Raw genomic sequence first — 45,882 nt, forward strand, 5'->3', positions numbered from 1 at the left:
TGGCTTCCTTGCTGATTGCCTTGGCTGCGACCAAATCGCTGCCTGCTTCTTTCTTGATTTCCTTAACCACCGTCATAAAGGTGTTTTGAATCGTGGTCTGGTCTGCCTGATAAGCGGGAATTTTCATGGCATTAGCGGTTCGGGCTGCCTGTACTGCTTCGGGAGCTTGGTTCTGTCCCAACAGCAGAGAGCCAACGGTAGCAAACATCTGGTTTTGTGCGGCATATCCTCTTGCAAGGGTATCATCCATATACTGTGCAATCATATAAGTAACCATGGCAAAGCGGGGATTTTCCAGCAGACGGTTGACTACATCATTGTTGACCTTTCCGGTATAAAGATTCTTTGCAGCTTCAACAGATAATCCCAGTTCTGAAATATCGTAGTTCTTTTTATCCGGGATTACGGTCGTACCCAAGATAAAGTCCGTGGACACATTGAACACTCTGGCGATGCGGATAACGCTTTCTTCGCTCAGCTTTTCGGTCTTTCCGCTAAGGAAGCGGCTGATGGTGCTTTCATTCACATCAATCCGAAGTGCCAGTTCTCGCTGGGTCATCTTGCGTTCTCTCATTACATCAACGATTCTTTTCCGAACATCGGCGGGTAAATAAGTATCAGCCATTATGCTTCCTCCCCTCTGTCTGTTTTCTGTTTGATATATTTTCCGCTTTTAATGCGGGCATCTGTCGGCTTTTCAGCGTCCTCCGGGATGATCCAGCGGCTTCCTGCCCGCTGTGCGCCCGGTATGCGGTCATTGTTGCAGAGGATACCAACTCTTCGGGGAGAGATACCCCATTTCTCGGCAACTTCAAATGTAGACAGGTATTTCATTTCTGTATCATCCCTCCTGATTCATATTAACTTCAATTATATTCTATTTACGGAACAATATCAACCAACTTTGTGTGAACACTGCCGTCTCGAAACTTGCATTTTTTCAAGTTTTCGGGGCGGCTTTTTGCTTTGCTTGCGGAAGTGCCTGATTTTTCGGTTGAAAGCGTTTTTCTGCGTATATTCAGGCAGATGAAAAAATCATCGAGAAAAATCAAGGAGGTTATGCAAATGAACATTTTTGAAACAGTCAAGGCGGCGGTCACGGTTAGGCAAGCCGCCGAACACTACGGGCTGAAAATCAATCGCTCCGGGATGATTTGCTGCCCTTTCCACGATGACAGACACCCCAGCTTGAAGCTGAACGAGGATTACTTCTATTGCTTCGGCTGCGGTGCCAAGGGAGATGTGATTGACTTTGTGGCAAGGCTGCTTGACCTGTCTGCCTATGAAGCAGCGCAGAGACTGGCTGCGGATTTCGGACTGGACAGGCCGCCGTCCGTGGTGGCACAGGTAAAGAAGTACCGTCCCCGTGTGAATCAGTCGAAACAGGACGAGCTTTTCTGCATGAATGTGCTGTCCGGGTATCTTCATCTTTTGGAGGACTGGAAAGAGCGATATGCTCCCGAAGCACCGGAGGACGAGCCGGATGAGAGGTTCGTGGAAGCTTGCCACAAGCTGGAATATGTGGAGTATCTGAACGATTTGCTCCTTATGAGCGATCAGGAAGAAAGGACTGATACCGTCAAGGAACTTTTGACAGACGGAACGATTGCAAGAATGCAAACACGACTGGACGAGCAGAAAAAGGAGGTGCGCTGCCATGTCAGAGAACAGGAAATTGCTTGAGATGAATGTGCCGATGTGGTTTGACGGCAAGAGTATCAATGAAGCTCTGTTTTGTGAAGATTTTCTGAGAACCCGTCAGATTATCTTTGCAAACGGAGCTTTTTTCACACCTGATGGTCGAGTGACGGACGACCTGCCGCTTCGTGGCGAAATCTTTGAAGAATTGAAATATTGTGCCGTGAACAACATTCCCCGCAAAATCAGCAACATCATTGAGATTATGAAGCTGGCGGCTCATGTGGAGGACTTCCCGCCGGAGCAGGACAGGATTCATCTGGCAAACGGTACGCTCATGCTGGACGGCACTTTTACAGAGGGGAAGCCGGATATTGTGAGAAACAGGCTCCCGGTTTTCTATCGCCCGGATACTCCGAAACCTGTGCTGTGGCTTTCCTTTCTGAATGGTCTGCTTTACCCGGAGGACATCCCTACCTTGCAGGAATTTATCGGCTATTGCCTGATTCCCTCCAATAAAGGACAGAGGATGATGGTCATTAAGGGCAATGGCGGCGAGGGTAAATCCCAAATCGGTGCGGTGCTGGGGCAAATGCTGGGCAGTTCCATGAAGGACGGAAGCATTGGTAAAATCTCTGAGAACCGATTTGCCCGTGCCGATCTGGAGCATATCCTCCTATGCGTGGATGATGATATGCGAATGGAAGCCTTGCGCCAGACCAATTATGTGAAATCCATTGTGACAGCTCAAGGGAAAATGGATTTGGAGCGCAAGGGCAAACAGAGCTATCAGGGCTGGATGTTCGCCCGTCTGCTGGCTTTCTCCAATGGAGATTTACAGGCATTGTATGACCGAAGTGACGGTTTCTACCGCAGACAGCTTGTGCTGACCACAAAGGAAAAGCCTGCCGGAAGAATGGATGACCCTGACCTCGCCCAGAAGATGAAAGCTGAGGTGGAGGGCATTTTCCTCTGGGCGTTTGAGGGATTGCAGCGTCTGGTTGCCAACAATTTCAAATTCACGGAAAGTGAGCGCACCAAAACCAACCGAGAGTCCGTCAAGCGTGACAACAACAATATTTTCGACTTCATGGAGTCTGAGGGCTATATCCGGCTGAAAGCGGATGCTTCCATCAGCTCCAAGGAGCTGTACGAAATTTATCGGATGTGGTGTGAGGAAAATTCTCTGCCGCCCCTGAAATCCCGCAGCTTTAGTGACAGTGTGGTGGCAAATTTAAGTCGCTACAATCTGGAACACACCAACAAAATCACAAACTCTGCCGGGCGCAGGGTGTGGGGATTCATGGGAATTGAAGCCGTAGCCCGTCCGAATATAAATGGGTTTTACGACGTTTCGCCGTGTACGTACGTACCGGAGGAATGGCGGGATTGATTTTTTGGTACGTACGTACACAGCGTACGAGCGTAAATCACTCCTGTATAAAACCTTCGTGACGTACCCAAATGACAGGAAAAAGTCAGTCTTTTTTCTGTCAACGGACGGGGCGGTTTCGCAAAACAGCAGCCGTCCGTGCCGGACATTGGAAAGAGGAGCAGACAACTTTCTGATGTTCGGCAGAGGTCGCCGCAGCGACCGCATTACCCTCGGAGAGCCCCTCGGGAGAGCCCACGGCACTTTGCAGCCAGTATGGATGAAAGTGTCATAGTGGGTTATTACACTTCCGCAGAAGTGCCTTTCCAAAGCTACCTGTCTGCAAATCCCAAAGAAAGGAAGGAAAAATATGGCAAGAAATGACGGAGTTGACCGTACCTGTGCAAGAAATATGGATGTCACAGATAATGACATCGGAGATGCACAGGCACACAATGAGCGTGAAAAAGAAATATACAGTAACGAAGATATTATCCCGGAAAGAAGTTCCCTCAACGTACACTTCAAAGAACCTACCGGGAGCTACGCTGAAATGTTTGAGCAGATGAAAGCTGACAACATCATTTCCACCAGAGGTCTGAAGGCGGATGCCGTCCATTTCAACGAAATGGTCTTTGATGTGAACTCTGCGTACTTCGACAATCACGGCGGTTATGAATACGCCAGACAGTTTTATGAGGAAGCCTATAAATCCGCTGTGGAGATTGTTGGCGGTGAACAGTATATCCTCTCGGCAGTCATGCACGCTGACGAGATTAACCGGGCGATGTCCGAAGCACTTGGCAAGGACGTGTTCCATTATCATCTTCATGTGGTCTATGTCCCTGTGGTGGAGAAACAGATTTTGTGGTCGAAACGCTGCAAGGATGAAGCTCTCAGAGGAACGGTAAAGGAAACCATTATGCAGGTCAGCCGCAGTAAAAAGTGGCTGTCCAAACCTGCTGTGGACAAAGATGGAAAACCAATTCTGCAAGTCAATGGTAAGCCTGTTCTCCGAAAATCCTATTCTGTTTTACAGGATGATTTTTTTCAGCACATGAGAGCTGCCGGATATACCGATGTGGAACGTGGAGAGCGTGACAGCACCGAGGAACATCTGACTGTGACCCAGTTTAAGGTGGCAAAGGAAAAGCAGCGACTGGAAGCTGTGACGGCGGAACTGAACCAGAAAGAAGCACAGCTTGACGATACTACACAGGCTGCGGAGAAGAAAAAGCAGGAGCTTAAATCCCTGCAAGCACAGACTAAGGCGGCAACCGGAATAGCGGTGACGGTTCAGGAGCTGGAGTCGATGGGTAAGAAATCTTTTACCGGGAACATCGTCTTGACACCCGATGAATGCCGTACTCTCAAAAATTATGCTGTCAGCAGCTTTGCTGAAAAAGCGGAGAAATTAAAATACCAGCAGAAATATGAAACAGCCAAGAAAGATGCTGGGGTATGGAAAAAACGATATGAGAAACTTCTGGAACAGGCTCAGCCGTATCTGGATGCTGTCAAGCTCGCACCTGAAAGGGTACGGGCTTTTCTTAATGCCGTTTTGACCAGAGGAAAAGAGAAACAGGACATTCCGCAGGAACGTGGACGAAAAAGAAAGGAGAGCACTATTGACAGATAAATGGAATGGTTTTGCCGATTTACTTGCAAATTTAATAGAAAAATATGCGGCGGTTCTGGATATTGATAATCTTCCAGAGCCGCCGTCTTGTTTGGAGGAAGAAAACACATCTGAAGAACCCAGTGACACTATTGAATTGATGGAAAAGCAATGATATAATAGTCGTGGAATAAGTGTCCAAACTCTATGCGAGAGCTACTGTTCTCAACGCATAGAGCTACATAGAATAAAAGCGCAATACCCCGTTGCACAATTAGAAATGAGGTGTTCCGGTGAACAATTATGATGATATGAATCAAAAATCCAATATGATTATTTACACAACAGAAGATGGATTGACAAAAATTGAAACCACATTTGATGAGGATACCGTGTGGTTATCCATTGACCAGATGGCAGAGTTGTTCCAGAGAGATAAATCTACTATTTCAAGACATATAAAAAATGTATTTTCCGAAGGCGAGCTGCAGCGAGAGTCAGTTGTTGCAAATTTTGCAACAACTGCGGCAGATGGAAAAACCTATCAGGTTGACTACTATAATCTTGATGTTATCATTTCTGTCGGCTATCGTGTAAAATCCAAGCGTGGCACACAGTTCAGAATCTGGGCAACTAACATTCTCAAAGAATACATGAAAAAAGGTTTTGCTTTGGATGATGAACGATTGAAAAATCTGGGCGGCGGTGGATATTTCAAGGAACTGCTTGAAAGAATCAGAGACATCCGTGCATCGGAAAAGGTGTTTTATCGTCAAGTGCTTGAAATCTATGCCACCAGCATTGACTACGACCCGAAAGCGGAAATCTCTATCCGTTTTTTCAAAAAGGTTCAGAATAAAATTCATTATGCCATTCACGGACAGACTGCGGCAGAAGTGATTTATACAAGAGCGGATGCGGAAAAAGAGTTCATGGGACTTACCACCTTTGCCGGTAATCAGCCGACACTCAAAGAAGCGATTGTTGCGAAAAACTATCTGAATGAGAAAGAGCTTCGTGCTATGGGACAACTTGTATCCGGGTATCTGGATTTTGCGGAACGTCAGGCAGAGCGTGAACAGGCAATGACGATGCAGGACTGGGCAGAGCATCTGGATCGCATTCTTACCATGAGTGGAGAGCAGCTTTTAATTGGAAATGGAAGCATTACTCATAAGCAGGCTGTTGATAAAGCGACTGGAGAATATCGAAAATATAAGACAAGAACGCTCAGCGACGTGGAAAATGATTATTTAAATTCGATAAAGATGTTGGAACAGAAAACTGACGGCAAAAAATAACAGACGATGAAAGCTGAATTATGCCACAGGCTGTGGCACAAATGAGGATGGCGATATGAAAGAAAAAACAAAAGTATATATTTATACGAGAGTATCTACTGCCGTTCAGGTAGACGGTTACTCCTTGGATGCTCAGAAATCAAGAATGAAAGCCTATGCTGAGTTCAACGATTTTGAAATCGTCGGTGAATATGAGGATGCCGGTAAATCGGGAAAGTCCATTGAGGGCAGATTGGAATTTAACCGCATGATGGAGGATATCAAGTCCGGTAAAGATGGCGTGTCCTATGTGCTGGTGTTCAAGTTATCACGTTTTGGCAGAAATGCGGCAGATGTGCTGTCTACCTTACAGGTGATGCAAGATTTCGATGTCAATCTGATTTGTGTGGAGGATGGCATTGATTCTTCCAAAGATGCCGGTAAGCTGATGATTTCCGTGCTTTCTGCGGTTGCCGAGATTGAGCGTGAGAATATCCGTGTTCAGACGATGGAAGGCAGAATCCAGAAAGCTCGTGAGGGTAAATGGAACGGTGGTTTTGCTCCCTACGGATACAAATTGGAAAAAGGTATGCTGTATATCAACGAGGAAGAAGCCGAGGCAATCCGCATTATCTTTGACCAGTATGTGCATACCGATATAGGAGCTAACGGACTTGCGAAATACCTTGCCAATCACGGTATCAACAAAATTCAGCGGCAGAATGGAAAAAATCCTCTGTTTGATGCAGCCCTGATTCGCAGAATTTTGAAAAATCCCGTTTACTGTGGTAAAATTGCTTACGGCAGGAGAAGAACAGAAAAGGTACATGGAACTCGCAATGATTACCGACTTGTGGAGCAGGAAAATTATCTGTTAGTTGACGGTCTGCATGAAGCCATTGTATCAGAAGGACTCTGGCATGAAGCCCAAGTAAAACTTCTTGCTCAGGCGAAGAAGTATGAAAAGGTCAACAACGGTAAAGACAACAAGGTACACCTGCTGACCGGATTACTTAAATGTCCTATTTGCGGAGCCGGAATGTACGGCAACAAAAGCATCAAGCACAAGCCGGACGGCACGAAATATAAGGATTTCTTCTATTATGGCTGCAAACACCGCACTATGACCCGTGGTCATAAGTGTGAATACAAGAAGCAAATCAATGAGGAATTGCTGGACGGTGCTGTTGCAGAGGTTATTATCAAACTGGTCAGCAATCCGAAGTTTGCGGCGATGATGCAGCAAAAAATCAATATGAAGATAGATACATCCGCCATTGAACAGGAGATTGCCAATTATGAAAAACAGCTTCGTCAGAGCTATGCTACGAAGTCCCGTTTGATTGATGAGATTGATACCCTTGACCCAGATGATAAGCACTACATCAAGCGTAAAGCAGACCTTGATGATCGCCTTTATAAAATGTATGATAAGATAGAGGATACGGAGAATCTGTTGATTGAAGCCAGAGCAAAGAAAATGGCAATAGAAGCAGAAAAACTCACTGCTGACAATATCTACAAAGTGCTGATTTATTTTGAAAAGCTGTACGCTGTCATGGACGAGCAGGAGAAGCGACAGATTATGGAATCGCTGATTTCTGAAATCCATATCTATGAGGAACGACAGCCAAACGGTCAGTGGCTCAAATCCATCAAATTCAAGCTTCCGATTATTGAGGAAGATATGGAAATGAGTTTGGACAGTGATACACATGTCGAGACGGTATGCGCATTGTCCAAACTAGATATCTACCAGAAGATCACGGTGAATCTGAAAATGGATGAACTGGATGTGACTGCTGCAGAGACCAAGGCTACCTATGAAGAGATCCGGGAGTACGTCAAGGAACACACCGGTCTGAACGTGAGCGACCTCTATATTGCACAGGTCAAGCAGAAATGCGGCATCAAGGAGCGGCAGAACTACAACAAGCCTAAGGCTGAGAACCCCAAGCGGCTCAAGTGCCCGGCGGAGAAGGAAAGAGCCATCCGGGAGGCGCTGAAGTATTTTAAGATGATTTGAAATAAAAAATAGACGGATGTCTGTCAACTGGCAGACATCCGTCCGTTTTTATGATAATCTGTTATGATCGCAGTTCCTCAAGCAATGCCGTGCATCCTTCCAGTATATCCTGCCATGTGGCTTCAAAATCTCCCGTGAACCATGGGTCTGCCACTTCACGGGGATGATCCGTATGCGCCATCAGCAGCGAGACTTTATGCTGTGGGTCTCCGCCGACAAGCCGCAGGATGTCGCACAGATTACTTTCGTCCATGCCAATCAGATGATCATACCGTGCATAATCCAGCCGGGTCATCTGCCGGGCGGTCTTGCCATTGCAGTCGATGCCATGTTCTGCCAGCTTCTGCCGTGCAGGAGGATAGACCGGATTTCCGATTTCCCATGCACTGGTGGCGGCTGATGCGATTTCAAATCGCTCGGATAGTCCTGCCTTGGACGTAAGGTCTTTCATCACATACTCCGCCATCGGGCTTCGGCAGATATTTCCGAGACAAATAAATAAGATCCTGGTCATGCCGGGTCGTTCTCCTTTTGGCTTACAAAAGCATAGCCGCCGTGGGTAGTGCGGATAAAGCTACCGCAGCCGGCCAGCTTCTTTCGCAGATTGGAAACGGTATTTGCCACGACCTTTAAGGTGTCGTCACAGTTTTGTCCCCACACAGCACGGAAAAGCTCTTCTTTTGAGAAAATTTGTCCTTCGTGGGAGGCAAGCATCAGCAGCAAATCGAACTCCAGTCGTGTAAGGGAGACTTTTCTGCCGTTGCACGACACTTCGTGGGTCATTCCGTCCAGTGTAAGCCCCGGAAGAACCAACTTCTCCCATGAATCAATGGATATTTGCTCTGCCTCGATGTGCTCTCGTTCCAGAAGCATCCGGATCTTCTGCTCTAATTCCGGGTCAGGCTGTCGGGTCTTTATAACGATCATGGCAAACTCCTGCGTGTATTTTACTCTGCGGCGGTATCCATTTCCCGGAGCAGGTTTACCATCTCGATGGCACTGACTGCACAGTCATAGCCTTTATTACCTGCTTTGGTGCCTGCCCGCTCGATGGCCTGTTCGATGTTTTCGGTGGTCAGAACACCAAAGAGGACGGGAACCCCGCTTTCCAGCGAGACCGTGGCAATGCCTTTGGAAACCTCATTGCACACATAGTCGTAATGGCTGGTAGAACCGCGAATCACGGCACCAAGGCAGATCACAGCATCATACTTTCCGCTTTTTGCCATTTTAGAGGCAACCAGTGGGATCTCAAAAGCACCCGGAACCCATGCAACATGAATATCAGCGTCCTGCACATCGTGCCGGAGCAGACCATCCATTGCTCCGCTCAGAAGTTTGGACGTGATAAATTCGTTGAATCGGGCAGCTACGATACCGACCTTGACGTTCTGAGAAACCAGCTTACCTTCAAATGTTTTCATTTTTAAATACCTCTTTCGTTGTTAATATTCCAGAAGATGCCCCATCCGTGCCTGCTTCGTTTTCAGGTAAAACAGGTCATACGGGGTCGCCGTCATCTGAATGGGTACGCGCTCGGAGATCTCCAGCCCAAACTCGGAGAGCTGATATACTTTGTCCGGGTTATTGGTAAGCAGGCGCAGGCTTTTTACGCCAAGTTCCCGGAGGATCTGTGCGCCGAGATAATACTCCCGTTCATCTCCATGGAACCCCAGAGCGAGATTGGCTTCCAGCGTATCCATGCCCTGCTCCTGAAGTTCATAGGCACGCAGCTTGTTGATCAGACCGATGCCCCGGCCTTCCTGCCGCATATAGAGCAGGATACCCCGGCCTTCTTTTTCAATCTGCGTCATGGCAGCGGCCAGCTGCTGGCCGCAGTCGCAACGCAAAGAACCAAATGTATCTCCTGTCAGGCATTCCGAGTGGACGCGGCACAGAATATTCTTTCCATCGCCAATGTCACCTTTTACCAGTGCAATGTGATGCTCTCCGTTCAGGCGGCTCACAAAACCATAAGCTCTGAAGGTGCCATACTTGGTGGGCAGGTTCACCGCCGTTACCCGATCGACCAGTTTATCGTGACACTTGCGGTACTCCTGTAAATCACGGATGGTGATGAATTTGATCTGGAAACGCTCTGCCAGCTTTGCCAGTTCAGCGGTGCGCATCATCGTGCCATCCTCCCGCATGATCTCGCAGCACAGGCCGCATTCTTTCAGCCCTGCCAGACGGCACAGGTCAACGGTTGCTTCCGTGTGACCGTTGCGCTCCAGTACACCGTTCTTTTTTGCCAGAAGGGGGAACATATGGCCCGGTCTGCGGAAATCTTCTGCTTTTGCGTGATCGTCCACACAAGCCATCGCCGTAATGGAACGCTCTGCGGCAGAAATGCCCGTAGAAGTAGAAACGTGGTCGATGGACACCGTAAATGCCGTTTCATGGTTGTCGGTGTTATGCTGCACCATCTGCGGAAATTGCAGCTTCTGGACGAAAGCCTCGGACATCGGCATACAGATCAGACCTTTGCCGTGGGTCGCCATAAAGTTGATGTTTTCGGTGGTGGCAAATTCGGCAGCACAGATGAAGTCCCCCTCGTTTTCACGGTCGGGGTCATCCGTTACCAGAATGATTTTTCCTTGCTTCAGGTCTTGCAAAGCTTCGGGAATGGTATTGAAGTTCATCGTAAACTCTCCTTAAAAGCCGCAACGCAGCAGCATTTCTTTTGTGAGCGTGTTTTGCTTCGGTGTTTCTGATGGAAGCAGCCTCTCGATATATTTTCCAACAACATCGGTTTCCAAATTGACAAAATCCCCTTTGTGCCGTTGGTTCAGGTTCGTCTGACGGACGGTGTGCGGTATCGTGGACACGGAAAAGCCCGTAGGTTCCACCGCAGCCACGGTCAGGCTGATACCGTCTATTGTGATAGAGCCTTTTTCAACGACATAGCGAAGGATCGCAGAATCTGCATGAATGGTGTACCAGATGGCCGTATCGTCTTTTCGGATATTAGCAATGCGTCCGACGCCATCCACATGGCCTGCTACGATGTGTCCGCCAAAACGTCCGTTGGCCGGCATGGCACGTTCCAGATTGACAGCACTTCCAACGGTGAGCTGCGCAAGCGCAGAACGGTTCAAGGTCTCGTGCATGACATCCGCAGCAAAGCTATCCGGGAAGAGCTGCCTGACGGTCAGGCAGATGCCGTTGACGGCGATGCTGTCGCCGATCCTGGTTTCTTCCAGAACCGTTTTTGCACGAACAGTCAGTACGGCGGAATGCTGTCCCCGATTGATGGATTTTATTGTTCCGACTTCTTCCACGATTCCGGTAAACACGGGTACTCCACCTCACTTTCGATCAGGAAATCTTCGCCAAGCTGTTCCAATCGGCTGTTCTTCAGGCGGAATGCAGCATCCGGAAACGAAACACCTGCACCCTCAATGGGTGCTTTGGCATCCCTACCTCCGAACAGCTTCGGGGCGATGTAAGCCTGTACCTGCTGCACGATGCCGCTTTCCAGTGCAGACCAGTTCAAGGTTCCGCCGCCTTCCAGCAGAATGCTGTCGATCTGCTCCTGCCCCAGCTGTTCCATCAGTTGCGGAAGATTCACATGACCGCATTGCTCTTCCAGGCAAAGGACTCGGCACCCGGTCTGTTGATATGCCGCCTGCTTCTCTGGGTCGCCGCAGCAGGTCGCAAGAATGGTGGGGACCTGTTTGGCGGTCGTGACTACCTGTGATTGCAGCGGTGTCCGCAAATGTGTATCACAGATGATCCGGACGGGATCACGGCCACCCTCTATCCGGCAGGTCAGCAGCGGGTCATCTGCCAGAATGGTTCCGACTCCCACCATAATGCCGCGGAATCGGTGTCGCTGCCGTTGAACATGAGTCCGGGCAATTTCCCCGGTGATCCATTTGGAAGCGCCTGTGTATGTGGCGATTTTTCCGTCCATTGTCATGGCGTATTTCATGGAAACGAAGGGGCGTTTTGTGGTGATATAGTGGAAGAACACCTTGTTCAGCGCATCGCATTCCTCTTGCAGAACATTTTCGGTCACATCTATGCCGTGTGCGCGCAGGATTGCAATTCCTTTTCCGGCTACCAGCGGATTCGGGTCAGCGGAACCCACGACCACCCGGTGAATGCCCGCGTCCAGAATCGCATCCACGCAGGGCGGCTGCTTTCCGTAATGGCAGCACGGCTCCAATGTCACATACATGGTCGCTCCCTGCGGATCTTCGGTGCAGGATGCCAGCGCATTGCGCTCCGCATGAGCCTGACCGTATTTCTGGTGCCAGCCCTGTCCGATGATCCTGCCCTCTTTTACGACCACGGCACCCACCATCGGGTTGGGCGATGTCCACCCGCAGCCCTTTTTTGCAAGCTGCAAAGCCAGACGCATATAGTCTTTGTCGTTCATCGTGTTGCCTCCAAAAGAAAAAGCCCTGAACAAAAACGTTCAGGGCAAGCCGAAAAAACACAAGGGATCCTTGTGCAAAAAAGAAAGCTCCAGAATGCAAACGCATCCCAGAGCAGCCTCCACAAGCGCAGGACCGTACGGGTTCTGCACTTGATATCTTCTTTCATCCAGACTGTACTGTCGGCTTCGGAGTTTCACCGAATCATGCCTTACGGCTCGTGGGCTGTACCACCGGTAGGGAATTGCACCCTGCCCTGAAGATTTATGATTCAATTACAGCGGCATTATAGCACGGCTTCTTTCGGATTGCAAGGGCATTCTGCAAACCGGGACGAAACCGGGATGAAGCGAATCGCTACAACAATAAAATCACATCGTCCGTAGGACAATGTGAACGGAGAATCCAAAGGGGCGCGGGTCGCCAGTGGCAACCTCAAAATGCGTTGCATTTTGAAGCGCTTGACCGAGCCGACAGGCGAGAGCAGCGCCCTTTGGCACACGACTTTGCTTGCATAGTCTATTCCGAACAAGACGGTACGAACGGGAGGTGCTGGAAATGGCAGCAGAAAAGACCAAGGTCTACACATGAAGGTAGATACCACTGCCATTGAGCAGGAGATCGCCGCCTATGAGAAGCAGCTGCGGCAGCACTACTCCACAAAATCCCGGCTTATGGAGGAAATCGACAGCCTTGACCCGGACGACCGGCACTTTATCGCCCGAAAATCCGACCTTGACGACCGCCTTTATAAGATGTACGATAAAATCGAAGAGGTGGAAAATGGACTGATGGATGCCCGGGCAAAGAAGCAGACCATTGAAGCTGACAAAATCACAGGCGACAACATCTATAAGATCCTGATTTGCTTTGACAAGCTTTATGCCACCATGACCGAGGCGGAACGCCGCAGACTAGTGGAGATTTTGATCGATGAGGTGCAGATCTACCCGGAACGCCAGCCTAATGGACAGTGGCTGAAGTCCGTCCGGTTCAAGCTGCCCATCATCGACCATGACCTTGAATTGAGTTTGGACAATCAGGATCGTGTTGAGGTCGTGTGTTCGATGGTTAGATTCAAAAAGCATTGATCTAATGTGAAGTAGGGTGAACCGTTTTATGGATTCTGTTACACAGCGTATAAAAATAATCCGGCAATATGAAGGAAAATAAGTAGGCCTGTGCGGTCTGGTGAAAAATAACAACACAAATAGCACAGAGAAAAGGAGCATCCCATGAACGCAAATATCAATTATGATGAGATCCCGGATACCAGTGCCGTGCAGGAGGATCTGCTTGCGGCGCTGAGCAGCCAGCATGTGACCGTGCACACGAATGAGGAGCCGGATTTCGACTACATGGAAAACGGGGATGTGGCTTTTGTGGTCAAGAACCCGCACAATGATGAGAATTTGCTCATTGAACTGGGCGGCGAGTTCTCGCTCTTCTTCGGCCTGTGGCATGGGCAGTACAAGGCCGTGGAGTACGACTACGACCGCATGAAGAAGGACATTGCAGCCATTCTGGCGGGCAATGCCGGTGCGCTGAGCCTGTATGCCGACGGCAGGTGGCAGGGCAGCGCTCTCTGCCCGGAGAAGGTGTCTGCTGATGCCGACATGGAAAAGCTGCTGGAACGCTGCTGGCAAAAGCAGGAGCCGAAGGAAAAACTGCTGGCACAGGGCGGCAGGGTGGAACTGCTTTATTGGGACCCGGCGGAAAATAAGAGCTTTATGATTCCGGCAAAGAACTGAATTATAACAAAAAGGACACACCACAACGGTGTGTCCTTTTTGTTATACGATATGAAGCTTAGACCTTCTCGATGGTGATGCTCCAATCAGCGGTCATGGCCTCGTCCGGCTCTAGCACTTCGTGCTTGCCTTCCTCGTTGACGCTGTTGGCCCAGCCGTTCCACGGCTCCATGCACACAAAGCTCTCGGCATCCTGTTGCCACAGCACAGCGTGGTCAAAGCTGTCGTCGGCATCCACAGTCACCTTGTGGCCGCTGCCGCTGTCGGTGAGGGTCATGGGGAACTGCACGCCGGTCAGCAGGCGCACGCTGTTGTCCGCACCTTCCTTGCGGGTGAGGGTGATCTTTTCCGGGGCAGTGGGCTGCTCGCCCTTGGCGCTCTCGGAACAGGTGGCGCACTTGATATCGAAGTCCACATTCTCCAGCTTGGAAGCCTTGAAGTAGGGGTGGAAGCCGAAGCTGAAGGGCATGTTGGTGTCGCCCTCGTTGATCACGGTCATGTTGATGGCGGCAGTGTTGCCCTCGAGGTTATAGTTCATCAGCACGGTGAAATCGAAGGGATAGAGGAACTTGGTCAGCGGGGTGGACTCCAAAATCAGGGTCACGCCGTCCGGGCCGACGCTTTCCACATCCCATGCGCACAGGTCGGCAAAGCCGTGGTTCTCCATGGGGTATGCCTTGCCGTCAAAGATGTGCACGCCGTTATCCGGCAGGCCGCAGTTGGGGAACAGCACCGGCACGCCGAAGCGGGGACGGTTGCACTCGGAAAAATTGGGATGACGGGTCCAGATGTACTCCTCGCCGTTCAGCGAGAAGCCGGTGATCATGCCACCGCGCTCCGGGGTGATGACCAGCTCGGTCTTTGCCTCGGCGTCGGTGATGACATACTGCTCGTAGCAGGCACCGTTTTCGGTGACGTAACGGGTGGTGATCTGATTCATAGTTCAGTCCTCCTTATGTTTCTGGTTCTGTGCCAGTTTTTCAAAATAATAATCAATGCCATAGCGGATGAGATATTTTATGACCCTTGCAATAACGGCCACGATAGCGGCAAAAATGCCGCCGTAAAGCAGAAACGCATAGATCATCATGCGAGTGGTCATAGCCATAAAAACACTTCCCTTCCGTTTTCATGCACAAAGAGGCTGCCGTACAGCCAAAGTGCCATACAGCAGCCTCGAAACGATTACAGAACGACACCGTCCTTGAAGATGGAGATCTCGCGGAAGCCGTGCTTCTCGGCCTTGGTCTGCTCACCGCTTGCAACGCGGATGACCAGATCCAGCAGATCCTTTGCAGCCTCGTCGATGGTCTTTTCGCCATCGGCGATCACGCCGGTGTTGAAGTCGATCCAGCCGGATTTCTTCTGGGCCAGCGGGGTGTTGGTGGAGATCTTCAGGGTGGGAGCCGGGGCCGAGAACGGAGTGCCGCGGCCGGTGGAGAACAGGATCAGGTGTGCGCCTGCGGCGGTCATGGCCGTGGCAGAAACCAGATCGTTGCCGGGGCCGTACAGCATGTTCAGGCCCTTGGTAACAACGGGATCACCGTAGCCGATCACGTCCATGATGGGGGCGGTGCCGCCCTTCTGCACGCAGCCGCAGCTCTTGTCTTCCAGCGTGGTGATACCGCCCTGTTTGTTGCCCGGAGAGGGGTTATCGTAGACCACCTCATTGTGGCTGATAAAGTAATCCTTGAAGCCGTTGATCATGTGCTCAGCCTTGACAAAGACGTCATGGTTGATGCAGCGATCCATCAGGAAGCCCTCGGCACCGAACATCTCGGGCACCTCGGTCAGCACGGTGGAACCGCCGCGCTGGCCCATCATGTCGGAGAAGCGGCCGATGGTGGGATTGGCGGTGATGCCGGACAGGCCGTCCGAGCCGCCGCACTTCATGCCCACCACCAGATCGGACACGGGGATAGGCTCACGCTTGAACTGCCCGGCGTAAGCGGCCAGTTCCTTGAGGATATCGCGGGCAGCGGTGAACTCGTCGTCCACCTCCTGACAGGTGAGGAACTTCACACGGTCGTGGTCGTACTCGCCCAGCTCTTCCACGAACTGATCGTGCTGCAGGTTCTCGCAGCCCAGATGCAGCACCAGAACGGCGGCAGCATTGGGGTGGCGCACCAGCGCAGCCAGCAGCTTGCGGGTCTGTGCATGGTCGTGGCCGGTCTGGCTGCAGCCGAAGGGATGGGTGAAGGTGTACAGGCCCTCGATGGAGCCGGTGACCAGATCCTGATTGTCGGCAACGATCTTCTTGGCGATGTCGTTGACGCAGCCCACGGTGGGGATGATCCAGATCTCATTGCGGATGGCGGCACGGCCGTCCTTGCGGCGGAAGCCCATAAAGGTCTCCGGCTCGACCTTGGGCAGGGGAGCCAGATCCGGGGCGGGGTTGTAACTGTACTCTACCTCACCGGACAGGTTGGTGTGCACGTTGTGGGTGTGCATCCAGCTGCCGGGAGCGGCATCTGCGGTGGCGTGGCCGATGGGGAAGCCGTACTTGATCACGTTCTCACCGTTCTTGATGGGCTTCACGGCCATCTTGTGGCCCTGCGGAATGTCCTCCAGAGCAGTCACAGAAAGACCGTCCACTTCCACCAGCGTGCCCTTGGCAATGGGGTGCAGAGCAACGACCACGTTGTCGATGGGGCTGATATGAATTGCCTGCGGCATAGTAGTTCTCCTTATCGTATCGCATAAAAGGGAATGAACCCTCTCCGTCATCGCCATGCGATGCCACCTCTCCCGAAGGGCGAGGTCTTTGCGATGAAAACTTTACGTTTCCGCAAAAGCTCCCCCCTCGGGGGAGCTGGACGCGAAGCGGACTGAGAGGGTTCACACCTCAAAGCAATGTTTCTTTTAAACAATCAGGCTTACAGGCAGCTCTTGTAAGCAGCCTCGGCACCCTGAGTGCGGATCATTTCCAGATCAGCCAGAACAGCGGCCTCGAGACCCTCGATCTTGGTCAGATCCTGATCCCACATCTGGGTGTTGGTCAGTACAGCGTGCACCAGCTGGGCTGCGGTGTCGTCCTTGTGTGCATAGTAGAAGTCCAGAGCCCATGCGTCATCCTGGATCTTGTAGGTGTTGCCGGCAGGGCGCTTGCAGATCAGGCCGTCGGCGGTGCGCTCCTGAATGTCGCTGGAATAGAAGGCAATGTAGGCTGCCAGAGACATGGTCAGGCACTTGGGCAGCTGCTTCTGCTCCTCAATGTAAGCCAGGAAGGAAGGCATGTTGCGGGCCTTCCACTTGGAGGTGGAGTTCAGGGAGATGCTCATCAGCTCGTGGTTGACGAAGGGGTTGTTGAAGCGGTCCTCAACAGCAGAAGCAAACTCTTCCAGATCCTTCTTGTCCAGCGGCAGGGTGGGGATGATCTCCTCGTGCAGCATCTTGTTCATGAAGCCGCGGATGGTGTCATTGTGCATGCAGTCACGCACAATGTCGAAGCCGGCCAGATATGCGCCCAGAACGAAGCCGGTGTGTGCACCGTTCAGGATGCGGACCTTGCGCTTCTTGTAGGGGGTAACATCGGGCACGACCATGACGTTCACGCCGGCCTTCTTGAACGGCAGCTTGTCCTCCAGCTCAGCGGGGCCTTCGATGACCCACACGCCGAACACTTCGCCCACGTCCAGAGCGGCATCATGGTAGCCGTTGGCCTCTTCCATGGCAGCCAGTTCCTTGGGATCGCGGATGCGGCCCGGAACGATGCGGTCCACCAGAGTGGAGCAGAAGGTGTTTGCGTTGTTCATCCAGTCGATGAAGGCAGGCTCCAGATTCCAGTCCTTGGCGTAGTTGTTGCAGCACTTCTGCAGCTCCTTGCCGTTGTTGTCGATCAGCTCGCAGGACAGGATGGCCAGACCCTTGTCAGCAGCGCCGTTGAATGCCTTGTAGCGCTCGAACAGCACGCGGGTCAGCTTTGCGGGGAAGCTGTTGGGAGGAACCTGATCGAACTGGCTGTCGCCCTGCGTGTAGGCGATGCCGGCCTCAGTGGTGTTGGAAACGATGGTCTCCAGATCGGCAGAACGTGCCAGTTCCAGCACTTCGTCCCACTTGCCGTCGATGTAGGGGCACACACAGTCGGACACGCAGGAGATCACGCGCTTTGCATCGACCTTCTGGCCCTTCTCACTGCCGCGCAGGTACAGGGTGTACAGGCCTTCCTGCTCGTTGATCCAGTCTGCCATCTGGGGGAAGTTGCTGATGGGCTGCACCAGCTTGACCTTGCCGTTGTAGCCGGCCTTCTCGTTTGCGATGTCATAGAAGTAATCCACGAAAGCACGCAGGAAGTTGCCCTCGCCAAACTGCATGACCTTGACGGGTGCATCCTTCAGGATGTAGCCGTTATAGCCGGTGCCTTCCAGAACCTTGTAGTTCAAAGTTTCCATCTTGTTGATCTCCTTTATAAACTTGCTTTGCTTATCAGAGAGCCTCTTTGTCTGCCCTCTGCTCCTTACCCTATTTTATGCTGTTGTATACAAATAAGTCAAGAGCTTTGTGCAATATTTTTAGCCTTAAGGTGACGATTTGGGGCATTTCCAGCGAAAAGCACAATTGTGTGCTAGAAAATTTGTCACTTTTTCAGTTGTATACATGCGCGTTTTCCGTTATACTAAAGGTAAGACAAACCTGCCCGTGCAGGCGGGCGTCCCGTTGTACACAAGGTTTGACGGATTTTTAACAAAAACCACCAGAGAAAAGGAGTTATCGACCCATGAAAGCATTTATGGATAAGGAATTCATGCTCCAGTCTCCCACTGCTCAGCATCTGTACCACGACTACGCTGCGGATATGCCTATCTGCGACTACCACTGCCACATCCCTCCCCGTGAGATCTACGAGAACCGCCGCTTTGAGAACATCGCTCAGGTATGGCTGGGCGGCCGCAACCCGGACGGCAGCTACTTCGGCGATCATTATAAGTGGCGCGTGATGCGTTCCAACGGTGTGCCCGAGGAGTACATTACCGGTGATAAGCCCGACCGCGAGCGCTTCCAGAAGTTTGCAGAGGCTCTGCCCATGGCCATCGGCAACCCGATGTACCACTGGACCAATCTGGAGCTGCATGTGTTCTTCGGCTACGACGGCGTGCTGAACGGCGATACCGCTGAGGAAGTCTGGAACCTGTGCAACGACAAGCTGCAGCATGATCCCAAGCTGACTGTCCGCGGCCTGATCGAGCAGTCCAACGTTGCCTTCATCGGCACCACCGATGACCCCATCGATGATCTGTACTGGCACAAGAAGATCAAGGAAGATCCCACCATCAAGTTCACCGTGGCTCCTTCCTTCCGCCCCGATAAGGCCATCAACATCAACAAGCCCGGCTTTGCCGAGTACATGGGCAAGCTGGCCGCTGTTGTGGGCAAGGAAAAGCTGGCCTGCATCGACTGCGTCACCGATGCCCTGACCAAGCGCATCGAGTTCTTTGCCGAGATGGGCTGCCGCGCTTCTGACCACGGTCTGGATTACATCCCCTACCGTGAGGCCACCAAGGAAGAGGTCAACGCCATCTACCAGAAGGTGATGGCCGGCGAGACCTGCACCGTGGAAGAGGCTGAGAAGTACCAGACCTACATCCTGATCCATCTGGGCAAGCAGTATCACCGTCTGGGCATCGCCATGCAGATCCACTACAACTGCCTGCGCGGCGTGAACCGCAAGATGAACGCTCTGCTGGGACCCGACACCGGCTATGATATGATTAACACCGCTACCTGCGGCGGCGAGATCGCAAGCCTGCTGAGCGCCCTGAACGACACCGACGAGTGCCCCAAGACCATCATCTACAGCCTGAACCCCGCCGACGACGCACAGATCGGCACCATTCTGGGCTGCTTCCAGAACAGCGAGGTGCCGGGCAAGATCCAGCACGGCTCCGCATGGTGGTTCAATGACCACAAGATCGGCATGGAAGAGCAGATGACCCGCCTGGCAAGCCTGGGCCTGCTGGGCAACTTCGTTGGCATGCTGACCGACAGCCGCAGCTTCCTGAGCTACACCCGTCATGACTACTTCCGCCGCATCCTGTGCAACATCATCGGCCAGTGGGTCGAGGATGGCGAGTATCCCAACGACGAGAAGGCTCTGGAGAAGATCGTCAAGGGCATCTGCTTCGACAACGCAAAGCGCTACTTCAACCTGTAAGAAGTTCTGCCTAAACTGAATAAGGCAATAGAAAGCCCCCGGAACGGATTACCGTTCCGGGGGCTTTTGCTGTAAGCAGATAATGTTTACTTTACAAGGCTGCGCAGCACAACGCGGGCAGTGGAAACGTCGGAACCGAGCAGGGTGTCGTAGGCATTCAGGATGTCGCGGATGGCCTGCAGGTTGTCCTTGGTCAGGGTGTAGGTCTTGGTGGAGCCGTCCTTGCCGGTAAAGGTGGCAGTGACGCTCTTGGCGGCAAGCCACTCGTTCAGCCAGCTGGTCTCGTCGTCCATATCGAACAGCTCATAGTCAAACCATGCCTTGAGGTCATTGTCGTAGCCGCCGATGAACTCTTCATCACAGGTGAAGTCGTAGTAGTTATCCTCGGTCTCTACCCGAACAGATTTCATGTCCAGCTTTTTATTGCCGAAGTAGGTCATGCCCAGACTGAGATACACGGTGGGATCATCGTTGGTAACGAACAGGTAGGGGTACAGACCGCAGGAGGCCTTTTCCATGCTGGCCTCCTCGTAGGGAGAATCGATCTGCCAGCCCTCGGCCTCGCTGTCATAGGTGACAGTGAGCTTGGACAGGGCAGAGCGCAGCTGCGCCTCCGACACCGCATTGGTCACAGAAAGCTCTGCCGGGGCAGGCTCGTCCGGAAGAGCAGGGCTCAGGGCAAAGGCGGAGACGCCGCCCATCAGGATGGCGGCGGTGCACAGGCAGGCGGCACCGCGCTTGAACAGTCCGGTCAGTTTCATAAGGATCTCCTTTCGCTTCACAGAAACGCTTTTTCTCTGTCCAGAGCATACCAAATTTTACGGCTCCTGACAGCAAAACGGCATGAATCGCCCCTCAGATGCATCAAAACGACCATTCAGACGGGGTGCGGTGCGGATGAAAACGGCTTCTTATACCTGATGGGTCTCCAGCCAGTCGGTCATCTGCTGGGCAATGCCCTTGATGCTGCCCTCCTCAAAGGGAACTTTCAGCCCGGCAGTCTCCAGCAGCTCGGTGTAGCTGGCCATGCCTGCACGGCGCACAAGGCGCAGATAGCGCTGCCATGCGTCCTTGTGGTCGGTCAGGCTCAGCAGGAAGAACTGCAGTGCGGCCATGGTGGACAGGCAGTAGTCGATATAGTAGAAGGGGCACTCATAAATGTGCAGCTGACGCTGCCAGCCTGCACCGCGGCCATAGAAGGGAAGACCGGCAAAATCGATCCACGGGCGGTACTTCTTTTCCAGCTTGAGCCACTCGGCATTGCGTTCATCGGGGGTCAGGTCCGGGTTCTGGTACATGATGTGCTGGAACTCGTCCACTTCGCATCCGTAAGCAAGGAACACAAAACTGTCCTCAGCGTGGAGCAGGGCGTATTTGTCGGTATCCCGGCCGAAGAGCAGATGATGCCACGGTGCGGTCAGGAACTCCATGGCCATGGAGTGGATCTCGGCGCTCTCCATGCCGGGGCATTCCAGATCGGCGGGCACTTCGGGATCACGCTCGGCCACATAGCCCTCAAAGGCGTGGCCGCACTCGTGGGTCAGCACGTCCACATCGCCGGAGGTGTTGTTCCAGTTGGCAAAAATGAAGGGGGCCTTGTAGCTGGGCAGGCTGGTCATGTAGCCGCCGGACATCTTGCCGGGGCGGCTCTCCACATCGAACAGCTCGTTGTCCTGCATAAAGTCGATGAACTCGGCGGTTTCCGGGCTAAGCTCATGGTACATGGTGCGGGCGGCATCCATACGGGCTTTGTAGCCGGGAATGGGCTTGGGATTGCCGTCCTTGAACATGATGGGCAGATCGGTGAAGGTGGGGCGGGCAATGCCGGTGCGCTTTGCACGCAGGGCCATCACCTTTTGCAGCTGGGGCACCACATCGTTTGCCACCTGATCGCGGAATTTCCGGATCTCCTCCGGGCCGTAGCCGATGCGGTTCATGCGCACATAGGAAAGCTCACTGTAGTCGTGATAGCCCATCACCCGGGCCTGTGCATTCAGGTTCTTCACGATCTCGCCGTACAGCTCGTCCAGTTCGGCACGGTGGGCGTCAAAATAACCGGCCTCGGCCTCGTAGGCGGCGCGGCGCACGGCAGGGTCCAGATCCTCCTTGTAAGGGCCCAGCTGCGGGATGGTGAGCTGTTTGCCGTCCAGTTCCACCAGTGCGCCGCCGTAGATCTGCTGGTAGCGGCTCACCAGAGCATTGAACTGCTGCTGCAGCTCCACGGTGCGGTCATCCATGCCCAGAACGGCATTCTTCATACCGGCCACACAGGTGGCGCCGAACTTCGCGGTCAGGACATCTACATGCGGGTTCGCAAGGAAAGCGCGGCTGATCTCCACGCTGGCGTTGGTCACGGCGGGGCCGTTGGCATCAAAGAAGTCCTGCTCAGCTTTCCAGTATTCATCGCGGGTGTCGCAGGTGTAGTGGATGTTGGCAAGGTTCGCGGCGGTGTTGTACTCTGCAAAGGCTTCGCTCTGCTCATAGTAGAGCCGGACAAGGGCATCGCCGTCCGGTGCGGCAGCGGCCTTTGCGGCCAGCTCTTTGCACCGGGCCAGCAGGGCACCGATGTCCGGGCGGGTATAGGTCATTTCGTTGAATTTCATCGGGAAACATTCCTTTCCGGGAGAAGACTCCATATTTAAGGTTAAACCCATCTTACCACGTTATGCGGCAAATGAAAAGGGGACACAGGCCAAAACCCGGCAGATGCTATGCACAACTGCTAAAATTTGACGAGGTGGTTTGGCAAAGTTGTCTGTGCAGGCGGTTGCATGGCTGTGGCAAAAGGACTATAATAAAACCATCAACAGAGTAAGGCCATGTGCGTTAAGTGCCGCATCAACGGGGAGTTGTGCTGTGGACGAAGGTGTACCCGCGGTGCATGGTCTGCATCCCGCTGCTGCATGGACTTGGGTGCAGGCGAGACGGCTTGCGTCCCGCCCGGAAGTGAAAGTTGTTGGATTCACGCCCTCCTTTGTGCGGTTTGTCACAGGGAGGGCGTTTTTGTTTGTGCAGACCGCCCGCCCGGTATTCCTTTTGCAAGGAGGACAGTTGATATGAACAACTCGAAAAATTCCGTCCGCACGCTCACCATGCTGGCCTTGCTGGTGGCAATGAGCATCGTGTTCAGCCGGGTGCTGAGCATCTCCACCGGCTTTGTGCGGTTCAATCTGGGCAGCCTGCCGGTGCTGCTGGCAGCGCTGCTGTTCGGCCCCGGTGCCGGCTTTGCCGTGGGCGCTGTGGCCGATATGATCGGCGGCGTGCTGGCAGGCTACGCCATCAACCCGCTCATCACGCTGGGCGCGGGTGCCATTGGTCTGGTGGCGGGGCTTGCATGGCAGAAGCTGCCCGGGCTGCGCACCGGCCTGCGGCTGCAGATCAGCGTGCTGCTGGGACACTTTGTGGGTTCCATGGTCATCACCTCGCTGGCACTGCGCATCTTCTACGGCTACCCGTGGGCAACGTTGGCAGTGCGCATCCCCAATGCACTGATCCTGGCTGCGGTGAACACTGTGCTGCTGCGCATCCTGCTGGAGAACCGTACCCTGATGAAGATGGTGAAGAAATAAAAACTTCCCGCACAGAGTGTAGTCGCGTTGAGCAGGCTTATATGGCTTTTGCAAAAGGCATCGCCGCCGAATATGTACTCTTTTGCACGCACAAAAGAGTACCAGAAAGGACGGCGGTGCCCGCAGGGCATGAAAGCCCCAGTGGGGCTTTTAAGCCGCAGACCGGTTTGCTAAGCAAATGCCGCGTGTTCAGCGCGGCAAGGTCTCCGCTACTTTCGAGGCGCGGGAGGCACGAATCAAGGGCTGCTCGCCCTTGATAATCCCAAAGCAGTTGGGCTCCATACAAAAAATCCAAGCCGCTACGCTAAAGGATTTTTTGTGTTACGCCGATTTAGAGTCGCTGCGCGACAGCCGCAGGCTAACAGCAGCATATGCAGTTAATCGTTACGATCCCTACCCGTAAAAAAGTAAATCCGAAACGACCGCAGTCGTTTCGGATTTACAAATTATAAAAATACTATTTCCGCTGATATTGTCAGAGCGAAGCGGAGACAATTCTAAATCGTGAGGCAAAATCCATGAACTATGAACAAACCCTGGAATACATCCACGCGGTCCAGTGGGCCGGCCACAAGCCCGGCCTGACGCGCACCCGCACCCTGCTGGCCGCACTGGGCGACCCGCACAAACAGCTCAGATTCGTGCATGTTGCAGGCACCAACGGCAAGGGCAGCACCGCCGCCATGATGGCGTCCTGCCTGCAGGCCGCGGGCTATCGGGTGGGCCTGTACACCTCGCCCTTCATCAACCGCTTCAACGAGCGCATCCAGATCAACGGCGTGCAGATCCCGGATGAAGAGCTGGTGAAACTGGTGGAGCAGGTAAAGCCCGCCGCCGATGCCATGGAAGATGTGCCCACCGAGTTTGAGATCATCACGGCGCTTGGAATGCTCTATTTTGCCCAGCAGAAATGTGAGATCGTGGTGCTGGAGGTGGGCCTTGGCGGCACGCTGGATTCCACCAACGTCATTGATGCCCCGGAGTGCGCAGTCATCACGGCACTGGGCATGGATCATGTGAAGGAGCTTGGCCCCACTCTTGCGGACATTGCCGCCGCCAAGGCGGGGATCATCAAGGAAGGCTGCCCGGTGGTGAGCTACGGCGGCGTGCCAGAGGCAGATATTGTTATCCGCCGCGTCTGTGCTGAAAAGCATGCCGAGCTGACTGAGGTGGATTTCAGCAGGCTGAAATACGAGGGCGGCAGCCTTGACGCGGTGGAGTTCGACTTTGACGGCCTGACGGATGTGCACCTGCCCCTGATCGGCAGCTACCAGCCGCGAAATGCGGCGCTGGCTATCACGGCTCTGCGGGTGATGCGTGCCCATGGCTGGAACATTCCGGAAAGCGCCATCCGTACCGGTCTTGAAGCGGTCAGCTGGCCGGGCCGCTTTGAACTGCTGCGGCACGAACCGGCGTTTCTGCTGGACGGCAGCCACAACGCCCACGGAATGCGTGCCACGGTGCAGAGCCTGAGAGACCGCTTCCCCGGGCAGAAGTTCGTTTTTCTGGTCAGCATCATGGCAGACAAGGATGTGGACCAGATGCTCAGCCTGCTGGCACCGCTGGCGGTGCGGTTCGTCACGGTGGCGGCGCACACGCCGCGCGCCATGCCTGCCGAAACGCTGGCAGAACACATCCGGGCCTATGGCTGCAGGGCGGAAGCGGCAGCTTCCATTGAAGCGGGCGTGGCCCGGGCGGTGGAGCTGGGCGGCGAAGGCCCGGTGTGCGCACTGGGCACGCTGTATTTCTCTGGCGATGTGCGGAAGGCGTTTGCGGAACTTGTGAAGGGCTGAAGATTTAAAATGGCTCCGCGTGCGCTGCGCCATCATCAGCGGAAAAATATTTTTATATTTGCAAATCAGGAAAATCTGCGGATTTTCCTGATTTGCTTTTTCACGGTAAGGGCCGTAACGGCAAACGGTATTTGCTGACGCTGGCTCCCTGCGGGAGCATTCGCGTCAGCATGAAAATATGCGGTTGCCCTTATGTTTCGTCGCGCAAGCGACTCAAAATTGGCGGAACACAAAAAATCCTTTAGCGGAGCGACTTGGATTTTTTGTATGGAGCCCAACTTCTTTGGGGTCTGAAAGGGGCGAGCAGCCCCTTTCTCGTTGCGGGGTGGGTGGAGTCCAGAGGGAGGGAGGGGGGACTCGAAACACCTCTCCCTGCCTCTGGCCCAGCGGAGCGTCACCGGCGGCGATGATTTTTATAAAAGCTATGAAGCCTGTCCTACGCGACCGCTCTCTGCACAAGAAGCAACTTTTTCTGTGAAAAAGCAAACAAGCCAGCTCCGCAGGACTGGCTTGTTTGCAATAAAAAAATAATTTTCCGCTGAAAATGCCCAGAGTGAAACGGAGGGCATTCAAATGGTTAGGCCTGCGATAGCACAGACAAAAAGAAAAAGCGGTGACTCGTGCAGGTTGAGTCATCGCTTTTCTTGCCCCTTGCGGGGCAGGCAGGGTAAATGATAAGAAGGTAAATGAAGAAAATAGCAATTTTAAGAACAAAGGTTTTGTGCTGAGCGAAGAACCGCTCGTAGAAGCCCATGTATCCAACGTAGTGCCTTTGTTGGATACAACATACCACTTTTTTGGAAGAATTACAAGCCCTTTTTTCGATTTTTCACCAATAAACGTGCGAAAAATCGCATTTTTGGAGAAACGCACAAATTCAACGAGAAGTTCCCGGCAAACTGACGAACAAGCATAAAAATGAGCCGGTGCGGCCCGGAACGGCGGCAAAAAAGACGCAGAATGCGACAGTTCTTTACAAGAACCGGTCCGTGTGCTAAGATGAATACATTCAATGGGAAGTCTGCCCTGCGAAGGGGTGGGCGTATGTGTCCGAGCGGGATGGCCCGGCACGGGGAAAGGAGCATATCAATGGAAAATCAGGCGGTGAGCGGAACAAAAAAGCCGCTCTTTGGAGGGCGGAAGCCGCTGTTCACACAAAAGGAACTGCTGCTGCTGACCGGCCCGCTGCTGGTGGAGCAGCTGCTGGAAGTGACCGTGGGTATGGCCGATACCATGATGGTGTCCCGCTGCGGCGAAGCGGCCATTTCCGGTGTCAGCCTTGTGGACATGATCAACAACCTCATCATCGTGCTGTTTGCGGCGCTGGCCACTGGCGGCGCAGTGGTGGTAAGCCAGTTTTTGGGTGCGCGGGAGCAGAAGGATGCCGATGCAAGCTCTGGCCAGCTGCTTTTGCTCAGCGGCGTATTCGGTTTGCTGGTGGGGGCATTCTGTTTTGTTTTTGCAAGGCCGATGATCCGGCTGTTCTACGGTGCCATCGATGCCGATGTGCTGGATGCCAGCGTGCTGTACCTGAAGGTGATCGCCCTCAGCTATCCGTTTCTGGCACTGTATAACGGCGGTGCGGCACTGTTCCGCAGCATGGGCAACTCCAAGATCTCCATGCAGATCAGCTTTTTGATGAACGTGATCAACATTGTGGGCAACGCAGTGTGCATCTTCGGATTTAAAATGGGCGTAGACGGTGTTGCATGGCCCAGCGTGCTGTCTCGTGTGGTGGCAGCGGCCCTTATCCTGCGCAAGTGCTACCAGAAGGGCAATGCCATCACGGTGCCCAAGACCACCCGGCTGGATGCAAAGATGACAAAGCGCATTCTGGGCATCGGCATCCCGTCCGCCTTTGAGAACAGCCTGTTTGAGGCTGGACGCATTCTGGTGGTGAGCATGATCTCCACCTTCGGCACAGTGCAGATCGCAGCAAACGCCGTGGCAAACAATCTGGACGGCATGGGCGTGATCCCCGGCAAGGCCCTCAGCCTTGCTATGATCACGGTGGTGGGCCGCTGCATCGGTGCGCGGGACGACGAGCAGGCTGTTTATTATACCCGCAAACTGACGGTGTGGTCTTACATCGCAATGGGTCTTTCCAACGGTGCCATTCTGCTGTTTTTGCACAAGCTCATCGGCATCTACGCGCTGTCCGGTGAGACGATGGTGCTTTCTGAGCTGCTGGTACGTATCCATGCAGGTTTTGCCATCCTGCTGTGGACCCTGTCCTTCGTGCTGCCCAACGCCCTGCGTGCAGCCAACGATGTGAAGTTCACCATGATCGTGTCCATCCTGAGCATGGCGGTGTGGCGGCTGGGCTTCAGCTACCTGCTGTGCGTGCGCATGGGCTGGGGCGCTGTGGGCGTGTGGATCGCAATGATCATTGACTGGGTTTGCCGCGTGACATGCTTTGTGCTCCGCTTCCGCAGCGGTGTATGGAAAACCAAATATCAGGCATAACATAAAGAGGAGTATACCTATGAAACTGATCAGCTGGAACGTCAACGGCCTGCGCGCCTGCCTGACCCATGGCTTTGCCGAGAGCTTTGCGGCTCTGGATGCCGATATCTTTTCGGTGCAGGAGACCAAGATGCAGCCCGGTCAGGCGGATTTTGCGCCGGATGGCTACACCGAGTATACCTATTCTGCCGAGAAGAAGGGCTACTCCGGCACGGCCTGCTGGTGCCGTGAGCAGCCGCTGTCCGTGACCACCGGCATCGGCATTGAGCAGCACGACCACGAGGGCCGTGTGCTCACGCTGGAATACCCGGGGTTCTGGCTGGTGAACTGCTATACCCCCAACAGTCAGGACGGGCTGAAGCGTCTGGACTACCGCATGGAGTGGGAGGATGCCTTCCGTGCCTACCTGCTGGCACTGGACGCAAAAAAGCCGGTGATCCTGTGCGGCGATCTGAATGTTGCCCATAGGGAGATCGACATCAAGAACGACAAGACCAACCACATGAGCGCAGGCTTTACCGATCAGGAGCGCGGTAAAATGACCGAACTGCTGGACGCAGGCTTTGCCGACAGCTTCCGCGTGTTGCACCCGGACGAGGTGAAGTACAGCTGGTGGAGCTACCGCTTCCACGCCCGCGAGAAGAATGCGGGCTGGCGCATCGATTACTTCATCGTGTCCCGCCGCATTGCCGATAAGATCCGCGCGGCGGAGATCCACAACGAGATCTTCGGCTCAGACCACTGCCCGGTGGAGCTGGACATTGACCTGTAACCTGTAAAAAAATGCCTGCTCTCCCGGAAAGAGCAGGAAAAAGGAGACTCTATGCTCAAAAGCTATCTGCTGGTATTTTTTGTTTCCATGGTGCCGCTCATTGAACTGCGCGGAGCCATTCCCATCGGGCTTGGCATGGGCCTGCCCATCCTGCCCACCTATCTGGTGTGCGTGGTGGGCAACATGATCCCGGTGCCGTTCATCTATCTGTTTGCACGCAAATTCCTGATCTGGGGCTACCACAAGCCCCTTATCGGGCCAATCTGCAAGTTCTGCATCGTCAAGGGCGAGAAAGGCGGCCGCGCACTGGAAGCCAAGGCGGGCCGCGGCCTTGTGGTGGCGCTGCTGCTGTTCGTGGGTATCCCGCTGCCGGGCACCGGCGCGTGGACCGGCACGCTGGCAGGCTCGATCCTGGATATGAAGTTCAAGGACGTGGTCAAGGCCTGCATGGGCGGCGTGCTGCTGGCGGGCATCATCATGGGTCTGGCCAGCGCGGGCCTGCTGGGTGCGCTGAGCACCCTGTTCTCGGTGGGCTGAGAAAAAAAGACTGCGTTCCGGCAAAGAACAACAATTGACAATGGCATTTTGCCGCCGAGTATGCTAAAATAAAAAAGTGTTTTGGAACCGGCGGCGCAAAGCTGCCGGACGGAAAGGAACGATAAGATCATGGATCAGGTACTGAATCAGAAAATCGACGCATATATTGCGCAAAACAAGGAACAGCTGCTGAAGGATATCGCCGCTCTGGTGGCAGTCAACAGCGTAGAGGGCACCCCGGAAGAGGGTGCACCCTTCGGCACAGGCCCCCGTGCAGCGCTGGACAAGACGCTGGAGCTGGCTGCGGGCATGGGCTTTGCCACCCGCAACTGCGAAAACTACATCGGCTATGCAGAGCTGGCCGGCAAGGACCCTGAAAAGTATCTGGCGACCATCTGCCATGTGGACGTGGTGCCCGTGGGCAACGGCTGGACGGCCGACCCCTTCACCATGCGCATTCAGGACGGCTGGCTGCTGGGCCGCGGCGTTGCCGACGACAAAGGCCCCATGGTGGCTACCCTGTATGCCCTGAAGTTCCTCAAGGAGCAGGGCTATGAGCTGCGCTACCCCATCCGCGCACTGGCAGGCACCAACGAGGAGACCCACATGCAGGATGTGGACTACTACCTCAAGAACTACCCGGCTCCCGCTTTCTGCTTCACCCCGGATGCCGAGTTCCCGGTGTGCAACGGCGAGAAGGGCCTGTTCGGTGCCAAGATCGTCAGCCCGGTGTGCAACGGCGTCATCGTGGAGATCGAGGGCGGCGTGGCAAACAACGCCGTGCCCGACCGTGCAAGTGCGCTGGTCAGGACCGATATCTCCAAGCTGAAGAATGCCCCCAACATCACGCTGGAACCGGAAGGCGACGGCGTGCGCATCCGCGGCTGGGGCAAGTCCGGCCACGCAGCCATGCCGCAGGGCACCGTGAACGCCATTGGTCTGGTGGTGAACTATCTGCTGGACAACGGCCTGTGCAATGAGACCGAGCGCACCTATCTGGAGGCTGTGCGCAAGCTGCACGCTTCTACTGCCGGTGAGGGTCTGGGCATCAACTGCGCCGACGGCCCCTTTGGCCCGCTGACCGTGATCGGCGGCCGCATCTACATGGAAGATGGCCGCATTTTCCAGACCATGGACAGCCGCTTCCCCACCTGCACCAACGGCAAAAAGATGACCGAGCAGATCCGTGCCGCACTGGGCAACGGCGCTGAGCTGCGCGATGTGACCGCTGCCGAGCCCTTCTATATTGAAGCCGACAGCCCCGCCATTCTGGCCTGCATCAACACTTACAACGAAGTGACCGGCGAGAACGCCAAGCCCTTCACCATGGGCGGCGGCACCTATGCCCGCCACTTCCCCTATGCTGTCAGCTTCGGCCCCGAGCATGTGGATCTGCCGCTGCCGGAGTTCGGAGGACCGATGCACGGTGCAAACGAAGCTGCACCCATTGACAAGCTGCTGGAAGCCGTAAAGATCTATATCATTGCGCTGCTGCGCCTTGAGGAGATCGACTTCTGATGCAGCCGATGAATGTGCTCGTCATCGACGGGCAGGGCGGGGGCCTTGGCAAACAGCTGGTGGCAGCCCTGAGAACACAGTGCCCGGAGGCACGGCTCACTGCGGTGGGCACCAACAGTCTGGCGGCAAACGCCATGCGCAAGGCCGGTGCCCTGCGTGCCGCCACCGGCGAGAATGCAGTGGCGGTGAATTGCCGCAGCGCGGATATCATCGTGGGGCCCATCGGCATCGTTATTGCGGATGCACTGCTGGGCGAGATCACCCCCGCCATGGCCACAGCCGTGTGCCAGAGCCGTGCGACGCGGGTGCTCATCCCGGTGAACCACTGCGAAAACTATATCGTGGGTGTGCCGGAGCAGCCCATCAACGATCTGGTGGCCGCTGCGGTGCAGAAGGTGAAAGCCCTCTGCGCCGGGGAAGGCTGCGGAAAAAGGGCTTATTGAAAATGCCCTCCGCTCTCGCTCTGGGCATCTTCAGCGGAAAAATATCTTATAATAGAGCAACAGCGGACAGCCTGCGGGCTGTCCGCTGTTGCATTTTCACGGAAAGGGTCCAAGAGGGAAACTTGATCTGTCTGTGCTTGTTTCCTGCGGAAACAGCCGCACAGCCGGGAAACAGGCCACTTTTTCATTGCGCCCGCTCCAGTGAAAAGGCAAGTCGGAAAATCCCGCAGGATTTTCCGACTTGCTTCTAAAAAATATAAATTCCTTGAATAATGCCCAGAGCGCAAGCGGAGGGCATTAAAATGGTTACGACTTCTGTCGTGCGGCGATCTGCGCTGCCGTGGGCGGGGTGTCGCCCTGCGCAACGTTTTCCAGCGCGCCGAGACGGCGGTCCAGATCGGTCAGGCGCTGGGCTACGATATCCGGCAGATCCTGCTGATCCAGATCGTCCGCCGGGTTCACGGCCTTGTTGTTGATGCGCACCACCTCGGCGGGCACGCCCACGGCGGTGCAGTTGGCGGGCAGATTGCGCAGCACCACGCTGCCTGCGCCGATGCGGGAATTGTCCCCGATATACACCGGGCCAAGGACCTTGGTGCCTGCACCGATCAGCACGTTGTTGCCCAGAGTGGGGTGGCGCTTGCCGGTGTCCTTGCCGGTGCCGCCCAGAGTGACACCGTGGTAGATGGTGCAGTTGTCCCCGATCTCACAGGTCTCACCGAACACGATGCCCATGCCGTGGTCGATAAACAGGCATCTGCCGATGGTGGCACCGGGGTGGATCTCGATGCCGGTGCGGCGGCGTCCGTGCTGGCTGACCCAGCGGGCAAGGAAAAAGCGCTTATGCCGGTACAGCCAGTGCGCAATGCGGTGATACACCAGAATGTGAAAGCCCGGATACAGCAAAATGACCTCCAGCACGTTGCGTGCAGCGGGGTCCTTGCGCTGGATGTTCCGCGCGTCCTCCAACAAACCCATGGGAAAACCCTCTCTTTCCTGATTCCGATGAAGCTGCTCTGAATAAAAATCACGCCTCTGCCATGAAAACAGCCTCTGACTCTTTTGACCATATTATAATAACACACCCGGACGGGAATGTACAGCAATATGCTAGGAATTGACATGGCTAACCCTGAATCTGGCAGGGAAAAACTGCTTTTGGGTAGAGTAGCTAAAATTCCGGGAGGGAAGCGGCAAACCTTTTTGCAACAAAATATATGCGGAAGCATTGACACATTTCGCGCTTCTATGCTAAAATATTATGAAAAGATTCCAGACTTATAAAAGGAGACAGCACCATGCAGAAAAGCGCGATGTGCACCAAACTGAACAAGCAGTTCGCATCCGGTTTTGCCGTGGGTTCGTTGTTTCCTTTTTTTGTGGAATGAGCTTTTCCCTTTGCGGGGAAAAGTTTTTTTTTGCCCGTAAACCGGAAAGCCGAACCAGACAAACGCAAATCAGGAGGGAACTGCGATGCTGCTTGTAAATGCTGTGAACACCGAAGGAAGACCGCTTGAGATTTTTGTAAAGGACGGCAGGATCGCTGCTGTAGGTCAGGAGCTGGAGGCACTGGCCGGGGAGAACGAAACGGTCATTGATGCCGGCGGGCTGACCGTGCTGCCCGCCTTTGTGGACCTGCACTGCCACTGGCGCACCCCGGGCTTTGAGTACAAGGAGGACATCGAGACCGGCAGCCGCGCCGCAGCCGCCGGCGGTTACACCTTCGTGAACCTGATGCCCAACACAAAGCCGGTGTGCTCTTCTGCGGCACAGGCGTTCATGGTGGAGCAGAAGGCTGCCGAAGTAGGCCTGTGCGATGTGAACCAGACCGTCTCCATCACCGAGAACTTTGACGGTGTGAGCATCGACCACCTCAAGACCCTGCCTGCCGGTGTGAAGTTCATCACCGAGGATGGCCACGGCGTGCAGGACAATGCCACCATGGCAAAGGCTTTCGCCATCTGCACCCAGAAGGATATCACCGTGATGAGCCACGCCGAGGATATGGAGATCAGCCCGTGGGACTACCGTCTGGCTGAGGACATCGAGACGGTGCGCAACTGCTGGCTGAGCGAATACTACCAGACCAAGCTGCACATGTGCCACGTGTCCACCCGCGGTGCGCTGGATGCCATCCAGATGGCAAAGCTGCGGGGGGCACCCGTCACCTGCGAGGTGACCCCGCACCACCTGTGGTTCACCAATGATACCTGCGATTACCGTGTGAACCCGCCCATCCGCACCGCCGACGATGTGCAGGCGCTGGTGGACGGCATCCGCACCGGCATCGTGGATGCCATTGCAACCGACCACGCGCCCCACTCCGAAGAGGACAAGCTCAAGGGCATGGCCGGTATGGTGGGCAGTGAGACCGCTTTCGGCATCTGCTACACCAAGCTCTGCAAGCAGGAAGGCCTGCCGCTGGAAGTGCTGGTGCACCTGATGAGCACCCGCCCGGCAGAAATTCTGGGCCTTGCCAAGGGCCAGCTGGAGCCGGGCTACGATGCCGACATGGTGCTGGTAGATCTGGATACCCCCTACACCGTGGACAAGGACAAGCTGCACTCCAAATCTCACAACACCCCGTTCGATGGTGCCCAGCTGTTTGGCAAGGTCTGCGCCACCATCAAGGGTGGCAAGCTGACCTATCAGGCAGAGAATTGAAAAAACAATATTATATAAGATAAGAATCAATAAGAGAGCAAACAGGAGGAACCCACAATGACCAACATGGATAAGCTTTACGAAGCAGTGGAAGCCCGCGGCCCGGTGTGCGTAGGTCTGGATACCGATTTCAGCTACCTGCCCGAGGACTTCGTGGACAGCACCCTGACGAAGGGCGAGAACATCGTGCGCTTCAACAAGAAGCTCATCGACGCCACCAAGGCCGTGGCTGGCTGCTACAAGGTGCAGATCGCTTACTACGAGTCTCTGGGTCTTGAGGGCATGAAGGCCTACGCCGACACCCTGAAGGCTGTGCGTGAGGCCGGTGTGCCGGTGATCGCCGACATCAAGCGCGGCGACATTGCCAAGACCGCCGAGATGTACGCCATGGGTCACTTTACCGGCGATTTCGAGAGCGATTTCGTCACGCTGGCACCCTATATGGGTCTGGACTCCATCAGCCCCTACCTGCCCTACGCCGAAAAGCAGGGCAAGGGCATGTTCGTGCTCTGCCGCACCTCCAACGGCGGTGCCAAGGACTTTGAGTATGAGAAGCTGGCCGACGGCCGCCACGTCTACGATCTGGTGGGCGACAAGCTGAACGCTCTGGGCAAGGACTACATGGGCGAGCACGGCTACTCCTCCATCGGTCTGGTCATCGGCGGCACCCACATCGAGGAGGCCACCGAGATCCGTGCAAAGTATCAGGACAGCTTCTTCCTGATCCCCGGCTACGGCGCACAGGGCGGCAAGGCCGAGGACATTGCCCAGTATCTTACCAAGGGCAACGGCGGCGTGGTCAACTCCAGCCGCGGCATCCTGCTGGCCTATAAGAAGCAGCCGGGCACTGCCTTTGACGAAGCCGCTTACAACGAATGTGTGAATATGAAGGAGGCCATTGCTCATGCGTGCAGCCTGCTGTGAAGCCACTGTCCTGCGCAATGAGGTCATTGCCCCGGACATCCGCCTGCTGACGGTGGTCTGGCCGGACCGCGATCACGCACCCCACGCAGGCCAGTTCTTTACCCTGCGTGCATGGGGCGCAGACGAAGCCCCCTTCCTGTCCCGGCCCATCAGCGTGCACCGCTGGAACCCGGACAGCAGCACCATCGAGTTTCTGTATCAGGTGGTGGGCGAGGGCACGGAAAAGATCGCGCAGCTCAAAATGAAGGATACCTTCCAGCTCACCGGCCCTATGGGCAACGGCTTTGATGTGCCGGACATCCTGAGCAAGTACAAAAAGATCGCTGTGGTGGGCGGCGGCATCGGCACCGCGCCCATGTTCCAGCTCACCCGTGAACTGGCAGCGGCAGGTGTGAAGCCGGATGTGTTCTTCGGCTTCCGGGATGCCCCCTACTGCATGGAGGAGTACCGCGAGATCGCAAACCTTGTCAAGGTGTCTACCGACACCGGCGCGGTGGGCTTCCACGGCTTTGTCACCCAGCTGTACGACCCCGCCGACTACGACGTGGTGCTGGTGTGCGGCCCCACGGTCATGATGAAGAACGCCGCCCGCCTGTGTGCCGAGAAGGGCACCCCCTGCTTTGTGAGCATGGAAAAGAAGATGGCCTGCGGCATTGGTGCCTGCCTTGGCTGCACCTGCGAGACCAGGGGCGGCGAGGGCAAGAGCGTGTGCAAGAACGGCCCGGTATTTGATGCAACGGAGGTGTTCTTCTGATGGCTGACCTGAAAACCAACCTGCTGGGCTTTGTGATGAACAGCCCGGTCATCGGCGCATCCGGCACTGTGGGCTACGGTGTGGAGTACGAAGAGCTGGCAGACTTTGCCAAGATCGGCGGCATCTCCGGCAAGGGCCTGACCCTGCACGGCCAGTACGGCAACAAGGGCGAGCGCCTGTGGGAGACCCCCTCCGGCCTCATCAACAGCATCGGCCTGCAGAACCCCGGCGTGCAGCACTTCATTGACGTGGAGCTGCCCGAGATGCTGGAACTGAAGCAGAAGTACGGCACGGTGGCCATTGCCAACCTTGGCGGCCACAGCGAGGAAGAGTATGTGGAAGGTGCCGCGATGCTGAGCGACAGCGCAGTGGACATCGTGGAGCTGAACATCTCCTGCCCAAACGTCAAGGTGGGCGGCATGGCCTACGGCGTGAAAGCCGAAGCTGCCGGTGAGGTGGTGCGCATGGTGCGCGCTGCCTGCAAAAAGCCCCTGATGGTCAAGCTGAGCCCGCAGGCCGAGAACATCCCTGAGATGTGCAAGGCCGTGGAAGCCGCCGGCGCGGACGCCATCAGCCTGACCAACACCTTCCAAGCCTGCGCCATCGATCTGGAAAAGCGCCGCCCGGTGTTCAACAACATCTTTGCGGGCCTGTCCGGCCCGGCGGTGCGTCCCATCGCCCTGCGCATGGTGTGGCAGGCCGTGGGCGCTGTGAACATCCCGGTGGTGGGTCTGGGCGGCATCGCCACGGGCCGTGACGCACTGGAGTTCATCATGGCCGGTGCTGCGGCGGTGCAGGTGGGTGCCGCAAACTTTGCCAACCCCCGCGCCATGGAGACCATTGCCGACGAGATGGCCGCATGGATGGACAAGAACGGCGTGAAAACGCTGGACGAGATCCGCGGATGTGCCCGGAATGCTGAATAATCCAATTGATATACCAGCAAAATACTGATTTATACGCATAAAAACAAAGTCACTGCATAAATTTGCAAATCACGCAAAAGCGTGGTACAATACCGTTCAAAAGACATTTTTATAAAAGAGAGGGAGAAGTACAATGAGTGAAGCACTTGAGATCCTGAAGAGCTGTGACGCGTTCCTGGAAGGCCACTTCCTGCTGTCCTCCGGCCGCCATTCCAGCGCATACTGCCAGATGGCTTATCTGCAGCAGTACCCCGACCGCTGCGCCGAGGTCATGAAGACCGTGGCAGATAAGGTCAAGGAAATGGACGTGGATGTGATCGTCGGCCCGGCCATGGGCGGCATCGTGTACGCCTACGAGCTGGCCCGCCAGACCGGCAAGCGCGCCATCTTTACCGAGCGCGTGGACAATGTGATGACCCTGAAGCGCTTCGCCATCCACCCGGGTGAGAAGTGCCTCATCGCTGAAGACGTGGTCACCACCGGTATCTCCTCTCTGGAGACCAAGCGCGTGATCGAAGAGAACGGCGGCATCTGCGTGGGCATCACCTGCGTGGTGGACCGCACCAAGCCCGAGGCTCCGTCTCCCATTCCCATCGTGGCAAGCGCCCTCAAGCTGGATCTGCCCAACTACGCACCGGAAGAGTGCCCCATCTGCAAGGAAGGCAAGCTGCCGCTGGTGCATCTGGGCAGCCGCAAGATGAAGCAGGAAGCAAAGCAGACCCTGTAATGTGTTGAAACGAGGAAAACTATGAACGCATATCTTCTTTTGGCAAATGGCATGGTCTTTGCCGGCCAGTCGGTGGGTGCCGAGGGCGTCACCGTGGGCGAGGTGGTCTTTGCCACCGGCATGGTGGGCTTTCAGGAGACCCTGACCGACCCCAGTTACTATGGCCAGATCATCACCCAGACCTACCCCCTTATCGGCAACTACGGCATGAATAAGGACGACATGGAGTCCGACCGCATCTGGGCAAAGGGCTACATCGTGCGCGAGGCCTGCACCACCCCTTCCAACTGGCGCTGCGAGGAAACGCTGGACAGCTTTTTGAAAAAGAACAACACCATCGGCATTGAGGGCATCGACACCCGCCACCTGACCCGCATCATCCGCGAGAGCGGTGTGATGAACGGTGCCATCCTGACCACCTTCGACCCCGCCGACCCGGCCAACAAGGCCGAGACCGAGGCTTTGCTGGCTCAGATCCGCGCCTACGCCGTCACCGATGCGGTGAAGAATGTTACCTGTGAAAAGCCCGAGGTGTTCAACCCGCAGGGCGAGACCCATATCGTGCTGATGCACTACGGCTGCAAGCGCAACATTGTGCGCTGCCTTGTCAAGCGCGGCTGCAAGGTGACGGTCATGCCCGCCTTTGCAACGGCAGAGGAAATCAAAGCTCTGAATCCGGACGGCATCATGCTGTCCAATGGTCCCGGTGACCCGGCGGAACCCGTGGAGGTCATCGAGAACCTCAAGCACATCTTTGAGCTGAACATCCCCACCTTCGGCATCTGTCTGGGCCACCAGCTGAGTGCTCTGGCAGCCGGTGCCAAGACCATGAAGCTCAAATACGGCCACCGCGGTGCCAACCAGCCCGTGACCGACTTTGAGTCCGGCCGCACCTTCATCACCAGCCAGAACCACGGCTACGCTGTGGTGGGCGACGAGCTGCCCGCCGAGATGGGCGAGGTGGCACAGGTGAACGCCAACGACGGCACCTGTGAGGGCATCAAGTACAAGAAGTGGAACTGCTTTACCGTGCAGTTCCACCCGGAAGCAAACGGCGGCCCCAAGGATACCGAGTTTCTGTTCGACCGCTTCCTGAACAACGTCAAAGCAGCAAAAAAGGAGGCACGCTGAAATGCCGAAGGACCCTAGAATCAAGAAGGTGCTGGTCATTGGCTCCGGCCCCATCATCATTGGTCAGGCTGCGGAGTTCGACTACTCCGGCACGCAGGCCTGCCGCGCCCTGAAGGCAGAGGGCATCGAGACCGTTCTGCTGAACTCCAACCCCGCAACCATCATGACCGACCCGGATGTGGCCGACCATGTTTACATTGAACCCATGACGCTGGAAGTCGTGGAGCGCATTCTGGACATTGAAAAGCCGGACTCCGTGCTGCCGAACCTCGGCGGTCAGATGGGCCTGAATCTGTCCATGGAGCTGGCCCGCTCCGGCTATCTGGACCGCACCGGCATCCGTCTGCTGGCCTGCAAGCCCGAGACCATCGACCGGGCCGAGGACCGCGAGCTGTTCAAGGAGACCATGGAAAAGCTGCACCAGCCCATCATCCCCTCTGAGGTGGTGGAAACGCTGCAGGACGCTCTGGCCTGCGCCGACCGCATCGGCTACCCGGTCATCGTGCGTCCGGCCTTTACCATGGGCGGCACCGGCGGCGGCATTTGCGAGACCCGCGAAAAGCTCATCGAGATCGGCACCAACGGCCTGCGCCTTTCCCCCATCCATCAGATTCTTGTGGAAAAGTGCATCGCCGGCTGGAAAGAGATCGAGTATGAGGTCATGCGCGACCACAAGGGTAACGTGATCACCGTGTGTAACATGGAGAACCTGGACCCTGTGGGCATCCACACCGGCGACTCGGTGGTCGTGGCTCCTTCCCAGACCCTGACCGACCACGAATACCAGATGCTGCGCACCGCTGCTCTGGATATCATCACCGAGCTGGGCATCGAGGGCGGCTGCAACTGCCAGTTCGCCCTGAAACCGGACAGCTACGATTACGCGGTCATCGAGGTCAACCCCCGTGTGTCCCGCTCTTCCGCACTGGCTTCCAAGGCCACCGGTTATCCCATTGCCAAGGTGGCTACCAAGATCGCCATTGGCTACACGCTGGACGAGATCACCAACGATGTCACCGGCAAGACCTGCGCCTGCTTTGAGCCTGCGCTGGACTACATCGTGGTCAAGTACCCGAAGTGGCCCTTTGATAAGTTCGTCTACGCCGACAAGTCTCTGGGCACCCAGATGATGGCCACCGGCGAGGTGATGAGCATTGGCAACAGCTTCGAGGCTGCCATGATGAAGGCGGTCTCCTCCATCGAGCTGGGTATGGACACCCTGACCCACAAGCCCTTTGAGGAACTGACCGATGACGAGATTGTGGCCCACATGCATGTTCAGGATGCCGAACGCGTGTTCTGCGTGTACGAGGCCCTCAAGCGCGGCATCGACCACCAGACCATCTACCGCATCACCAAGATCGACTGGTGGTTCCTGGACAAGATGCAGCATCTGGCAGATCTGGAAAAGGGTCTTGCTAAGTGCAACGGCGTGCTGACCGAAGAGCAGTACAAGACTGCCAAGAAGTACGGCTTCCAGGATAAGACCATCAAGCGTCTGGCACAGGTGGACAAGCTCCCCGTGGAGAACTACCGCGCCGGCTTCAAGATGGTGGATACCTGTGCTGCCGAGTTCTCGGCCAACACCCCCTATTTCTACTCCACCTACGACGGCGACAACGAAGCCGCTGAGTTCATTGCCGAGAAGGAAGCCGAGGCATCCGCCAAGGGCGAACCCAGGAAAAAGAAGGTTCTGGTCTTTGGTTCCGGCCCCATCCGCATCGGTCAGGGCATCGAGTTCGACTACTGCTCGGTGCACTGTGTGTGGACCCTGAAGAAGCACGGCTGCGAAGCCATCCTTGTAAACAATAACCCCGAGACCGTCTCCACCGACTTTGACACCGGCGACCGTCTGTACTTTGACCCGCTGAACCCGGAGAGCGTGGACAACATCATTGCCACCGAGAAGCCGGATGCCTGCGTGGTGCAGTTCGGCGGCCAGACCGCCATCAAGCTGGCAAAGCACATGGACGAGATCGGCCTGCCCATTCTGGGCACCCCGGCAGATGCCATCGATGAAGCCGAGGACCGTGAGCGCTTCGACGAGCTGCTGGAGCGCTGCAGGATCCCCCGCGCACCGGGCCGCACTGTCTTTAATCTGGACGAGGCTCTGGCTGCCGCCGACGAGATCGGCCTGCCGGTGCTGATGCGTCCCTCCTACGTGCTGGGCGGTCAGAACATGATCGTGGCCTACACCAAGGCGGACGTGATCGAGTACATGGGCGTTATCACCGAGCATGTGGACATGGATCACCCTGTGCTGCTGGATAAGTATATTCTGGGCACCGAGTGCGAAGTGGATGCCATCTGCGACGGCGAAAACTTCCTGATCCCCGGCATTATGGAGCAGGTGGAGCGCACCGGTGTGCACTCCGGCGACTCCATCTGCGTCTACCCGGCACAGCACCTGACTCAGGCCGAGATCGACACCATGGTGGATTACACCGGCCGCTTTGCCCGCGAGCTGCATGTCAACGGTCTGGTGAACGTGCAGTACGCAGTTTCCAACGGCAAGGTGTACGTCATTGAGGTGAACCCCCGTTCCTCCCGTACCGTGCCGTATATCTCCAAGGTCACCGGCGTGCCCATGGTGGATCTGGCGGTGCGCTGCTGTCTGGGCGAAAAGCTGGCAGATATGGGCTACGGCACCGGCCTGCACCCCAACGCACCTTATGTGGCTGTCAAGGTGCCTGTGTTCAGCTTTGAAAAGCTGCACGGTGTGGATACCCAGTTCGGCCCCGAGATGAAGTCCACCGGCGAAGTGCTGGGCATTGCCCCCAACTACCACGATGCCCTGCTCAAGGGCCTCATCGGCGCGGGCTACACCTTCAAGACCCCCGGCCCTGCAAGCTGCTGCATCTTCACCGTGAAGGACAGCGACAAGCCGGAGTTCGTGGATATCGCATGGAAGCTCAAGAGCATGGGCTACAAGCTGTACGGTACATCCGGCACCTGCGCATGGCTCAACAAGCACATGGTGCCCTGCAACGAGGTGCGCAATATGTCCGGCGAGTCGCCCAACATCGTGGACCTGCTGCAGAGCGGTCTGGTGGATTATGTGTTCTCTACCAGCGCTAAGGGCCGTGACCCCAAGCGCGACTCCGTCCGCCTGCGCCGCAAGGCTGTGGAGCTGAGCATCCCCTGCATCACCGCAGTGGATACCGCCAACGCTCTGGTGGACTGCCTGCGCAGTGATCACAGTCTGGAAAATATCCCGCTGGTGGATATTGCCACCCTGTATCACCGCAAATAATTACCTCACGAATTACCCGTAAAATGCTTTTTTGCAGCGCCCGCCAAAACAGCGGGCGCTGTATTTGTGAAGGACGGAGAGAGATTACATAAGTTCGTGCGCAATAAATGACGTTTTGTGCGCAATCTGTCGCAAACAGTGTGTGAATTATGTTATACTCAACAACGCAAAATTTGCCAAAAGACGTTACTTTTGGACACTCCAGGAGGATATAGATACATGACCCGTTCCCAGATGATCGAGACTGTGGCACGCAAGACCGGCTTCACCGAAGCACAGGTCGAGACCACGATGGATGCAATGTTTGACCAGATCGCCGACTGCCTGCGCGCAGACGAGAAGGTGACCATCGCAGGCTTTGGCCGTTTTGAGATGCGTCCCCGCAAGCCCAAGGCCTACACCAACCCCAAGACCAAGGTTTCCAGCCGTCTGGAGTCCACCTCCATCCCCGGCTTCAAGGCCAGCGGCCGCTTCAAGCAGAAGCTGGAAGCAGGCAAGGCTGCCAAGACTGAGGAAGCTGTCTGATCCTCAAATCAAATGCAAAGAGCTGTGCCCTCCACTCGGGGCGCAGCTCTTTTTGTTTGGAGCTCCCTCAGTTTCGCATTTGCTCAACAGCTCCCTCGGAGAGGGAGCCTCGCCGTGCGGAAAAGTCTCCCTCTGGGAGGAAGGTGGCATCGCATTAGTGATGACGGAAGGAGTTCGTTAAGAACCTGCTGACAAGTGTGGCATTTCATGCTATACTGGGTTCAGAATATAAAATGACAAAGGAACGGAGAATCAGATGCTTTACAGTGAGTTGCAGTGCAGCGATGCCATCCACAAGGCCGTGGAACGCATGGGCTTTGCCGAAATGACCGAAATTCAGGAAAAGACTATCCCCGTCATGATGGCGGGCTATGACGTGATCGCAAAAGCCCCCACCGGCACCGGCAAGACCTGTGCCTTCGGCATCCCGGTGGCGGAGCATATCTTACCGGAAAACAAGTATCCGCAGGCCGTGATCATGGCCCCCACCCGGGAGCTGGCCCAGCAGATCGCGCAGGAGCTGGAAGAGCTGACCTATTTTATGCCCGAAGTGCAGGTGGCCTGCGTGTACGGCGGTGCCAACATGGAAAAGCAGGCAAAGCGCCTTGCCGAGGGCTGCCAGATCGTGGTGGCAACGCCGGGCCGTCTGATGGACCACTACAAGCACCATTCCATTGATATCTCCCATGTGACCCAGATCGTGCTGGACGAGGCCGACGAAATGCTGAACATGGGCTTCTATAAGGATGTGCGGCATATCATTGAAATGATGAAGGCCCGCAAGTCCCTCTCCATGTTCTCGGCCACCATCAGCCGCGAGGTAATGGACATCGGCTGGCTGTACCAGCACAACGCCGAGGAGATCACCGTCCAGCCCAAGGAAGAAAGCCAGCCCAAGATCACCCAGTATATGCTGGAGACCTCCGGCCGCAACAAGCTTTCCGACCTTGCACAGATCATCATTGGTGAGAACTACAAGCGGGTGATGGTGTTCTGCGATACCAAGTTCAACACTGCCACTCTGGCCAACCAGCTGGCACGGCTGGGCTTCTCGGTGGACTGCCTCCACGGCGACCTCTCCCAGAAGGAGCGCAACCAGATCATGAAGAACTTCCGGGACGGCAAGCTGGCTATTCTGGTAGCCACCGACGTTGCCGCCCGCGGCATAGATGTTTCGGATGTGGATGCCGTGATCAACTACGATGTGCCCAGTGAGAACGAACATTACACCCACCGCATCGGCCGCACCGGCCGTGCCAAAAAGGAGGGCGTGAGCTACCTGTTCTATGTGCCGGAGGAGAAAAAGCGGGTGCAGGAACTGCTGCGCTTGACCCGCAATACCGACCTGTGCACCCCGGTGCACTTCGACTTCAACCATGAGCACATTGTGGTGGAGAAAAAGCAGGATAGCGCCGACCGGTTCCAGATCAAGTGCTACTTCTGATAAAATAAGAACTCCTTCAGTCTCGCATTCGCTCGCCAGCTCCCTCAAGGAGGGAGCCTTTGGCAGTGCGGCAAAGTTTTATGTTTTGCCAAAGGCCCCATCTCCGAGGGGGCTGTCTGCGAAGCAGACTGGGGGAGTCTCACTTTTCTATTAAAATCTATTGACCTTCCCCTTTCTGGAAGGTGTAACATAGGCACGTAAGGAGGCACCGGAACCATGAAGATCAACGAAGTGGAAGCCGCTGTGGGCGTGACCAAAAAGAACATCCGCTTTTACGAGGAGGAGGGGCTCATTACCCCCAGCCGCGAGCCGGGCAACGGCTACCGCAGCTACTCGCAGGCGGACGTGGAACGCCTGCGCCGCATCAAGCTGCTGCGCAAGCTGGATGTGCCGCTGGCCGAGATCCGGGAAATGCTGGAAGGGCAGAAGACGCTGGCCGAGGGAATGGCCCAGCAGCTGGAACGTCTGAGCACCCGCCGCAAGGATCTGGATGAAGCCATCGGCTTCTGTACCGTATTGGAAAAGGCTTCCGGAAACCTTGAAGAACTGGATGTGGAGCAGACGCTTGCGCGCCTTGCTGCACGGGAGGAACAGGGAGTGACCTTTGTGAACATTGAACGCACAGACCGAAAAGGCGAGCGCATCCGCGGTGCCTGCATCGGCGCTGCCCTTTTTGTGGCGCTGATGGCTTTTGTGATCGCAACGATGGCGTGGGCCTTTTACAGCGACCCGCAGGAAGCGCCGCCGCTGCCGCTGCTCATCGTATTGTTCGGCATCCCGGTGGGGTGCATCGTGGGCACGCTGAAGGTGTTGCTGGAACGCATTGAAGAGATCGGGAAGGGAGAAGAAGATGCTTATCGTAACTATTAACGAGGTGCCCGGCAAAAAGCTGGAAGCGCTGGGCGTGGTGCGCGGCAGCACGGTACAGAGCCGCAATCTGGGCCACGATCTGATGGCGGGGTTCCGCACGCTGGTGGGCGGTGAAGTGACCGACTACGCGGATATGCTCACCGAAGCCCGGCAGATCGCCACAGGACGCATGGTCAAGGATGCAGAGGCCCTTGGAGCGGATGCAGTTGTAGGGATGCGCTACGCTTCCGCCAGCGTCATGCAGGGCGCGGCAGAGGTCATTGCTTATGGAACGGCGGTGAAGTTCGTATGACCACAAAAGAAAAGCAGGGCTTCGGCCTTTATTTCCTGTTAGCATTTGGTCTGGCATGGCTGTGTCAGGTCGGCGGCTGCATGGCGCTGCTGCAAAAGCAGAATGCCGTGCTGTATCAGTTGGCGCTGGTCGCCACCATGCTCTGCCCGCTGCTGGCGGTGCTGGTGGTGCAAAAGGTCTTTCTGCGCCAGCCCACCGGCATCGTCTGGAAGGTGCAGGGCAAGCGCCGCTACTGGCTGGCGGCGTGGTTCGGCCCGGCGGTATTTACGGTGCTGGCCGCAGTGCTCTACTTTGCGGTGTTCCCGCATCGACTGGACCTCTCCGGCAGCTGGCTGGCAGCGGCCTACGGCGGCGAGATGGACGCTCAGACCCTGCGCAGGGAGCTGGGCGTATCCAACCTCAGCTACATGCTGGAAACAGGCCTGTTCGCGGTCACGCTGGCTCCGGTCATCAATATGTTCGCAGCTTTGGGCGAGGAAGCCGGCTGGCGCGGGTATATGATGCCCCACCTGAAGAAGCAGCTCGGCCTGCTCAACGGCCGCCTGCTGGGCGGCGTGATCTGGGGTGTCTGGCACTGGCCGCTGATGCTGCTGGTGGGCTACGAATACGGCACCAACTACTTGGGTGCGCCAGTGCTGGGCCTTTTCGTGTGGTGCATAGTCTGCTTTGCGCTCAATACCCTGTTGGACTGGCTCTATGAAAAGACCGGGTGCATCTGGGTTCCGTCCATCGCACACGGCGCATTCAATGCGGTGGCAGCGCTGTTTGTGGTTTTGACGAACCCGGCAGACAGCTATTACAATGTATTGGGGCCGGCACCCATTGGCCTGATCGGAATGCTGCCCATGCTGGCTGCTGCAGTCTGGCTGACCCTGCGAAGATCCTGAAAACCTGAATAGTTCCGGGAGAGGACTCTTCCGCTTTTGCCGCCGCAGCTGCAATGCAGCTGCGGCGTAGTTTTTCCTGCGGCCTGCTGCTGTTTTGGGGTGCACGCAAAAAAGAATGGAAAAAATCTGTCAAAAAGTGTTGACAAGGAGGCGGGGGTGTGGTATTATA

General features: G+C 55.5%; 44 protein-coding genes, 1 pseudogene and 2 riboswitches (1 of these 47 cut by a window edge). Of the genes and pseudogenes, 29 read left to right on the forward strand and 16 right to left on the reverse strand.

Going from position 1 to position 45,882, the window contains the following annotated elements:
* Together DWY76_RS07025 and DWY76_RS14340 are read right to left on the reverse strand one after the other, a co-directional pair.
* On the reverse strand, positions 1-625 hold the 5' portion of the coding sequence (locus tag DWY76_RS07025; protein WP_055149782.1) for a helix-turn-helix transcriptional regulator. 203 nt of this gene lie to the left of the window's left edge; the window shows 625 of its 828 coding nt (coding positions 1-625); it begins with the start codon at positions 623-625; its stop codon lies beyond the left edge, outside the window.
* On the reverse strand, positions 625-834 hold the full coding sequence (locus tag DWY76_RS14340; protein WP_015538080.1) for a helix-turn-helix domain-containing protein: 210 nt from the start codon (positions 832-834) through the stop codon (positions 625-627). The genes DWY76_RS07025 and DWY76_RS14340 overlap by 1 nt, the downstream gene beginning before the upstream one ends.
* A gap of 231 nt (positions 835-1,065) precedes the next feature.
* On the opposite strand from DWY76_RS14340, the gene DWY76_RS07035 reads away from it, so the two are divergent.
* The 6 genes and pseudogenes from DWY76_RS07035 to DWY76_RS07055 form a co-directional block, all read left to right on the forward strand.
* Positions 1,066-1,683 carry a CHC2 zinc finger domain-containing protein gene (locus DWY76_RS07035; RefSeq protein ID WP_015538079.1) on the forward strand — a complete coding sequence of 206 codons (618 nt, stop codon included), beginning with the start codon at positions 1,066-1,068 and terminating at the stop codon, positions 1,681-1,683.
* A complete protein-coding gene (locus DWY76_RS07040; protein ID WP_015538078.1) occupies positions 1,658-3,031 on the forward strand; it encodes a phage/plasmid primase, P4 family in 1,374 nt (457 codons plus the stop codon). The genes DWY76_RS07035 and DWY76_RS07040 overlap by 26 nt, the downstream gene beginning before the upstream one ends.
* Positions 3,032-3,380: 349 nt before the next feature.
* Positions 3,381-4,649: a plasmid recombination protein gene (locus DWY76_RS07045; RefSeq protein ID WP_015538077.1), complete on the forward strand. Its 1,269-nt coding sequence runs from the start codon at positions 3,381-3,383 to the stop codon at positions 4,647-4,649.
* Positions 4,612-4,803: a hypothetical protein gene (locus DWY76_RS13985; protein WP_207665835.1), complete on the forward strand. Its 192-nt coding sequence runs from the start codon at positions 4,612-4,614 to the stop codon at positions 4,801-4,803. Before DWY76_RS07045 ends, DWY76_RS13985 begins: the two co-directional genes overlap by 38 nt.
* A 136-nt stretch (positions 4,804-4,939) precedes the next feature.
* Positions 4,940-5,929, forward strand: a complete 990-nt coding sequence (locus tag DWY76_RS07050) for a virulence RhuM family protein (RefSeq protein ID WP_155220044.1) — start codon at positions 4,940-4,942, stop codon at positions 5,927-5,929.
* A 55-nt stretch (positions 5,930-5,984) separates the two neighbouring features.
* Positions 5,985-7,649 (forward strand): annotated as a pseudogene (locus tag DWY76_RS07055) (recombinase family protein); the annotation flags it as partial.
* A 346-nt stretch (positions 7,650-7,995) separates the two neighbouring features.
* Here the strand turns inward: DWY76_RS07055 and DWY76_RS07060 are convergent.
* From DWY76_RS07060 to ribD, 6 genes are read right to left on the reverse strand one after another with little or no spacing between them, the layout of a single operon-like run.
* A complete protein-coding gene (locus DWY76_RS07060; protein ID WP_120080607.1) occupies positions 7,996-8,448 on the reverse strand; it encodes a low molecular weight protein-tyrosine-phosphatase in 453 nt (150 codons plus the stop codon).
* Positions 8,445-8,861: a response regulator transcription factor gene (locus tag DWY76_RS07065; protein WP_005944121.1), complete on the reverse strand. Its 417-nt coding sequence runs from the start codon at positions 8,859-8,861 to the stop codon at positions 8,445-8,447. The genes DWY76_RS07060 and DWY76_RS07065 overlap by 4 nt, the downstream gene beginning before the upstream one ends.
* 20 nt (positions 8,862-8,881) lie before the next feature.
* Positions 8,882-9,358 carry a 6,7-dimethyl-8-ribityllumazine synthase gene (gene ribE, locus DWY76_RS07070; RefSeq protein ID WP_112090709.1) on the reverse strand — a complete coding sequence of 159 codons (477 nt, stop codon included), beginning with the start codon at positions 9,356-9,358 and terminating at the stop codon, positions 8,882-8,884.
* Between the two features lie 21 nt (positions 9,359-9,379).
* Positions 9,380-10,576: a bifunctional 3,4-dihydroxy-2-butanone-4-phosphate synthase/GTP cyclohydrolase II gene (locus tag DWY76_RS07075; protein WP_120080609.1), complete on the reverse strand. Its 1,197-nt coding sequence runs from the start codon at positions 10,574-10,576 to the stop codon at positions 9,380-9,382.
* Between the two features lie 12 nt (positions 10,577-10,588).
* Positions 10,589-11,215 carry a riboflavin synthase gene (locus tag DWY76_RS07080; protein WP_120080650.1) on the reverse strand — a complete coding sequence of 209 codons (627 nt, stop codon included), beginning with the start codon at positions 11,213-11,215 and terminating at the stop codon, positions 10,589-10,591.
* Positions 11,194-12,318 (reverse strand): bifunctional diaminohydroxyphosphoribosylaminopyrimidine deaminase/5-amino-6-(5-phosphoribosylamino)uracil reductase RibD, encoded by a 1,125-nt coding sequence (gene ribD / locus DWY76_RS07085; protein ID WP_117535001.1) that lies wholly within the window; start codon positions 12,316-12,318, stop codon positions 11,194-11,196. Before ribD ends, DWY76_RS07080 begins: the two co-directional genes overlap by 22 nt.
* Positions 12,319-12,469: 151 nt before the next feature.
* Positions 12,470-12,584: riboswitch (FMN riboswitch) on the reverse strand.
* Positions 12,585-12,903: 319 nt separating this feature from the next.
* Here ribD and DWY76_RS07090 point away from each other — a divergent pair.
* Both DWY76_RS07090 and DWY76_RS07095 read left to right on the forward strand, forming a co-directional pair.
* The gene (locus DWY76_RS07090) at positions 12,904-13,407 is read left to right on the forward strand and encodes a resolvase (protein WP_347474431.1); all 504 of its coding nucleotides are present in this window, start codon (positions 12,904-12,906) and stop codon (positions 13,405-13,407) included.
* Between the two features lie 144 nt (positions 13,408-13,551).
* A complete protein-coding gene (locus DWY76_RS07095) occupies positions 13,552-14,067 on the forward strand; it encodes a hypothetical protein (RefSeq protein ID WP_120080611.1) in 516 nt (171 codons plus the stop codon).
* Positions 14,068-14,125: 58 nt separating this feature from the next.
* On the opposite strand, the gene DWY76_RS07100 is transcribed toward DWY76_RS07095, so the two are convergent.
* From DWY76_RS07100 to DWY76_RS07110, 4 genes are all read right to left on the reverse strand, one after another.
* Positions 14,126-15,007, reverse strand: coding sequence for an aldose epimerase (locus DWY76_RS07100; protein WP_120080613.1), 882 nt, complete (start codon positions 15,005-15,007; stop codon positions 14,126-14,128).
* 3 nt (positions 15,008-15,010) lie between these two features.
* Positions 15,011-15,175, reverse strand: a complete 165-nt coding sequence (locus tag DWY76_RS13990; RefSeq protein WP_005944144.1) for a hypothetical protein — start codon at positions 15,173-15,175, stop codon at positions 15,011-15,013.
* Positions 15,176-15,252: 77 nt separating this feature from the next.
* A complete protein-coding gene (locus DWY76_RS07105; RefSeq protein WP_005944146.1) occupies positions 15,253-16,743 on the reverse strand; it encodes an altronate dehydratase family protein in 1,491 nt (496 codons plus the stop codon).
* A 200-nt stretch (positions 16,744-16,943) separates the two neighbouring features.
* Positions 16,944-18,458 carry a tagaturonate reductase gene (locus DWY76_RS07110; RefSeq protein ID WP_120080615.1) on the reverse strand — a complete coding sequence of 505 codons (1,515 nt, stop codon included), beginning with the start codon at positions 18,456-18,458 and terminating at the stop codon, positions 16,944-16,946.
* Between the two features lie 326 nt (positions 18,459-18,784).
* On the opposite strand from DWY76_RS07110, the gene uxaC reads away from it, so the two are divergent.
* Positions 18,785-20,218, forward strand: a complete 1,434-nt coding sequence (uxaC, locus tag DWY76_RS07115; RefSeq protein WP_120080617.1) for a glucuronate isomerase — start codon at positions 18,785-18,787, stop codon at positions 20,216-20,218.
* A gap of 86 nt (positions 20,219-20,304) precedes the next feature.
* Here the strand turns inward: uxaC and DWY76_RS07120 are convergent, their stop codons facing one another.
* Both DWY76_RS07120 and DWY76_RS07125 read right to left on the reverse strand, forming a co-directional pair.
* Positions 20,305-20,979, reverse strand: coding sequence for a hypothetical protein (locus tag DWY76_RS07120; protein ID WP_242961833.1), 675 nt, complete (start codon positions 20,977-20,979; stop codon positions 20,305-20,307).
* Between the two features lie 150 nt (positions 20,980-21,129).
* Entirely contained in the window at positions 21,130-22,821 is a 1,692-nt protein-coding gene (locus tag DWY76_RS07125; RefSeq protein ID WP_120080619.1) for a M3 family oligoendopeptidase, read from the reverse strand.
* A 202-nt stretch (positions 22,822-23,023) separates the two neighbouring features.
* A riboswitch (THF riboswitch) is annotated at positions 23,024-23,119 on the forward strand.
* A gap of 155 nt (positions 23,120-23,274) precedes the next feature.
* On the opposite strand from DWY76_RS07125, the gene DWY76_RS07130 reads away from it, so the two are divergent.
* Together DWY76_RS07130 and DWY76_RS07140 are read left to right on the forward strand one after the other, a co-directional pair.
* A complete protein-coding gene (locus tag DWY76_RS07130; RefSeq protein ID WP_097781364.1) occupies positions 23,275-23,787 on the forward strand; it encodes a folate family ECF transporter S component in 513 nt (170 codons plus the stop codon).
* Positions 23,788-24,305: 518 nt separating this feature from the next.
* On the forward strand, positions 24,306-25,580 hold the full coding sequence (locus tag DWY76_RS07140) for a folylpolyglutamate synthase/dihydrofolate synthase family protein (RefSeq protein ID WP_120080623.1): 1,275 nt from the start codon (positions 24,306-24,308) through the stop codon (positions 25,578-25,580).
* 213 nt (positions 25,581-25,793) lie between these two features.
* On the opposite strand, the gene DWY76_RS13820 is transcribed toward DWY76_RS07140, so the two are convergent.
* Entirely contained in the window at positions 25,794-26,528 is a 735-nt protein-coding gene (locus tag DWY76_RS13820) for a hypothetical protein (RefSeq protein WP_165852586.1), read from the reverse strand.
* A gap of 141 nt (positions 26,529-26,669) precedes the next feature.
* Here DWY76_RS13820 and DWY76_RS07145 point away from each other — a divergent pair, with 141 nt between their 5' ends.
* The 5 genes from DWY76_RS07145 to DWY76_RS07165 all read left to right on the forward strand — a co-directional run bounded on the left by DWY76_RS07145 (position 26,670) and on the right by DWY76_RS07165 (position 31,316).
* Positions 26,670-28,046, forward strand: coding sequence for an MATE family efflux transporter (locus tag DWY76_RS07145; protein WP_120080625.1), 1,377 nt, complete (start codon positions 26,670-26,672; stop codon positions 28,044-28,046).
* 19 nt (positions 28,047-28,065) lie between these two features.
* Positions 28,066-28,818 carry an exodeoxyribonuclease III gene (locus DWY76_RS07150; RefSeq protein ID WP_005944181.1) on the forward strand — a complete coding sequence of 251 codons (753 nt, stop codon included), beginning with the start codon at positions 28,066-28,068 and terminating at the stop codon, positions 28,816-28,818.
* A 51-nt stretch (positions 28,819-28,869) separates the two neighbouring features.
* Positions 28,870-29,355 (forward strand): small multi-drug export protein, encoded by a 486-nt coding sequence (locus DWY76_RS07155; RefSeq protein ID WP_005944184.1) that lies wholly within the window; start codon positions 28,870-28,872, stop codon positions 29,353-29,355.
* Positions 29,356-29,484: 129 nt separating this feature from the next.
* Positions 29,485-30,873, forward strand: a complete 1,389-nt coding sequence (locus tag DWY76_RS07160; RefSeq protein WP_120080627.1) for a Sapep family Mn(2+)-dependent dipeptidase — start codon at positions 29,485-29,487, stop codon at positions 30,871-30,873.
* A gap of 8 nt (positions 30,874-30,881) precedes the next feature.
* On the forward strand, positions 30,882-31,316 hold the full coding sequence (locus DWY76_RS07165) for a DUF3842 family protein (RefSeq protein WP_120080652.1): 435 nt from the start codon (positions 30,882-30,884) through the stop codon (positions 31,314-31,316).
* A 306-nt stretch (positions 31,317-31,622) separates the two neighbouring features.
* Here DWY76_RS07165 and epsC read toward each other — a convergent pair whose 3' ends face one another.
* The gene (gene epsC / locus DWY76_RS07170; RefSeq protein ID WP_120080629.1) at positions 31,623-32,294 is read right to left on the reverse strand and encodes a serine O-acetyltransferase EpsC; all 672 of its coding nucleotides are present in this window, start codon (positions 32,292-32,294) and stop codon (positions 31,623-31,625) included.
* 144 nt (positions 32,295-32,438) lie between these two features.
* On the opposite strand from epsC, the gene DWY76_RS13995 reads away from it, so the two are divergent.
* The 13 genes from DWY76_RS13995 to DWY76_RS07230 all read left to right on the forward strand — a co-directional run bounded on the left by DWY76_RS13995 (position 32,439) and on the right by DWY76_RS07230 (position 45,713).
* A complete protein-coding gene (locus tag DWY76_RS13995; protein ID WP_165852587.1) occupies positions 32,439-32,600 on the forward strand; it encodes a hypothetical protein in 162 nt (53 codons plus the stop codon).
* A gap of 189 nt (positions 32,601-32,789) precedes the next feature.
* Positions 32,790-33,980 (forward strand): dihydroorotase, encoded by a 1,191-nt coding sequence (locus DWY76_RS07175; RefSeq protein WP_120080631.1) that lies wholly within the window; start codon positions 32,790-32,792, stop codon positions 33,978-33,980.
* A gap of 57 nt (positions 33,981-34,037) precedes the next feature.
* Positions 34,038-34,904, forward strand: coding sequence for an orotidine-5'-phosphate decarboxylase (gene pyrF, locus DWY76_RS07180; RefSeq protein WP_120020757.1), 867 nt, complete (start codon positions 34,038-34,040; stop codon positions 34,902-34,904).
* Positions 34,885-35,658, forward strand: a complete 774-nt coding sequence (locus DWY76_RS07185) for a dihydroorotate dehydrogenase electron transfer subunit (RefSeq protein ID WP_005944199.1) — start codon at positions 34,885-34,887, stop codon at positions 35,656-35,658. Before pyrF ends, DWY76_RS07185 begins: the two co-directional genes overlap by 20 nt.
* The gene (locus tag DWY76_RS07190; RefSeq protein ID WP_005944201.1) at positions 35,658-36,584 is read left to right on the forward strand and encodes a dihydroorotate dehydrogenase; all 927 of its coding nucleotides are present in this window, start codon (positions 35,658-35,660) and stop codon (positions 36,582-36,584) included. The genes DWY76_RS07185 and DWY76_RS07190 overlap by 1 nt, the downstream gene beginning before the upstream one ends.
* Positions 36,585-36,717: 133 nt before the next feature.
* A complete protein-coding gene (gene pyrE / locus DWY76_RS07195) occupies positions 36,718-37,311 on the forward strand; it encodes an orotate phosphoribosyltransferase (protein ID WP_005944207.1) in 594 nt (197 codons plus the stop codon).
* A gap of 21 nt (positions 37,312-37,332) precedes the next feature.
* Positions 37,333-38,442: a carbamoyl phosphate synthase small subunit gene (locus tag DWY76_RS07200; protein WP_120080633.1), complete on the forward strand. Its 1,110-nt coding sequence runs from the start codon at positions 37,333-37,335 to the stop codon at positions 38,440-38,442.
* Position 38,443: 1 nt separating this feature from the next.
* Complete coding sequence (gene carB / locus DWY76_RS07205; RefSeq protein ID WP_120080635.1) at positions 38,444-41,695, forward strand: carbamoyl-phosphate synthase large subunit; 3,252 nt, start codon at positions 38,444-38,446, stop codon at positions 41,693-41,695.
* A gap of 219 nt (positions 41,696-41,914) precedes the next feature.
* Complete coding sequence (locus DWY76_RS07210) at positions 41,915-42,220, forward strand: HU family DNA-binding protein (protein ID WP_005944215.1); 306 nt, start codon at positions 41,915-41,917, stop codon at positions 42,218-42,220.
* A 256-nt stretch (positions 42,221-42,476) separates the two neighbouring features.
* Positions 42,477-43,664 (forward strand): DEAD/DEAH box helicase, encoded by a 1,188-nt coding sequence (locus DWY76_RS07215; protein ID WP_120080637.1) that lies wholly within the window; start codon positions 42,477-42,479, stop codon positions 43,662-43,664.
* A gap of 216 nt (positions 43,665-43,880) precedes the next feature.
* Entirely contained in the window at positions 43,881-44,534 is a 654-nt protein-coding gene (locus tag DWY76_RS07220; RefSeq protein ID WP_005944220.1) for a MerR family transcriptional regulator, read from the forward strand.
* Positions 44,515-44,826 carry a heavy metal-binding domain-containing protein gene (locus DWY76_RS07225; RefSeq protein WP_005944222.1) on the forward strand — a complete coding sequence of 104 codons (312 nt, stop codon included), beginning with the start codon at positions 44,515-44,517 and terminating at the stop codon, positions 44,824-44,826. The genes DWY76_RS07220 and DWY76_RS07225 overlap by 20 nt, the downstream gene beginning before the upstream one ends.
* The gene (locus DWY76_RS07230) at positions 44,823-45,713 is read left to right on the forward strand and encodes a CPBP family intramembrane glutamic endopeptidase (RefSeq protein WP_120080639.1); all 891 of its coding nucleotides are present in this window, start codon (positions 44,823-44,825) and stop codon (positions 45,711-45,713) included. Before DWY76_RS07225 ends, DWY76_RS07230 begins: the two co-directional genes overlap by 4 nt.
* Positions 45,714-45,882: the final 169 nt, after the last annotated feature.

It is taken from the genome of Faecalibacterium sp. AF27-11BH (assembly GCF_003603005.1).
In the GTDB taxonomy this organism is placed as follows: Bacteria; Bacillota; Clostridia; order Oscillospirales; family Ruminococcaceae; genus Faecalibacterium; species Faecalibacterium taiwanense.

What these genes read in the sequence shown, in the direction of transcription:
- DWY76_RS14340 (WP_015538080.1), bottom strand. Translation starts at nt 834, where the DNA reads ATGAAATACCTGTCTACATTTGAAGTTGCCGAGAAATGGGGTATCTCT.
- DWY76_RS07035 (WP_015538079.1), top strand. Translation starts at nt 1,066, where the DNA reads ATGAACATTTTTGAAACAGTCAAGGCGGCGGTCACGGTTAGGCAAGCC.
- DWY76_RS07040 (WP_015538078.1), top strand. Translation starts at nt 1,658, where the DNA reads ATGTCAGAGAACAGGAAATTGCTTGAGATGAATGTGCCGATGTGGTTT.
- DWY76_RS07045 (WP_015538077.1), top strand. Translation starts at nt 3,381, where the DNA reads ATGGCAAGAAATGACGGAGTTGACCGTACCTGTGCAAGAAATATGGAT.
- DWY76_RS07050 (WP_155220044.1), top strand. Translation starts at nt 4,940, where the DNA reads ATGAATCAAAAATCCAATATGATTATTTACACAACAGAAGATGGATTG.
- DWY76_RS07060 (WP_120080607.1), bottom strand. Translation starts at nt 8,448, where the DNA reads ATGACCAGGATCTTATTTATTTGTCTCGGAAATATCTGCCGAAGCCCG.
- DWY76_RS07065 (WP_005944121.1), bottom strand. Translation starts at nt 8,861, where the DNA reads ATGATCGTTATAAAGACCCGACAGCCTGACCCGGAATTAGAGCAGAAG.
- ribE (WP_112090709.1), bottom strand. Translation starts at nt 9,358, where the DNA reads ATGAAAACATTTGAAGGTAAGCTGGTTTCTCAGAACGTCAAGGTCGGT.
- DWY76_RS07075 (WP_120080609.1), bottom strand. Translation starts at nt 10,576, where the DNA reads ATGAACTTCAATACCATTCCCGAAGCTTTGCAAGACCTGAAGCAAGGA.
- ribD (WP_117535001.1), bottom strand. Translation starts at nt 12,318, where the DNA reads ATGAACGACAAAGACTATATGCGTCTGGCTTTGCAGCTTGCAAAAAAG.
- DWY76_RS07090 (WP_347474431.1), top strand. Translation starts at nt 12,904, where the DNA reads ATGAAGGTAGATACCACTGCCATTGAGCAGGAGATCGCCGCCTATGAG.
- DWY76_RS07095 (WP_120080611.1), top strand. Translation starts at nt 13,552, where the DNA reads ATGAACGCAAATATCAATTATGATGAGATCCCGGATACCAGTGCCGTG.
- DWY76_RS07100 (WP_120080613.1), bottom strand. Translation starts at nt 15,007, where the DNA reads ATGAATCAGATCACCACCCGTTACGTCACCGAAAACGGTGCCTGCTAC.
- DWY76_RS13990 (WP_005944144.1), bottom strand. Translation starts at nt 15,175, where the DNA reads ATGGCTATGACCACTCGCATGATGATCTATGCGTTTCTGCTTTACGGC.
- DWY76_RS07105 (WP_005944146.1), bottom strand. Translation starts at nt 16,743, where the DNA reads ATGCCGCAGGCAATTCATATCAGCCCCATCGACAACGTGGTCGTTGCT.
- DWY76_RS07110 (WP_120080615.1), bottom strand. Translation starts at nt 18,458, where the DNA reads ATGGAAACTTTGAACTACAAGGTTCTGGAAGGCACCGGCTATAACGGC.
- uxaC (WP_120080617.1), top strand. Translation starts at nt 18,785, where the DNA reads ATGAAAGCATTTATGGATAAGGAATTCATGCTCCAGTCTCCCACTGCT.
- DWY76_RS07120 (WP_242961833.1), bottom strand. Translation starts at nt 20,979, where the DNA reads ATGAAACTGACCGGACTGTTCAAGCGCGGTGCCGCCTGCCTGTGCACC.
- DWY76_RS07125 (WP_120080619.1), bottom strand. Translation starts at nt 22,821, where the DNA reads ATGAAATTCAACGAAATGACCTATACCCGCCCGGACATCGGTGCCCTG.
- DWY76_RS07130 (WP_097781364.1), top strand. Translation starts at nt 23,275, where the DNA reads ATGAACAACTCGAAAAATTCCGTCCGCACGCTCACCATGCTGGCCTTG.
- DWY76_RS07140 (WP_120080623.1), top strand. Translation starts at nt 24,306, where the DNA reads ATGAACTATGAACAAACCCTGGAATACATCCACGCGGTCCAGTGGGCC.
- DWY76_RS07145 (WP_120080625.1), top strand. Translation starts at nt 26,670, where the DNA reads ATGGAAAATCAGGCGGTGAGCGGAACAAAAAAGCCGCTCTTTGGAGGG.
- DWY76_RS07150 (WP_005944181.1), top strand. Translation starts at nt 28,066, where the DNA reads ATGAAACTGATCAGCTGGAACGTCAACGGCCTGCGCGCCTGCCTGACC.
- DWY76_RS07155 (WP_005944184.1), top strand. Translation starts at nt 28,870, where the DNA reads ATGCTCAAAAGCTATCTGCTGGTATTTTTTGTTTCCATGGTGCCGCTC.
- DWY76_RS07160 (WP_120080627.1), top strand. Translation starts at nt 29,485, where the DNA reads ATGGATCAGGTACTGAATCAGAAAATCGACGCATATATTGCGCAAAAC.
- DWY76_RS07165 (WP_120080652.1), top strand. Translation starts at nt 30,882, where the DNA reads ATGAATGTGCTCGTCATCGACGGGCAGGGCGGGGGCCTTGGCAAACAG.
- epsC (WP_120080629.1), bottom strand. Translation starts at nt 32,294, where the DNA reads ATGGGTTTGTTGGAGGACGCGCGGAACATCCAGCGCAAGGACCCCGCT.
- DWY76_RS13995 (WP_165852587.1), top strand. Translation starts at nt 32,439, where the DNA reads ATGGCTAACCCTGAATCTGGCAGGGAAAAACTGCTTTTGGGTAGAGTA.
- DWY76_RS07175 (WP_120080631.1), top strand. Translation starts at nt 32,790, where the DNA reads ATGCTGCTTGTAAATGCTGTGAACACCGAAGGAAGACCGCTTGAGATT.
- pyrF (WP_120020757.1), top strand. Translation starts at nt 34,038, where the DNA reads ATGACCAACATGGATAAGCTTTACGAAGCAGTGGAAGCCCGCGGCCCG.
- DWY76_RS07185 (WP_005944199.1), top strand. Translation starts at nt 34,885, where the DNA reads ATGCGTGCAGCCTGCTGTGAAGCCACTGTCCTGCGCAATGAGGTCATT.
- DWY76_RS07190 (WP_005944201.1), top strand. Translation starts at nt 35,658, where the DNA reads ATGGCTGACCTGAAAACCAACCTGCTGGGCTTTGTGATGAACAGCCCG.
- pyrE (WP_005944207.1), top strand. Translation starts at nt 36,718, where the DNA reads ATGAGTGAAGCACTTGAGATCCTGAAGAGCTGTGACGCGTTCCTGGAA.
- DWY76_RS07200 (WP_120080633.1), top strand. Translation starts at nt 37,333, where the DNA reads ATGAACGCATATCTTCTTTTGGCAAATGGCATGGTCTTTGCCGGCCAG.
- carB (WP_120080635.1), top strand. Translation starts at nt 38,444, where the DNA reads ATGCCGAAGGACCCTAGAATCAAGAAGGTGCTGGTCATTGGCTCCGGC.
- DWY76_RS07210 (WP_005944215.1), top strand. Translation starts at nt 41,915, where the DNA reads ATGACCCGTTCCCAGATGATCGAGACTGTGGCACGCAAGACCGGCTTC.
- DWY76_RS07215 (WP_120080637.1), top strand. Translation starts at nt 42,477, where the DNA reads ATGCTTTACAGTGAGTTGCAGTGCAGCGATGCCATCCACAAGGCCGTG.
- DWY76_RS07220 (WP_005944220.1), top strand. Translation starts at nt 43,881, where the DNA reads ATGAAGATCAACGAAGTGGAAGCCGCTGTGGGCGTGACCAAAAAGAAC.
- DWY76_RS07225 (WP_005944222.1), top strand. Translation starts at nt 44,515, where the DNA reads ATGCTTATCGTAACTATTAACGAGGTGCCCGGCAAAAAGCTGGAAGCG.
- DWY76_RS07230 (WP_120080639.1), top strand. Translation starts at nt 44,823, where the DNA reads ATGACCACAAAAGAAAAGCAGGGCTTCGGCCTTTATTTCCTGTTAGCA.